Source organism: Pseudomonas sp. L7 (assembly GCF_046605565.1).
Classification (GTDB): Bacteria; Pseudomonadota; Gammaproteobacteria; order Pseudomonadales; family Pseudomonadaceae; genus Aquipseudomonas; species Aquipseudomonas wayambapalatensis.
In genome coordinates this window covers 726,447-783,453 of the sequence record NZ_CP176784.1, presented here as the reverse complement: position 1 = coordinate 783,453, position 57,007 = coordinate 726,447, and the positions used below count along the sequence as shown (strand labels likewise).

General features: G+C 62.9%; 50 protein-coding genes and 2 tRNA genes (2 of these 52 only partly in view). 17 read left to right on the top strand and 35 right to left on the bottom strand.

Features of this window, described 5'->3' with window-relative positions:
* The 11 genes from infB to rlmE all read right to left on the bottom strand — a co-directional run.
* Positions 1-2,323, bottom strand: the 5' portion of a protein-coding gene (gene infB / locus ACK3BK_RS03745; RefSeq protein WP_186669413.1) for a translation initiation factor IF-2. Its footprint begins 215 nt before the window's first position; only the first 2,323 of its 2,538 coding nucleotides appear in the window; its start codon is at positions 2,321-2,323; its stop codon lies beyond the left edge, outside the window.
* A 27-nt stretch (positions 2,324-2,350) separates the two neighbouring features.
* Entirely contained in the window at positions 2,351-3,832 is a 1,482-nt protein-coding gene (gene nusA / locus ACK3BK_RS03740) for a transcription termination factor NusA (RefSeq protein ID WP_186669412.1), read from the bottom strand.
* 59 nt (positions 3,833-3,891) lie between these two features.
* Positions 3,892-4,350, bottom strand: coding sequence for a ribosome maturation factor RimP (gene rimP / locus ACK3BK_RS03735; RefSeq protein ID WP_186669410.1), 459 nt, complete (start codon positions 4,348-4,350; stop codon positions 3,892-3,894).
* A gap of 130 nt (positions 4,351-4,480) precedes the next feature.
* Positions 4,481-4,557 (bottom strand) — tRNA-Met (locus ACK3BK_RS03730).
* Positions 4,558-4,655: 98 nt separating this feature from the next.
* Positions 4,656-4,741: transfer RNA gene (locus ACK3BK_RS03725), tRNA-Leu, on the bottom strand.
* Between the two features lie 21 nt (positions 4,742-4,762).
* Complete coding sequence (gene secG / locus ACK3BK_RS03720) at positions 4,763-5,155, bottom strand: preprotein translocase subunit SecG (protein WP_054892613.1); 393 nt, start codon at positions 5,153-5,155, stop codon at positions 4,763-4,765.
* Positions 5,156-5,159: 4 nt separating this feature from the next.
* A complete protein-coding gene (gene tpiA, locus ACK3BK_RS03715; protein ID WP_186711622.1) occupies positions 5,160-5,915 on the bottom strand; it encodes a triose-phosphate isomerase in 756 nt (251 codons plus the stop codon).
* Between the two features lie 66 nt (positions 5,916-5,981).
* Positions 5,982-7,322, bottom strand: coding sequence for a phosphoglucosamine mutase (glmM, locus tag ACK3BK_RS03710; RefSeq protein WP_186711621.1), 1,341 nt, complete (start codon positions 7,320-7,322; stop codon positions 5,982-5,984).
* A 17-nt stretch (positions 7,323-7,339) separates the two neighbouring features.
* A complete protein-coding gene (folP, locus tag ACK3BK_RS03705; protein ID WP_288375655.1) occupies positions 7,340-8,191 on the bottom strand; it encodes a dihydropteroate synthase in 852 nt (283 codons plus the stop codon).
* 8 nt (positions 8,192-8,199) lie between these two features.
* Positions 8,200-10,107, bottom strand: a complete 1,908-nt coding sequence (ftsH, locus tag ACK3BK_RS03700) for an ATP-dependent zinc metalloprotease FtsH (RefSeq protein ID WP_186669402.1) — start codon at positions 10,105-10,107, stop codon at positions 8,200-8,202.
* A gap of 202 nt (positions 10,108-10,309) precedes the next feature.
* Positions 10,310-10,936: a 23S rRNA (uridine(2552)-2'-O)-methyltransferase RlmE gene (rlmE, locus tag ACK3BK_RS03695; protein ID WP_054892618.1), complete on the bottom strand. Its 627-nt coding sequence runs from the start codon at positions 10,934-10,936 to the stop codon at positions 10,310-10,312.
* 102 nt (positions 10,937-11,038) lie between these two features.
* Here rlmE and yhbY point away from each other — a divergent pair, with 102 nt between their 5' ends.
* A complete protein-coding gene (gene yhbY, locus ACK3BK_RS03690; protein WP_186669400.1) occupies positions 11,039-11,347 on the top strand; it encodes a ribosome assembly RNA-binding protein YhbY in 309 nt (102 codons plus the stop codon).
* A 12-nt stretch (positions 11,348-11,359) separates the two neighbouring features.
* On the opposite strand, the gene ACK3BK_RS03685 is transcribed toward yhbY, so the two are convergent.
* The 8 genes from ACK3BK_RS03685 to grpE all read right to left on the bottom strand — a co-directional run bounded on the left by ACK3BK_RS03685 (position 11,360) and on the right by grpE (position 21,801).
* A complete protein-coding gene (locus tag ACK3BK_RS03685) occupies positions 11,360-11,809 on the bottom strand; it encodes an MFS transporter (protein WP_081255198.1) in 450 nt (149 codons plus the stop codon).
* Positions 11,787-12,269: a transcription elongation factor GreA gene (greA, locus tag ACK3BK_RS03680; protein ID WP_081255197.1), complete on the bottom strand. Its 483-nt coding sequence runs from the start codon at positions 12,267-12,269 to the stop codon at positions 11,787-11,789. Before greA ends, ACK3BK_RS03685 begins: the two co-directional genes overlap by 23 nt.
* Entirely contained in the window at positions 12,266-15,487 is a 3,222-nt protein-coding gene (gene carB / locus ACK3BK_RS03675) for a carbamoyl-phosphate synthase large subunit (RefSeq protein WP_125930812.1), read from the bottom strand. The genes greA and carB overlap by 4 nt, the downstream gene beginning before the upstream one ends.
* A 106-nt stretch (positions 15,488-15,593) precedes the next feature.
* A complete protein-coding gene (carA, locus tag ACK3BK_RS03670) occupies positions 15,594-16,730 on the bottom strand; it encodes a glutamine-hydrolyzing carbamoyl-phosphate synthase small subunit (RefSeq protein WP_186669398.1) in 1,137 nt (378 codons plus the stop codon).
* Positions 16,731-17,073: 343 nt separating this feature from the next.
* The gene (gene dapB / locus ACK3BK_RS03665; protein WP_186711517.1) at positions 17,074-17,880 is read right to left on the bottom strand and encodes a 4-hydroxy-tetrahydrodipicolinate reductase; all 807 of its coding nucleotides are present in this window, start codon (positions 17,878-17,880) and stop codon (positions 17,074-17,076) included.
* A gap of 13 nt (positions 17,881-17,893) precedes the next feature.
* Entirely contained in the window at positions 17,894-19,018 is a 1,125-nt protein-coding gene (gene dnaJ / locus ACK3BK_RS03660) for a molecular chaperone DnaJ (protein ID WP_186669394.1), read from the bottom strand.
* A 201-nt stretch (positions 19,019-19,219) separates the two neighbouring features.
* The gene (gene dnaK, locus ACK3BK_RS03655) at positions 19,220-21,145 is read right to left on the bottom strand and encodes a molecular chaperone DnaK (protein ID WP_186669392.1); all 1,926 of its coding nucleotides are present in this window, start codon (positions 21,143-21,145) and stop codon (positions 19,220-19,222) included.
* Positions 21,146-21,246: 101 nt separating this feature from the next.
* Positions 21,247-21,801 (bottom strand): nucleotide exchange factor GrpE, encoded by a 555-nt coding sequence (grpE, locus tag ACK3BK_RS03650; RefSeq protein ID WP_112897268.1) that lies wholly within the window; start codon positions 21,799-21,801, stop codon positions 21,247-21,249.
* A 181-nt stretch (positions 21,802-21,982) separates the two neighbouring features.
* Between grpE and recN the strand changes: the two genes are divergently transcribed.
* Positions 21,983-23,656, top strand: coding sequence for a DNA repair protein RecN (gene recN, locus ACK3BK_RS03645; RefSeq protein ID WP_186720377.1), 1,674 nt, complete (start codon positions 21,983-21,985; stop codon positions 23,654-23,656).
* An 81-nt stretch (positions 23,657-23,737) separates the two neighbouring features.
* Here recN and fur read toward each other — a convergent pair whose 3' ends face one another.
* Entirely contained in the window at positions 23,738-24,142 is a 405-nt protein-coding gene (gene fur, locus ACK3BK_RS03640; protein WP_046788147.1) for a ferric iron uptake transcriptional regulator, read from the bottom strand.
* Positions 24,143-24,239: 97 nt separating this feature from the next.
* Between fur and ACK3BK_RS03635 the strand changes: the two genes are divergently transcribed.
* On the top strand, positions 24,240-24,761 hold the full coding sequence (locus tag ACK3BK_RS03635) for an outer membrane protein assembly factor BamE (RefSeq protein WP_054892627.1): 522 nt from the start codon (positions 24,240-24,242) through the stop codon (positions 24,759-24,761).
* Positions 24,762-24,830: 69 nt separating this feature from the next.
* On the opposite strand, the gene ACK3BK_RS03630 is transcribed toward ACK3BK_RS03635, so the two are convergent.
* Together ACK3BK_RS03630 and ACK3BK_RS03625 are read right to left on the bottom strand one after the other, a co-directional pair.
* Positions 24,831-25,133 carry an RnfH family protein gene (locus tag ACK3BK_RS03630; protein ID WP_186669388.1) on the bottom strand — a complete coding sequence of 101 codons (303 nt, stop codon included), beginning with the start codon at positions 25,131-25,133 and terminating at the stop codon, positions 24,831-24,833.
* Positions 25,126-25,560, bottom strand: a complete 435-nt coding sequence (locus ACK3BK_RS03625; RefSeq protein ID WP_411383749.1) for a type II toxin-antitoxin system RatA family toxin — start codon at positions 25,558-25,560, stop codon at positions 25,126-25,128. The genes ACK3BK_RS03630 and ACK3BK_RS03625 overlap by 8 nt, the downstream gene beginning before the upstream one ends.
* A 160-nt stretch (positions 25,561-25,720) precedes the next feature.
* Here ACK3BK_RS03625 and smpB point away from each other — a divergent pair, with 160 nt between their 5' ends.
* Positions 25,721-26,203, top strand: a complete 483-nt coding sequence (gene smpB / locus ACK3BK_RS03620) for an SsrA-binding protein SmpB (protein ID WP_027917703.1) — start codon at positions 25,721-25,723, stop codon at positions 26,201-26,203.
* A 71-nt stretch (positions 26,204-26,274) separates the two neighbouring features.
* On the opposite strand, the gene ACK3BK_RS03615 is transcribed toward smpB, so the two are convergent.
* The gene (locus ACK3BK_RS03615) at positions 26,275-27,042 is read right to left on the bottom strand and encodes an FCD domain-containing protein (RefSeq protein ID WP_065864952.1); all 768 of its coding nucleotides are present in this window, start codon (positions 27,040-27,042) and stop codon (positions 26,275-26,277) included.
* A 254-nt stretch (positions 27,043-27,296) separates the two neighbouring features.
* Between ACK3BK_RS03615 and ACK3BK_RS03610 the strand changes: the two genes are divergently transcribed.
* From ACK3BK_RS03610 to ACK3BK_RS03575, 8 genes are all read left to right on the top strand, one after another.
* Positions 27,297-28,967, top strand: coding sequence for a lactate permease LctP family transporter (locus tag ACK3BK_RS03610; RefSeq protein WP_186711857.1), 1,671 nt, complete (start codon positions 27,297-27,299; stop codon positions 28,965-28,967).
* Positions 28,968-29,030: 63 nt separating this feature from the next.
* Positions 29,031-30,176, top strand: coding sequence for an FMN-dependent L-lactate dehydrogenase LldD (lldD, locus tag ACK3BK_RS03605; protein ID WP_112897265.1), 1,146 nt, complete (start codon positions 29,031-29,033; stop codon positions 30,174-30,176).
* A gap of 74 nt (positions 30,177-30,250) precedes the next feature.
* Positions 30,251-33,061 carry an FAD-binding and (Fe-S)-binding domain-containing protein gene (locus ACK3BK_RS03600; RefSeq protein ID WP_411383748.1) on the top strand — a complete coding sequence of 937 codons (2,811 nt, stop codon included), beginning with the start codon at positions 30,251-30,253 and terminating at the stop codon, positions 33,059-33,061.
* A gap of 216 nt (positions 33,062-33,277) precedes the next feature.
* Positions 33,278-34,501 (top strand): MFS transporter, encoded by a 1,224-nt coding sequence (locus tag ACK3BK_RS03595; protein ID WP_323452668.1) that lies wholly within the window; start codon positions 33,278-33,280, stop codon positions 34,499-34,501.
* A 216-nt stretch (positions 34,502-34,717) separates the two neighbouring features.
* Positions 34,718-36,013 carry an NCS2 family permease gene (locus ACK3BK_RS03590; protein ID WP_411383747.1) on the top strand — a complete coding sequence of 432 codons (1,296 nt, stop codon included), beginning with the start codon at positions 34,718-34,720 and terminating at the stop codon, positions 36,011-36,013.
* Complete coding sequence (trmA, locus tag ACK3BK_RS03585) at positions 36,010-37,095, top strand: tRNA (uridine(54)-C5)-methyltransferase TrmA (RefSeq protein WP_186669377.1); 1,086 nt, start codon at positions 36,010-36,012, stop codon at positions 37,093-37,095. The genes ACK3BK_RS03590 and trmA overlap by 4 nt, the downstream gene beginning before the upstream one ends.
* A 58-nt stretch (positions 37,096-37,153) precedes the next feature.
* Positions 37,154-38,059, top strand: coding sequence for a LysR family transcriptional regulator (locus ACK3BK_RS03580; RefSeq protein ID WP_411383746.1), 906 nt, complete (start codon positions 37,154-37,156; stop codon positions 38,057-38,059).
* Positions 38,060-38,164: 105 nt separating this feature from the next.
* Positions 38,165-38,602 (top strand): cupin domain-containing protein, encoded by a 438-nt coding sequence (locus ACK3BK_RS03575; protein ID WP_186669374.1) that lies wholly within the window; start codon positions 38,165-38,167, stop codon positions 38,600-38,602.
* Positions 38,603-38,679: 77 nt separating this feature from the next.
* Here the strand turns inward: ACK3BK_RS03575 and pcaG are convergent, their stop codons facing one another.
* A complete protein-coding gene (pcaG, locus tag ACK3BK_RS03570; protein ID WP_186669372.1) occupies positions 38,680-39,285 on the bottom strand; it encodes a protocatechuate 3,4-dioxygenase subunit alpha in 606 nt (201 codons plus the stop codon).
* Positions 39,286-39,296: 11 nt separating this feature from the next.
* On the bottom strand, positions 39,297-40,016 hold the full coding sequence (gene pcaH, locus ACK3BK_RS03565; RefSeq protein WP_186669370.1) for a protocatechuate 3,4-dioxygenase subunit beta: 720 nt from the start codon (positions 40,014-40,016) through the stop codon (positions 39,297-39,299).
* Positions 40,017-40,259: 243 nt separating this feature from the next.
* Between pcaH and ACK3BK_RS03560 the strand changes: the two genes are divergently transcribed.
* From ACK3BK_RS03560 to ACK3BK_RS03550, 3 genes are all read left to right on the top strand, one after another.
* Positions 40,260-41,141: a neutral zinc metallopeptidase gene (locus ACK3BK_RS03560; RefSeq protein WP_411383745.1), complete on the top strand. Its 882-nt coding sequence runs from the start codon at positions 40,260-40,262 to the stop codon at positions 41,139-41,141.
* A 188-nt stretch (positions 41,142-41,329) separates the two neighbouring features.
* Positions 41,330-43,249 carry a methyl-accepting chemotaxis protein gene (locus ACK3BK_RS03555; protein ID WP_411383744.1) on the top strand — a complete coding sequence of 640 codons (1,920 nt, stop codon included), beginning with the start codon at positions 41,330-41,332 and terminating at the stop codon, positions 43,247-43,249.
* 136 nt (positions 43,250-43,385) lie between these two features.
* Entirely contained in the window at positions 43,386-45,041 is a 1,656-nt protein-coding gene (locus ACK3BK_RS03550) for a methyl-accepting chemotaxis protein (RefSeq protein ID WP_411383743.1), read from the top strand.
* A gap of 70 nt (positions 45,042-45,111) precedes the next feature.
* Here ACK3BK_RS03550 and ggt read toward each other — a convergent pair whose 3' ends face one another.
* The 3 genes from ggt to ACK3BK_RS03535 form a co-directional block, all read right to left on the bottom strand.
* The gene (gene ggt, locus ACK3BK_RS03545) at positions 45,112-46,779 is read right to left on the bottom strand and encodes a gamma-glutamyltransferase (protein ID WP_411383742.1); all 1,668 of its coding nucleotides are present in this window, start codon (positions 46,777-46,779) and stop codon (positions 45,112-45,114) included.
* A gap of 117 nt (positions 46,780-46,896) precedes the next feature.
* Complete coding sequence (locus ACK3BK_RS03540) at positions 46,897-47,793, bottom strand: LysR family transcriptional regulator (RefSeq protein WP_186669355.1); 897 nt, start codon at positions 47,791-47,793, stop codon at positions 46,897-46,899.
* Between the two features lie 73 nt (positions 47,794-47,866).
* Positions 47,867-48,457, bottom strand: coding sequence for an NAD(P)H-dependent oxidoreductase (locus ACK3BK_RS03535; protein ID WP_186669353.1), 591 nt, complete (start codon positions 48,455-48,457; stop codon positions 47,867-47,869).
* Between the two features lie 196 nt (positions 48,458-48,653).
* Here ACK3BK_RS03535 and ACK3BK_RS03530 point away from each other — a divergent pair, with 196 nt between their 5' ends.
* Positions 48,654-48,968, top strand: coding sequence for a putative quinol monooxygenase (locus ACK3BK_RS03530; RefSeq protein ID WP_186711355.1), 315 nt, complete (start codon positions 48,654-48,656; stop codon positions 48,966-48,968).
* On the opposite strand, the gene ACK3BK_RS03525 is transcribed toward ACK3BK_RS03530, so the two are convergent.
* Entirely contained in the window at positions 48,958-49,722 is a 765-nt protein-coding gene (locus tag ACK3BK_RS03525; protein ID WP_186720366.1) for a sulfite exporter TauE/SafE family protein, read from the bottom strand. The two genes, ACK3BK_RS03530 and ACK3BK_RS03525, sit on opposite strands and share 11 nt — an antisense overlap.
* A gap of 77 nt (positions 49,723-49,799) precedes the next feature.
* Between ACK3BK_RS03525 and ACK3BK_RS03520 the strand changes: the two genes are divergently transcribed.
* Positions 49,800-50,687: a LysR family transcriptional regulator gene (locus ACK3BK_RS03520; protein WP_411383741.1), complete on the top strand. Its 888-nt coding sequence runs from the start codon at positions 49,800-49,802 to the stop codon at positions 50,685-50,687.
* Between the two features lie 506 nt (positions 50,688-51,193).
* On the opposite strand, the gene ACK3BK_RS03515 is transcribed toward ACK3BK_RS03520, so the two are convergent.
* The 6 genes from ACK3BK_RS03515 to nicC form a co-directional block, all read right to left on the bottom strand.
* Positions 51,194-52,486, bottom strand: a complete 1,293-nt coding sequence (locus ACK3BK_RS03515; protein ID WP_063542690.1) for an OprD family porin — start codon at positions 52,484-52,486, stop codon at positions 51,194-51,196.
* Between the two features lie 136 nt (positions 52,487-52,622).
* Positions 52,623-53,936 (bottom strand): MFS transporter, encoded by a 1,314-nt coding sequence (locus ACK3BK_RS03510; RefSeq protein WP_186669345.1) that lies wholly within the window; start codon positions 53,934-53,936, stop codon positions 52,623-52,625.
* Between the two features lie 206 nt (positions 53,937-54,142).
* Positions 54,143-54,784 carry an N-carbamoylsarcosine amidohydrolase gene (locus ACK3BK_RS03505; RefSeq protein WP_186669343.1) on the bottom strand — a complete coding sequence of 214 codons (642 nt, stop codon included), beginning with the start codon at positions 54,782-54,784 and terminating at the stop codon, positions 54,143-54,145.
* A gap of 15 nt (positions 54,785-54,799) precedes the next feature.
* On the bottom strand, positions 54,800-55,552 hold the full coding sequence (locus ACK3BK_RS03500) for an Asp/Glu racemase (protein ID WP_054892653.1): 753 nt from the start codon (positions 55,550-55,552) through the stop codon (positions 54,800-54,802).
* 13 nt (positions 55,553-55,565) lie between these two features.
* Positions 55,566-56,372 carry an N-formylmaleamate deformylase gene (nicD, locus tag ACK3BK_RS03495; RefSeq protein WP_186669341.1) on the bottom strand — a complete coding sequence of 269 codons (807 nt, stop codon included), beginning with the start codon at positions 56,370-56,372 and terminating at the stop codon, positions 55,566-55,568.
* Positions 56,369-57,007 carry the 3' portion of a 6-hydroxynicotinate 3-monooxygenase gene (nicC, locus tag ACK3BK_RS03490; RefSeq protein ID WP_186669339.1) on the bottom strand. 510 nt of this gene lie beyond the right edge of the window, so 639 of the gene's 1,149 nt are visible here — the last part of the coding sequence; the start codon falls outside the window, past its right edge; its stop codon occupies positions 56,369-56,371. Before nicC ends, nicD begins: the two co-directional genes overlap by 4 nt.

Below are 57,007 nucleotides of genomic sequence, written 5' to 3'. Positions count from 1 at the left end.
CGATGACCATACAGCCAGCGATGGCGCCGAACTTCGGCGAACGGAACACATCACGCACTTCGGCGACACCCAGGATGTTCTCGCGAACATCGCTGCCGAGCATGCCGGTCAGTGCTTTCTTGACGTCTTCGATGATGTCGTAGATCACGTTGTAGTAACGCATATCCAGACCTTCCTGCTCGACGATCTTGCGCGCACCGGCATCGGCACGCACGTTGAAGCCGAACAGTACTGCATTCGAAGCCAGCGCCAGGTTGGCATCGCTCTCGGTGATACCACCGACGCCGCCACCGATGACGCGTACCTGAACTTCGTCGTTGCCCAGGCCGCCGAGCGAGCCCTGGAGTGCTTCCAGAGAGCCGCGCACGTCGGTCTTGAGGACGATGTTGAGGGTCTTCTTCTCTTCCTGACCCATGGTCTCGAAGATGTTTTCCAGCTTGCCTGCGTGAGCACGGGCCAGCTTGACCTCGCGGTACTTGCCTTGACGGAACAGGGCGACTTCACGTGCCTTCTTCTCGTCAGCGACCACGGACAGCTCGTCACCGGCTTCCGGAGTGCCATCCAGGCCGAGGATCTCGACCGGGATCGACGGGCCGGCTTCCTTCACAGGCTTGCCGTTCTCGTCGAGCATGGCACGTACGCGGCCATAGTTGGAGCCGACCAGAACCATGTCGCCCTGACGCAGCGTGCCGTCCTGAACCAGGATGGTGGCTACCGGACCACGGCCCTTGTCCAGACGCGACTCGACGACAACGCCACGACCAGGTGCGGTCGGGGTAGCGGTCAGTTCGAGAATCTCGGCCTGCAGCAGGACAGCTTCGAGCAGTTCGTCGACACCGGTACCCATCTTCGCCGAAACCTTGACGAACGGAGTGTCACCACCCCAGTCCTCGGAGGTCACGCCTTCGACGGCCAGTTCGTTGCGGATGCGATCGAGGTCGGCACCCGGCTTGTCGATCTTGTTCACTGCGACCACCAGCGGAACACCAGCAGCTTTCGCGTGCTGAACCGCCTCACGGGTCTGTGGCATCACGCCGTCGTCCGCCGCCACCACCAGGATGACGATGTCGGTCGCCTTGGCACCACGGGCACGCATTTGCGTAAACGCAGCGTGGCCTGGGGTGTCGAGGAAGGTGACCATGCCGCGGTCGGTTTCCACGTGGTAGGCACCGATGTGCTGGGTGATACCACCGGCTTCGCCAGCGGCAACCTTGGCACGACGGATGTAGTCGAGCAGCGAAGTCTTGCCGTGGTCGACGTGGCCCATGACGGTCACGACCGGCGCACGGGACTCGACTTCACCTTCGAACTTCAGCGATTCGGCCAGGGAATCTTCCAGGGCGGTATCGCTGACCAGGGTGACCTTGTGGCCCAGCTCTTCGGCGACCAGTTGAGCGGTCTCCTGGTCGAGCACCTGGTTGATGGTGACCGGAGTACCCAGCTTGAACATGAACTTGACGACTTCGGCAGCCTTGACCGACATCTGCTGAGCCAGCTCGGAGACGGTGATGGTCTCGCCGATGCTGACGTCACGGATGACTGGGCCGGTCGGGCTCTGGAAACCGTGCTGGTTACGCTTCTTCAGTTTGCTCTTGCCGCCACGGCCACGACGTGCGCCATCGCTCTCTTCGTCAGTGGTGCGCGGTGCAGCGCGCGGAGTCGGAGCCTTTTCCTTCTCCTTGACCTTGACCTTGATCGAAACGCGAGGGGCTTCACCGCGACGCTCACCACCGGCGCCACGACGGTCGTCGTCACGGGTGCGGTTTTCGTTGCGACGGTTTTCGTCCTTCTTGCGCTCGGCGGCACGTACAGCGGCGTCGTCGGACACCGGGGCGTCGGCCACGACAGGCTCGGCAGCAACCGGAGCCGGCTCGGCACGTGGAGCAGTCGCTGCAACCGGAGCTTCGGCGGCCTGACGGCGAGCCTGCTCTTCGTTGCGCTGGCGAGTCTCGGCCTCGACCTTCTCACGCGCAGCGTTTTCCGCAGCACGGCGCTCTTCAGCCTCACGCTTCTGCTCGGCCTGGATCTCTTCCGGGCTACGCTGTACGAATACTTTCTTCTTGCGTACTTCTACGCTGATGCTCTTACTACCGGCGACACGCAGGGTGCTGGTGGTCTTGCGCTGCAAGGTAATCTTGCGTGGCTCTTCCGCCTTGCTCTTGTGGCTGCTTTTCAGATGAGTCAGCAGAACCTGCTTCTCATTGTCGGTCACTACCTGACCGGCGTCGGTGTGCGGCAGACCTGCCTCACGCATCTGCTGCAGCAGGCGCTCTACCGGTGCCTCGACCTCTTGGGCCAGTTCTTTCACCGTGACTTGCGTCATGCACTTCTCTCCTCAGGCCGCGCCTAATTACTCGAACCAGTGGGCTCGGGCGGCCATGATCAACTTGCCGGCACGCTCTTCGTCGATGCCGTCGATGTCGAGCAGGTCGTCGATCGACTGCTCGGCCAGGTCTTCGCGGTTAACCACGCCGCGCACCGCCAGTTCCGCCGCCAGATCCTTGTCCATGCCCTCGAGGGAGAGCAGGTCTTCGGCCGGATGGGCGTCTGCCAGTTTTTCTTCGGTAGCGATGGCTTTGGTCAACAAACGGTCCTTGGCACGAGCACGCAGCTCGTTGACGATTTCCTCGTCGAAGCCATCGATGTTGAGCATTTCTTCCAACGGTACGTAAGCAATTTCTTCGAGGCTGGTGAAGCCTTCGTCGACCAGCACCTGTGCCAGCTCTTCGTCGACTTCCAGTTCCTCGATGAAGTTACGCAGGATGTCACCTGTTTCGGCTTGCTGCTTGGCCTGGATGTCCTTCTCGGTCATCACGTTCAGGGTCCAGCCAGTCAGCTGACTGGCCAGGCGAACGTTCTGACCGCCACGGCCAATGGCCTGGGCCAGGTTGTCCTCGGCAACGGCGATGTCCATGGCATGGGCATCTTCATCGACGATGATCGCCGCGACTTCAGCCGGCGACATGGCGTTGATGACGAACTGCGCCGGGTTCTCGTCCCACAGGACGATATCCACACGCTCACCACCCAGTTCACCGGAGACAGCCTGAACGCGCGAACCACGCATGCCGATGCAGGCGCCTTGCGGGTCGATACGCTTGTCCTTGGAGCGCACGGCGATCTTGGCGCGCGAACCCGGATCACGGGACGCTGCCATCACCTCGATCAGGCCTTCGGCGATTTCCGGTACTTCGATGCGGAACAGCTCGATCAACATCTGCGGTGCGGTACGCGACAGGATCAGTTGCGGACCGCGGTTCTCGGTGCGAATTTCCTTGAGCAGGGCACGCAGGCGCACGCCAACACGGAAAGTCTCACGCGGGATGATGTCTTCGCGGGCCAACAGCGCCTCGGCGTTGTTGCCCAGGTCGACGATGACGTTGTCACGGGTGACTTTCTTGACGGTGCCGGAGATGATTTCGCCAACACGCTCGCGATAGGCATCGACCACCTGTGCGCGCTCGGCCTCACGGACCTTCTGCACGATGACCTGCTTGGCGGTCTGGGCGGCGATACGACCGAACTCGATCGACTCGATCTTCTCTTCGATCACATCACCGATCTTGGCTTCGGGGTGAGTGTCCTTGATCTTGTCCAGCCAGGTTTCGATCGCCGGATCGTCAAGGTCGTTTTCATCGACCACGGTCCAACGGCGGAACGTCTCGTAGCTACCGGTGTGGCGGTTGATTTCCACACGCAGGTCGACTTCGTCCTCAAAACGTTTTTTGGTTGCAGTGGCCAGGGCCACTTCCAGCGCTTCGAAAATGACGCCGGGCGGTACACCCTTTTCGTTGGATACCGATTCAACAACCAGCAGTACTTCTTTGCTCATCGTACGCCTCGCCTTGCGCAAGCCATTAGACCCGGAATGTCCGCCGGGCCCGGCACGTCTCAGTCAAAACTGGGAATAATATTGGCCTTGTCGATCGAGTCGATCGGCAGCAGGAATTCGTTGGAGTCCACCTGGACCACCACATCCTGATCCTCCACACCGCGGAGAAGGCCCTGGAAGTTACGACGCCCCTCGAAGGGCGTACGCAGCTTGATCTTCACTTGTTCGCCGGCATGCGAAGCAAACTGTTCCAGAGTGAACAGCGGGCGATCCATGCCTGGAGAGGACACCTCGAGGGTGTATTCACTGCTGATCGGATCTTCCACATCAAGAATCGCACTGGCCTGACGGCTGACCGCTTCGCAGTCGTCCACCAGGATCCCGTCTTCCTTGTCGATGTAGATGCGCAGTACCGAATGCTTACCCTGGGAAACGTATTCGATCCCCCAGCACTGATAGCCCAGACCCTCGACAACCGGGGCCAACAAGGCCTGCAACTGTTCTAGCTTGCTCGACACCTGAACCCCCTCGTGCATGCTGTGCAAATAAAAAATGGGCGAAGCGCCCATCCCTGAAAGCGCCGTTGAACAACGACGCGAAGAACTGTTCAGCTAGCAAAAAGCCCCTGAAAAGGGGCTCCGCTGAAGCTGGTTGCGGGGGCTGGATTTGAACCAACGACCTTCGGGTTATGAGCCCGACGAGCTACCAAGCTGCTCCACCCCGCGACAAAGCTGGGGCGAAAGTATAAGACCGAACCCTCTGCAGGGTCAATCCGACCTCCACCTGCAAGAAAGCCCGCTAAAGCGGGCTCTCATGCTTCAATTGGTACCGAGAAGGGGACTCGAACCCCTACACCCTATGGGCACAACCACCTCAAGGTTGCGTGTCTACCAATTCCACCACCTCGGCAATATTACATCTTGAAACCCGTTACTTCTGCTCTTCGGTAGGAGGAGGGACATCACCTTTTGGGGCGGCTTCACTCTTCTGTTCCTGGAGCACCGGTACATCATCATTTACTGCCGGCTTTTGCTCTTTGACTTCCAGCACCGCTGGATCTGGCAAACCGGCTTGAGTCAGCTGGTGTGCCTGCTGCTTGGCGAAGTATCCTAACCCAAGTGCAGTCAAAAAGAAAGTGGCAGCAAGTATAGCAGTAAATTTACTCAGGAAGGTAGCAGAACCTTGGCTTCCGAACACAGTATTTGAAGCACCTGCGCCGAAAGATGCACCTGCTTCCGCACCTTTACCCTGTTGCATCAGAACCAGCGCTACCAGCGCCAGCGCAGCCAACAGATGAAAAACAACTACGACTGTTTCCAGCATATGTTCAGTTTCCTGCGGCGCGACAAATTGCACCGAATTCGTCTGCGTTCAGGGATGCTCCACCAATGAGCCCCCCATCAATATCCGGCATGCCGAACAGTTCGGCCGCATTGGCCGCCTTCACGCTACCGCCGTAGAGAAGTTGCACATTCGCTGCAACTTCGGCGTCCTGCGCCGCCAGCTGAGCACGGATGGCAGCATGCACATCCTGAGCTTGCTGAGGCGAGGCCGTCAAACCAGTACCAATGGCCCATACAGGCTCATAGGCAATTACTGCATTGGCAAAAGCACTGATACCGAATGCATCGATAACACTGCTTAGTTGACGCCCTACAACTTCGAGCGTCTTGCCAGCCTCGCGCTCCTCGAGGGTTTCCCCTACGCAAAGCACCGGCTTCAAACCACTTGCCTGTGCAGCTGCAAACTTGCGATTCAGCACTTCGTCCGACTCACCAATGATCTGGCGGCGTTCCGAGTGACCAATCAAGACCAACTTGCAACCGACGTCGGCCAACTGACTGGGTGCAACTTCACCCGTCAGCGCACCCTGCTCGGGCTGTACTGCAGAATTCTGTGCTCCAACGATGATTCCTTTGTCCTTCAGCGCATCAACAACTTGATTGATGAACAGCGACGGTGGAAACACCGCAACTTCGACACTACTCGGAAGAGCCAGATTACTCAGGCTCAGGCTCAGCTCAGCGACGCTGGCGCGGGTACCGTGCATCTTCCAGTTACCAGCTACCATGGGGCGACGCATGCTCTACCTCGTCGGTCAAAGTGGGCGCAGATCTTACCCAACCAGAATCACGCTGGCAAGCATCTTTCAGGCACAAACTTCTGCAACGACCTTGGCCAAGGCTTCGGCGTGGCTGCGCACCTGATTTTCGTCGTCACCCTCGACCATCACCCGCAGCAGCGGTTCGGTCCCGGACTTGCGCAGCAACACACGACCACGACCTGCCATTGCCTCGGTCACCTTGGCACTGGCTTCCTGCACGGCTGGGTTTTCCAGCGGATCGGCGCTGCCGGCGGCATACCGGACATTGATCAGTACCTGCGGGCATTTGCGAATTGCCTGACGGGCCTGGGCAAGATTTTCGCCACGACGTTTGAGCGCCATCAGCACCTGCAGCGCCGCAATGATCGCGTCGCCTGTGGTGGTGTGGTTGCAGCACACCACATGGCCGGAGTTCTCGCCACCAAGCTGCCATTCGCGCTCAAGCAGCTCGGCCATGACATAGCGATCACCGACCTTGGCGCGTGCGAACGGAATATCGAGGTCCTTCAACGCCAGCTCCAGACCCAGGTTACTCATGAGCGTGCCGACCACCCCACCCTGCAGCTTGCCACGCTCCTGCAGGTCACGGGCAATGATGAACAGCAGTTCGTCACCGTCGACGATGGCCCCGGTGTGATCGACCATCAGCACGCGATCGCCATCGCCATCGAAGGCGATACCCAGATCGGCATGCCCCACCAGCACGGCCGCCTGCAGCGACTCGATATGCGTAGAACCACAGCCCTCGTTGATGTTCAAACCGTCAGGCTGGGCGTGCAGCACGGTGACATCGGCGCCCAGCTCGCGGAACACGCTGGGAGCGACCTTGTAGGTGGCGCCATGTGCGCAATCGACGACCAGCTTGAGGCCTGCAAAATCAGTGCTGCTGGGCACGCTGCTCTTGCAGAACTCGATGTAACGGCCCGCGGCGTCATTGATTCGAGAAACCTTGCCCAACTTGCTCGACTCAACCACACTCATCTGTTGATCGAGCAGTTCCTCGATCATCAACTCGACCTCGTCTGGCAGCTTGGTACCGTTACCCGAGAAGAACTTGATGCCATTGTCATCATGCGGATTATGCGAAGCACTGATGACGATACCCGCTTCGGCATGGAAGGTGCGGGTCAGGTAGGCGATGGCCGGGGTCGGCATGGGCCCGAGAAGCATCACGTCGGCACCGGCGGCCGAGAGGCCGGCCTCCAACGCAGACTCGAACATGTAGCCGGAGATACGGGTATCCTTGCCCACCAGAACGCGGCAGTTGCCCTGCTTGCGGAAGGCCATGCCTGCCGCCCAGCCGAGTTTCAGCATGAAGTCGGGAGTGATCGGATATTCGCCAACGCGGCCACGGATACCATCGGTACCAAAGTATTTTCTGCTCATAGAAACTCCAAACGTTCTTATTCGGCGCTCTGTACCGCAGCGATCATGCGCACCACGTCGACAGTCTCGGCCACATCATGCACGCGCAGAATGCTCGTTCCCATGGTCATGGCCAATGCCGCGAGCGCGAGACTGCCGTACAGCCGCTCTCCGACCGGACGATCCAGCGCCTGGCCGATCATGCTCTTGCGCGAGACGCCCACCAGCAGCGGCCGCCCAAGGCGGTTGAGTACTTCCATATGCTTGAACAGGCTCAGGTTGTGCGCCAGGTTCTTGGCGAACCCGAAGCCCGGATCAAGAATGATTCGTTCTGCACCGATGCCAACTGCCGCGCAGGCAGCCATGCGCCGCTCCAGATAGCTAGCCACCTCCTCGGTGACATCGTCATATCGTGGATTGTCCTGCATGTTACCCGGCTCACCACGCATGTGCATCAGGCATACCGGCAGGCCAGTGTCCGCTGCAGCGTCCAGCGCGCCATCGCGTTCCAGGGCGCGCACATCGTTGATCAGCCCGGCACCGAGCCGAGCCGTCTCGCGCATCACCGCAGGCGTAGAGGTATCGACAGAGATGATGACATCGAGGCGACTGCTGATCGCCTCGACGATCGGCGCGACCCGCTCCAGCTCCTCGACGGGCGACACTGCGCGAGCACCGGGGCGGGTGGACTCGCCACCAACGTCGATAAGCGTGGCACCCGCCGCGACCATGGCCTCGGCATGGCGCAGGGCCTCGTCACGGCGATTGAAGCGACCGCCGTCGGAGAATGAGTCAGGGGTGACATTGAGAATACCCATGACATGGGTACGGGACAAATCAAGAACCCGGTTGCCGCAAGGCAACCGGGTCGGGTACTGCTGAGAGGTCATATGAACCCTTAGTGTTGAGCCGCCGGACCACCGATCGGCGACTCGGGGCGATCGCCCTGGGAGGCCTGGTTGCCGGAGGTGCCGGCATCGTTGTCCCAGTCGCGCGGCTCGCGCGGTGTGCGGCCCGCCATGATGTCGTCGATCTGGTCGGCATCGATGGTTTCGTACTTCATCAGGGCCTCGGCCATCGCGTCAAGCTTGTCGCGGTTGTCGGTGAGAATCTGCTTGGCAGTGGCATAGCACTGATCGATGATGCTGCGCACTTCGGAATCGATCAGCTTGGCAGTCTCACCGGAGACGCTGGCGTGCTGACTGCCAGCACTGCGACCGAGGAACACCTCGCCCTCTTCTTCGGCGTACATCAACGGACCGAGCTTCTCGGACAGGCCCCACTTGGTGACCATGTTCCGTGCGATCTGGCTGGCACGCATGATGTCATTGGACGCACCCGTGGTGACGCCGTCGAAGCCCAGGGTCATCTCCTCGGCGATACGGCCGCCGTACAGCGAGCAGATCTGGCTGATCAGCGCGCGCTTGGAGAGGCTGTAACGGTCTTCCTCGGGCAGGAACATGGTCACACCCAACGCACGACCGCGCGGAATGATCGAAACCTTGTACACCGGGTCGTGCTCAGGCACGACACGACCAACGATAGCGTGACCCGCTTCGTGGTAGGCCGTGTTCTGCTTCTCTTTCTCGGACATGACCATGGTCTTGCGCTCGGCGCCCATCATGATCTTGTCCTTGGCCAGTTCGAACTCCTTCATCTCGACCAGGCGCTTGCTGGCACGAGCAGCGAACAGCGACGCCTCGTTGACCAGGTTGGCAAGGTCGGCACCGGAGAAGCCTGGGGTACCACGGGCAATGACGGCGGCATTGACGTTCTCGCCGACCGGCACCTTGCGCATGTGCACCTTGAGGATCTGCTCACGCCCACGGATATCCGGCAGGCCGACCACCACCTGGCGGTCGAAGCGACCGGGACGCAGCAGCGCCGGGTCGAGCACGTCAGGTCGGTTGGTGGCAGCGATGACGATGATGCCATCGTTCATCTCGAAGCCATCCATCTCGACCAGCAACTGGTTCAGGGTCTGCTCGCGTTCGTCGTGACCACCACCCATGCCGGCGCCACGGTGGCGACCGACGGCGTCGATCTCATCGATGAAGATGATGCACGGCGCGTGCTTCTTCGCCTGCTCGAACATGTCACGGACACGGCTGGCACCGACACCGACGAACATTTCGACGAAATCGGAACCGGAAATGGTGAAGAACGGCACTTTCGCTTCACCGGCGATGGCCTTGGCCAGCAAGGTCTTACCGGTACCGGGCGGGCCAACCATCAGCACGCCACGCGGGATACGACCACCCAGGCGCTGGAACTTGCCCGGGTCACGCAGGAATTCGACCAGTTCGCCGACTTCTTCTTTGGCTTCATCGCAACCGGCGACATCGGCCAGTGTGGTTTTCACCTGGTCTTCGGAGAGCAGGCGCGCCTTGCTCTTGCCGAAGCTCATCGGCCCGCCCTTGCCACCTGCACCGCCTTGCATCTGGCGCATGAAGAACATGAACACGGCGATGATCACGAGGATGGGGAAGCTGGCAACGAGCAACTGGGTCCAGATGCTCTGCTGTTCGGGTTGCTTGCCTTCGATCACGACGTGATTGTCGACCAGATCACCGATCAGGCCGTTATCGGCGATGGCCGGACGAACGGTCTTGAAGTTGTCGCCATCGGTACGCTTGCCGGTGATGACGGCGCCGTCGACGGTCACGCGCTCGACCTTACCGTCCTTGACCTGCTGGATGAAGTCGGAATAGTTGAGGGTCTGCGGCTCGTTAGGGCTGGAGAAGTTGTTCATCACCGTCACGAGGACAGCCGCGATGATCAACCACAGGATCAGATTCTTTGCCATGTCGTTCAATTAGCTACCCTCTGAGGTCGGCGCACGACGCAGCCGTGCCTCGCATGATATTCACCGCCCTAACTTACTACATTACCTGCGCATCCGCAGGCACCGTCTGTAACCCTTTGTGAAACCTAGACTACACGAAGTTCGGACGATCCAGAGGCCGCGGCCGATTGGAAATAACTATCGGCACCCCGCCCTTCCACAGTCACTCGCCCTTGTACCCCCTGGCCAGCAAGTACTGTTCACGGGAGCGATCCCGAGAGGACGACGGCTTGCGCATCTGCACCTTGTCGAACTTGCTGCGCACATCCTTGAGGTACACATCGAAGCCTTCTCCCTGGAAAATCTTGATCAGGAAGTCGCCGCCGGGCTTGAGCACACGGGTTGCCAGGTCCAGGGCGAGCTCGCAGAGGAACATGGCGCGCGGCATGTCCACAGCGGGCGTACCACTCATATTGGGGGCCATATCGGAAATCACAAGGTCCACATGTGAATCGCCGACCGCCTGGAGAATCTGCTCGAGCACCGAGTCCTGGGTGAAATCGCCCTGGATGAAGGTCACGTCAGGGATCGAGTCCATTTCCAGGATATCGGAGGCAATCAGACGCCCTTGCCCACCAATCAGACGACTGGTCACCTGCGACCAGCCTCCCGGTGCTGCGCCAAGGTCGATCACGCTCATGCCGGGGCGGATGAGGCGGTCCTTTTCCTGGATCTCCAGCAGTTTGTAGCTCGCACGCGAGCGGTAGCCATCCTTCTGCGCCTGCTTGACGAAAGGATCGTTGAAATGCTCTCTCAGCCAGTTATGGCTGCTTTTGGAACGCTGCGCCACGGGGCACCTCGATGATTAGCGTCGTGATTGACTGGGCGGAGCCAGTGGCCCTCGGGTAAAATGGCCACCAATTTTACAGAATCAGACGAAAAGGGTCAGATTATGCCGCTCAATAACGAGCAGAAGAAACAGTACAAGTCTATTGGTCACGACCTGAAACCGGTCCTGATCGTTGCCGGTAACGGCTTGAACGAAGGCGTGATCGCCGAACTCGAGCGTGCGCTGGCCGATCACGAGTTGATCAAGGTCGAAATTCGCTCGGACGATCGTGAAGAGCGCGCCGCCGCTATCGCTGAACTGTGCAAGGCGGGCCGTGCCGAGCTGGTACAGACCATTGGCAAGAAGGCACTGATCTATCGCAAGAACCCACAGCCGAACAAGCAGCTGTCCAACATCCACCGCTACAAGTAAGGGTGGCGCCGGTCAGTGGCGCGCCTTGCGCACCCTGACCGGGACCGGCTGGGCCACCAGCACGATGCCGGAAAAGCCCAGCACCAGGAAACAGAACATCTGCCAGCGCTCCCCTACGGAAATCCCGTAGCGCAGCGTGTAGTAGCCGACACAGGCACCAAAGCCGAGCAACAGCATCTGGCCGCGGAACTGCCGCCACCAGGCCGCCAGACCATCCACCCTCGCCAGCACTGCCAACTGGGTCAACAGCCCGAGCAGCGCCACGCCGATCAACCAGCGATCGATCTGCCCGGCGATGTCCTGCACCAATAATGGCGCAAGGCCGCTGACCTTCAGCGCCGGCACCAGCCCCACATGAAACACCCACAGGCCACCGACCCAGAATACCTGGGCCAGTTGCCAGAGGATGCCCTCGAGGGACGGCGCGCGCTGGCGCCGATCAGATGTGCTTGACTTCGACAATCTCGTACTCGACGGTGCCGCTCGGCGTCTTGACCACGACCGTATCACCCTCTTCCTTGCCAATGATGGCACGGGCGATAGGCGCGCTCGCCGAGAGCTTGCCTTTCTTGATGTCCGCTTCGTCCTCGCCAACGATCTGGTAGGTGACCTGATCGCCGGTCTCGGTGTTTTCCAGGTCTACGGTAGTCCCGAAGATCACCTTGCCGGTGTGGGCGATGGTGGTGACGTCGATCACCACCGAGTTCTGCAAACGGCCTTCGATGTCGCGGATACGCGCCTCGACCATGCCCTGCTCCTCACGGGCGGCGTGGTACTCGGCATTTTCCTTGAGATCGCCGAGCTCACGAGCCTCGCCGATCGCCTGGCTCAGACGTGGACGCTCGGTCTTGCTCAGGAACAAATGCTCTTCTTCCAGGGCGCGAGCGCCCTGGACGGTCATCGGGTACTTGGTAATGCTCATGCTTTCAATCCTGCATGCAGATCCTGCAGGCGACGAACGGTCTTTTCGGGACCGAATTTCAGCGCCTCGCAGATGGCTTCACCTGCCGCAATGGTGGTCGTGCAGTAGATCTTGTGCTGCAGCGCATTGCGACGAATCGAGTAGGAGTCGGCGATAGACTGGCGGCCTTCGGTGGTGTTGATGATCAGCGACACTTCGTCGTTCTTGATCATGTCGACCACGTGCGGACGACCCTCGGTCACCTTGTTCACACGGCGCACTTTCAGACCCGCCGCTTCGATAACCTTGGCGGTGCCTGCAGTAGCAACCACTTCGAAGCCCAGGGCAATCAGGTCACGGGCAACGCCAGCCACTTGTGGCTTGTCGTCGTCACGCACGCTGATGAACGCGGTACCGCCGGTCGGCAGCACTTCGCTGGCGCCCATCTGGGCCTTGGCGAAGGCTTCACCGAAGCTGTCGCCGACACCCATGACTTCACCGGTGGATTTCATCTCAGGGCCGAGGATCGGGTCAACCCCCGGGAACTTGGCGAACGGGAAGACGGCTTCCTTGACGCTGTAGAAGTTCGGGATGATTTCCTGAGTGAAGCCCAGCTCTTTGAGGGTTTTGCCGGCCATGACGCGAGCCGCGATCATCGCCAGCGAGGTGCCGATGCACTTGGACACGAACGGTACGGTACGCGAGGCGCGCGGGTTGACTTCGATCACGTAGATCTTGTCGCCCTGCAGGGCCAGCTGCACGTTCATCAGGCCGACGACGCCCAGCTCCAGGGCCATTTTCTTGACCTGTTCGCGGACTTCGTCCTGCACTTGCTGGCTCAGCGAGTAAGGTGGCAGAGAACACGCCGAGTCACCGGAGTGAACACCAGCCTGCTCGATGTGCTGCATGATCGCACCGATCACCACGTCGGTGCCGTCGCAGACCGCATCCACGTCCATCTCGATGGCGCAGTTGAGGAAGTGGTCGAGCAGGACCGGGCTGTCATTGGACACCTGGACCGCTTCGCGCAGGTAGCGCTTGAGTTCGTCCAGCTCATAGACGATCTCCATGGCACGACCGCCCAGTACGTACGACGGGCGCACGACCAGCGGGTAGCCGATACCGCCAGCAGCGTTGATGGCCTCTTCTTCGCTACGCACAGTGGCGTTTGGCGGCTGCAGCAGGTTCAGGCGCTGCACCATCTGCTGGAAGCGCTCACGGTCTTCGGCGCGGTCGATGGCGTCCGGGCTGGTACCGATGATCGGCACCCCGGCTTCTTCCAGGGCACGGGCCAGCTTCAGCGGGGTCTGGCCGCCGTAGTGGACGATCACGCCCTTCGGCTTCTCGACGCGGCAGACTTCCAGCACATCTTCCAGGGTCAGCGGCTCGAAGTACAGGCGGTCGGAGGTGTCGTAGTCGGTGGAGACGGTTTCCGGGTTGCAGTTGACCATGATGGTCTCGTAACCGTCTTCACGCAGCGCCAGGGCTGCGTGTACGCAGCAGTAGTCGAACTCGATGCCTTGGCCGATACGGTTCGGGCCACCACCCAGGATCATGATCTTGTCGCGAGTCGACGGGTTGGCCTCGCACTCTTCTTCATACGTCGAGTACAGGTAGGCGGTGTCGGTGGCGAACTCGGCCGCACAGGTGTCGACGCGCTTGTAGACCGGGAACACTTCCAGCTTGTGGCGGTGACGACGCAGGTTCTTGTCGGTGATGCCGAGCAGCTTGGCCAGGCGCTGATCCGAGAAGCCCTTGCGCTTGAGGCGCAGCATGTAGTCCTTGTCGATGGCCGACAGGGCCAGGGTCTTGACCTTCTCTTCTTCCTTGATCAGATCTTCCATCTGCACCAGGAACCACAGGTCGATACCGGTCAGCTCGAAGATTGCTTCGATGGTCATGCCCGAGCGGATGGCGTCAGCCACGTACCAGATGCGCTCGGCGCCCGGCACGGTCAGCTCGCGCTTGAGGATGCTGGAAGCATCGGCGCTGGCCAGGTCGACTTTCGGGTCCAGGCCACAGGCGCCGACTTCCAGGCCACGCAGGGCTTTCTGCAGGGACTCCTGGAAGGTACGGCCAATGGCCATGACTTCACCGACCGACTTCATCTGAGTGGTCAGGCGGGCATCGGCTTTCGGGAATTTCTCGAAGGCGAAGCGTGGCAGCTTGGTCACGACGTAGTCGATGGACGGCTCGAAGGACGCCGGGGTGCGACCACCGGTGATGTCGTTCTGTAGCTCGTCGAGGGTGTAGCCGATAGCCAGTTTGGCGGCGATCTTGGCGATCGGGAAGCCAGTGGCTTTCGAGGCCAGGGCCGACGAACGAGAAACCCGCGGGTTCATCTCGATCACGACCATGCGGCCGGTGTTCGGGCAGATACCGAACTGCACGTTGGAACCGCCGGTTTCGACGCCGATCTCACGCAGCACCGCCAGCGAGGCGTTGCGCATGATCTGGTATTCCTTGTCGGTCAGGGTCTGTGCAGGAGCAACGGTGATGGAGTCACCGGTGTGCACGCCCATCGGGTCGAAGTTCTCGATGGAGCAGACGATGATGCAGTTGTCCTTCTTGTCACGGACCACCTCCATCTCGTATTCCTTCCAGCCGATCAGCGACTCGTCGATCAGCAGTTCCTTGGTCGGCGACAGGTCCAGGCCTCGGGTGCAGATTTCTTCGAATTCTTCACGGTTGTAGGCGATGCCGCCACCGGTGCCGCCCATGGTGAACGAAGGACGGATGATGCATGGGAAGCCCAGCTTCTCGAGAACCGCGTAGGCCTCTTCCATGCTGTGGGCGATACCGGAGCGCGGGCACTCAAGGCCGATGTCCTTCATCGCCTTGTCGAAACGCGAACGGTCCTCGGCCTTGTCGATGGTGTCGGCGTTGGCACCGATCATCTCTACGCCGAACTTCTCCAGAACGCCGTGGCGCTCCAGGTCCAGGGCGCAGTTCAGTGCAGTCTGGCCGCCCATGGTCGGCAGCACCGCGTCAGGACGCTCTTTTTCGATGATCTTGGCCACCGATTGCCACTTGATCGGCTCGATGTAGGTGGCGTCGGCCATGGCCGGGTCGGTCATGATGGTGGCCGGGTTGGAGTTCACCAGGATGACGCGGAAACCTTCCTCGCGCAGGGCCTTGCAGGCCTGGGCGCCGGAATAGTCGAATTCGCAGGCCTGGCCGATCACGATCGGGCCAGCGCCGAGAATCAGGATGCTTTTGATGTCTGTACGTTTTGGCATGGTTGTCACTCAAATCCGCGGGTCAGTCGGCAAGCCGTCTTGAACAATCTGGGTCAGGCGCTTCCGGACGCGGCGCATGCCGGTCCGGGGCCTTGATGCAGGATGCTCAGCGGCGCTTGGCCATGGCATCGATGAAACGATCGAACAGTGGCGCGACGTCGGTCGGGCCTGGGCTCGCTTCAGGGTGGCCCTGGAAGCTGAACGCGCTCTTGTCGGTACGCTCGATACCCTGCAGGGTGCCGTCGAACAGCGACTTGTGGATGGCACGCACGTTGCCCGGCAGGGTGGCTTCGTCGACGGCGAAACCGTGGTTCTGGCTGGTGATCATGACCACACCGGTATCCAGGTCCTGGACCGGGTGGTTGGCACCGTGGTGGCCGTGGCCCATCTTGACGGTCTTGGCACCGGAGGCCAGGGCCAGCAACTGGTGGCCGAGGCAGATGCCGAAGACTGGAATCTCTGTCTCGAGGACATCCTTGATCGCCTGGATCGCGTAGTCGCACGGCTCAGGATCGCCTGGGCCGTTGGACAGGAACACGCCGTCCGGATTCAGCGCCAGCACTTCGCTCGCCGGGGTCTGGGCAGGCACCACGGTCACACGACAGCCACGAGCGACCAGCATGCGCAGGATGTTCAGCTTGACGCCATAGTCGTAGGCGACGACGTGGTACGGCAGGTCGGCGGCCTCGATGGTCGGGTGGCTGTCGGTTTTCAGCTCCCACACGCTGGAACGCCACTCGTAGCGCTCCTTGGTGGAGACGACCTTGGCCAGGTCCATGCCCTTGAGGCCCGGGAAGGCACGGGCAGCGGCGATGGCCTGCTCTTCGGTGATGTTGTCACCGGCCAGGATGCAGCCGTTCTGGGCGCCTTTCTCACGCAGGATACGGGTCAGGCGACGGGTGTCGATGCCAGCGATGGCAACGACGTTGTTGGCCTTGAGGTAGTCCGGCAGCGATTGGGTGTTGCGCCAGTTGCTGGCCAGCAGCGGCAGGTCACGGATGACCAGGCCTGCGGACCATACACGGTTCGATTCGGCGTCTTCCGGCGTAGTGCCGGTATTGCCGATGTGCGGGTAGGTCAGGGTGACGATCTGCTGCGAATAGGAAGGGTCTGTAAGGATTTCCTGGTAGCCGGTCATAGCGGTGTTGAACACCACCTCACCAACGGTTTGTCCGTCGGCCCCAATGGCCTCACCGCGAAAAATGCTGCCATCAGCAAGGGCGAGTATGGCTGGCTTTGTCAAGAAGACCTCCCGTAAATGACGCATGAAGGGGCGATCGCAGGTTGCAAAAAAGCGGAGTGCCGTATGGATACGTCACCCCGCTTTTATGTGCTGAATTCAATTCTCTGCGCGCTTTTAGTGGATACACTAAAGCTGTAGTCTACAGAAAAGTGAGGTTTCGGTCTACCGTATATGTGCCTCTAAAACACATGATTGCGACAGACTGGCGTCGGCGGTGGCTTCTTCGCGGGCAAGCCCGCTCCCACTGGATTTTTGCAAGCCTTCAGGTTCGTGTATTTCCTGCGGGAGCGGCGGTTCGCCGCTGCGACTTGTCCCGCGAACAAGCCACTGCCGCACTGACGCCTCAATGCAGCTCGAGCACATCCTGCATGTCGTACAGCCCAGGCTCGCGGCCATCCAGCCACAGCGCCGCACGTACGGCACCCTTGGCGAAAGTCATGCGGCTCGAGGCCTTGTGGGTGATCTCGACGCGCTCGCCCTCTGCCGCGAACAGCACAGTGTGATCACCGACCACGTCACCGGCACGCACAGTGGCAAAGCCAATGGTCTGGCGATCACGCGCGCCGGTCTGGCCTTCGCGACCATAGACGGCCACTTCCTGCAGGTCGCGACCCAACGCCTGCGCAACCACCTCACCCATGCGCAGCGCGGTACCCGACGGAGCGTCGACCTTGTGGCGGTGGTGAGCCTCGATGATCTCGATGTCCACCTCGTCACCCAACACCCGCGCGGCAGTATCGAGCAATTTGAGGCACAGGTTGACGCCAATGCTGAAGTTGGCAGCGAAGACGATCGGAATCTCCTTGCCCGCCTCGACCAGCAGCAGCTTCTCTTCTGGCGAGAAGCCAGTGGTGCCGATCACCATGGCCTTGCCCGCCTTACGGCAGAACGCCAGGTTCTTCAGGGTCACCGACGGGTGAGTGAAGTCGATCAGCACATCGAACTCGTCAGCGACCTTGGTCAGGTCATCGGAGATCGGCACGCCGATACGACCCAGCGCCGCGAGCTCGCCGGCGTCGGCCCCCACCAGGGTGCTGTCCGGACGATCGATCGCCGCCGTCAGGCCAGCCTGGGGAGCCTGCTGCTGCACGGCTTCGACGAGGGTCTTGCCCATCCGCCCTGCCGCGCCCATTACCGCAATACGTCGCATAGCCTGTTCCTTGTCAGAGATCGCCGAAGAAGCGCTTCACACCCTCGAACCAGCCGCTGGCCTTGGGCGAATGGGAGCTGTCGCCTTCGAGCGAGTCACGCAGCTCTTCGAGCAGTTCGCGCTGGCGACGGCTCAGGTTGACCGGCGTTTCCACCGCAACACGGCACAGCAAATCGCCCGCCGCACCACCGCGCACCGGCGCCACGCCCTTGCCGCGCAGGCGGAACTGCTTGCCGGTCTGGGTGCCTTCGGGGATCTTCAACTTGACCCGGCCGTCCAGCGTCGGCACTTCCAGCTCGCCACCCAGCGCCGCATCGGTGTAGCTGATCGGCACTTCGCAGAACAGGTGCTTGCCGTCACGCTGGAAGATCGCGTGCTCGCGCACACTGATCACCACGTACAGGTCACCAGTCGGACCACCATGGGCCCCCGCCTCGCCCTCGCCAGACAGGCGGATGCGATCACCGGTATCGACGCCTGCCGGCACCTTGACCGACAGGGTCTTGTATTCCTCGACCCGTCCTTCGCCATGGCAGGCGTTGCAAGGGTCGGTGATGATCTTGCCCTGGCCATGACAGCGCGGGCAGGTCTGCTGCACGGAGAAGAAGCCTTGCTGCATGCGCACCTGACCGATGCCACCGCAGGTCGGGCACGTCGACGGTGTAGAGCCCTTCTTGGCGCCCGTACCGTCACAGGGCTGACAGTTGACCAGCGTCGGCACACGAATGTTGACCGTGGTGCCACGCACTGCTTCTTCCAGGTTCAGCTCGAGCGTGTAGCGCAGGTCACTGCCCCGCTGGGCACCACCACGGCCGCCGCCGCGACCACCACCAAAGAAGTCGCTGAAGACGTCGCCGAAGATATCGGAGAAGTTCGCGCCGCCGAAACCGGCGCCACCGCCACCCATACTCGGGTCGACGCCGGCATGGCCGTACTGATCGTAGGCCGCGCGCTTGCTGGCATCGGAGAGCACTTCGTAGGCCTCATTGGCCTCCTTGAATCTCTCTTCCGACTCTTTGTCGCCCGGGTTGCGGTCCGGGTGGAATTTCATCGCCAGGCGGCGATAGGCCTTCTTGAGGTCACCTTCGCTGGCGCCGCGCTCGACACCCAGGACCTCATAAAAATCACGCTTTGCCATAGGTCATTTGCACTCTTGAGGGCTTTCGGCATCTGTGCACCGTGCCGTCAGCACCTGCCGCAACACGCCTGATGCGCCCTGACAGATGCTGGAAATATTTCCCGTGTTCCAGACACGCCAACGCGGGAGCAAGCCCCCGCGCGGCGACATCCTACCAGTTCACCGACCAATGGCGATGAACCGGCCGACAACATGCAGGCATTACTGCTTGTTGTTGTCTTTCACTTCCTCGAACTCGGCGTCAACCACGTCATCGTGCTTGGCTTCCGGCTCGGCCTGCTGAGCGCCGTCCTGAGGCTGCTGTGCCTGTTGCTCGGCGTACATCTTCTGGGCAACTGGCGCGGAGACCTTGGACAGTTCCTCGACCTTGGCGTCGATGGCAGCCTTGTCGTCGCCCTTGACGGCAGCTTCCAGGGCAACCACGGCAGCTTCGATCGCAGCCTTTTCCTCGGCAGTCGCCTTGTCACCGGCGTCGACGACCATCTTGCGGGTCGAGTGAACCAGCGCATCACCCTGGTTGCGGGCAGCGGCCAGCTCTTCGAACTTGCGGTCTTCCTCGGCGTTGGCCTCGGCATCACGCACCATGCGCTCGACTTCTTCGTCGGACAGGCCGGAGTTGGCCTTGATCACGATCGACTGCGCCTTGCCGGTGGCCTTGTCTTTCGCGCCGACATGCAGGATGCCGTTGGCGTCGATGTCGAAGGTCACTTCGATCTGTGGAACGCCGCGCGGGGCTGGCGGAATGTCAGCCAGGTCGAACTTGCCCAGCGACTTGTTCTGCGCAGCTTGCTTGCGCTCGCCCTGCAGGACGTGGATGGTCACTGCACCCTGGTTGTCGTCGGCAGTCGAGAACACCTGCGACTTCTTGGTCGGGATGGTGGTGTTCTTCTCGATCAGCGCGGTCATCACGCCACCCATGGTTTCGATACCCAGGGTCAGCGGGCTGACGTCGAGCAGCAGGACGTCCTTCACGTCACCGGCCAGTACTGCACCCTGGATGGCGGCCCCCATGGCAACGGCTTCGTCCGGGTTAACGTCCTTGCGCGCTTCCTTGCCAAAGAAGTCGGCAACGGCTTTCTGCACCAGCGGCATACGAGTCTGGCCACCGACGAGGATCACGTCGTCGATCTTGCTCGCGTCGATACCGGCATCTTTCAGGGCGATGCGGCAAGGCTCGATGGTACGGCTGACCAGGTCTTCGACCAGCGACTCCAGCTTGGCGCGGGAAATCTTCACGTTCAGGTGCTTCGGACCGGTTGCGTCAGCAGTGATGTACGGCAGGTTGACGTCGGTCGACTGGGCGGAAGACAGCTCGATCTTGGCCTTTTCAGCAGCTTCTTTCAGACGCTGCAGTGCCAGCGGATCGTTCTTCAGGTCCATGCCGGACTCTTTCTTGAACTCGTCGACGAGGTAGTCGATCAGGCGCATGTCGAAGTCTTCACCACCCAGGAAGGTGTCACCGTTGGTGGCCAGTACTTCGAACTGATGCTCACCGTCGACTTCGGCGATTTCGATGACCGACACGTCGAAAGTACCACCACCCAGGTCATAGACGATGACGGTGTGGTCGCCCTTGGCCTTGTCCATGCCATAGGCCAGTGCAGCGGCGGTCGGTTCGTTGATGATGCGCTTGACGTCCAGACCGGCGATGCGACCGGCATCCTTGGTAGCCTGGCGCTGGCTGTCGTTGAAGTAGGCCGGAACGGTGATGACCGCTTCGGTGACAGGCTCGCCGAGGTAGTCTTCGGCGGTCTTCTTCATTTTCTTCAGGACTTCGGCGCTGATCTGCGGCGGAGCCATTTCCTTGCCAGCGGCCTCGACCCAGGCGTCACCGTTGCCGGCCTTGACGATCTTGTACGGGACCAGCTTGATGTCTTTCTGCACGACGTCTTCTTCGAAGCGGCGGCCAATCAGGCGCTTCACTGCGAACAGGGTGTTGTGCGGGTTGGTGACGGCCTGGCGCTTGGCCGACTGACCGACCAGGATTTCGCCGTCGTTGGCGTAGGCCACGATCGAAGGGGTGGTACGCGCACCTTCGGCGTTCTCGATGACCTTGACGTTACCGTTTTCCAGAATGGAGACGCACGAGTTGGTCGTCCCCAGGTCGATACCGATGATTTTGCCCATGTTAACTCTCCCGAAACTTGAATTTGGTAGCAGCGACTACTTTGGCCAACTGCGGTAATACTTGAAGGCTTGACACCTAGATGGGGATGCCCCGGCGGATTTCAAGCCTTTTCATCGATGGAAGGCTGTGGCGCTGCCGGCGCCTTGCTGACCACCACCATGGCGGGGCGCAGCAGGCGACCGTTGAGCAGATAACCCTTCTGGAACACGTTGAGCACGCTGTTCGGCTCTACCTCGGCGTTTTCCTGCATGGCCATGGCCTGGTGATGCTCAGGATTGAACGGCTGGCCATGGGGATCGACGGCTTCGAGGTTGTAGCGCTTGAGGGTGTCCTGGAACATCTTCAGGGTCAGCTCGACACCTTCGCGGATCTGCTTGACGTTCTCGTCATCGGCACTGGAGTGGGCCAGGGCCAGTTCCAGGCTGTCGATCACCGGCAGCAGGTCGCCGGCGAATTTCTCCAGGGCGAACTTGTGAGCCTTCTCGACGTCCTGCTCGGCACGACGGCGAATGTTCTGCAGGTCTGCAGCCACGCGCAGCGACTGATCCTTGGCGGCGGCCAGCTGCTCCTCGAGCACCTGGACGCGGGCACCGAGGTCTTCGGAGCCGGCTTCTTCGGCGTTAAGGTTTTGTTCATCCAGCTGTTCGTCAGCCATCGGGTCTCTCCTCCGCAATTTCTGGTGTACAGGTCACGCCTGCCTTGTCTGCCGGTTATATGGGGTCGAAAAAAACAGGTTCAAGGGGCGAGCGGCATTTCCACATTCATCAGGCGAGCATTGGCAGGCAGGAAAAAAGTACTGTATAAATAACCAGACATGACCTTCGGGAGTGGCCCTCATGCTGGTGCACCTGTCCATTCACAACTACGCCATCGTCGAGCACCTCGACCTCGAACTCGCCCGCGGAATGTCGGTGATCACCGGCGAAACGGGCGCTGGCAAGTCGATCATGCTCGACGCGCTTGGCCTGGCGCTGGGCGACCGCGCCGACAGTGGCGTGGTACGACCCGGCGCCGACAAGGCCGACCTGCTTGCCACCTTCGACCTGGTCGATATCCCCGAAGCCCGCACCTGGCTGGCAGAACGCGACCTCGACACCGACGGCCCGTGCATCCTGCGGCGGGTGATCACCGCCGAAGGCCGCAGCCGCGGCTACATCAACGGCACTCCCTGCCCGCTTGCCGACCTCAAGGCACTCGGCGAGCTACTGATCGACATCCACAGCCAGCACGAGCACCAGTCGCTCCTCAAGACCGACACGCATCGTCGTCTGGTCGACGAGTACGCCGGCGCCGTCGACCTCGCCCGCCAGGTGCAACTGGCAGCCCAGCGCTGGCGCCAGACCCGCCTGGAGCTGGAGCGCCTTTCCAACTCCGGCGACGAGCAACGCGCCCGTCATCAGCTACTGAGCTACCAGCTCGAAGAGCTCGACAACCTGGGCCTTGGCGAAAACGAGCTGGAACAGCTTGAGCACGAGCACAAGAACCTGACCAATGCCGAAGCCCTGTTCGGCATCTGCCGCCAGGTCATCGATCAATGCAGCGAAAGCGACTCCGGCAACGTGCTCAGCGCCCTGACGGTCAGCCTCAATCGCCTGACCGCCGTGAACAACGCCCCCAAGGCATTGGGCGAAGCCGTCAACCTGATCGCCAGTGCGCAGATCCAGATCGAGGAAGCGGTTGGCGAGCTCAACCGCTTCCTCGATCACTTCGACGCCGACCCTCTGCGCCTGCAAGCGCTGGAAGAGCGGCTCGACACCCTCTATACCCTCGCTCGCAAGCACCGCGTGCACCCGAGCGAGTTGCCACACCTGCAACAGCGCCTGATGGAAGAGCTCGAAGGGCTCAACGCCAGCGATGAATCCATCGAGCGCCTGGGCGGCGAGCTGGCCGCCTATGCACAGCACTATAAAGAGAAGGCCGTCGAGCTCAGCAATCTGCGCCGGCAGGCCGCAGCGCAACTGGCGGTGGCGGTCGAGCAGGAGATCCAGCGCCTGGGCATGCCCGGCGGGCGCTTCTGTATCGAGCTGTCGCCCAACGAGAGCGGTGAGCTTTCGCCCCACGGGCTGGAGCAGGTCGAGCTGCTGGTCAGCGCCAACCCCGGCCAACCGCTCAAGGGGCTGGCCAAAGTGGCTTCGGGAGGTGAGCTGTCACGCATCAGCCTGGCCATTCAGGTGATCACCGCACAAACCTCGCGCATTCCCACACTGGTCTTTGACGAAGTGGACGTGGGCATCGGCGGCCCGACCGCCGAGATCGTCGGCCAACTGTTGCGCCGCCTGGGCGAGCGCGGCCAGGTCCTGACCGTCACCCACCTGCCGCAGGTTGCAGCCCAAGGGCACCATCACCTGTTCGTGCACAAGGTACGCAACAGCGATACCACCCATACCGCCGTGGCCAGCCTCGGCAAGCGCGAGCGGGTCGAAGAAGTGGCACGCATGCTGGGTGGGATAGACCTGACCAAAGAGTCCCTGGCGCATGCGCGCAAGATGGTAGTCAGCGGCAAGGCCTGAGGCAGCTCACTCCTCGACCCGCGCCAGAAAGCACAAAGGCGACCCGAAGGTCGCCTTTGCTGTTAATAACGATCGAAATCGTTACTTTTTCTTACGCACATACAGGACCAGATTGTGGTCCACGAGCTCGTAGCCATGTTCGGCGACGATCTCTTTCTGGCGGCGCTCGATCTCCGCATCCATGAATTCGATCACTTCGCTGGTGTCCACGTTGACCATATGGTCGTGGTGTCCGCCATCGGCCAGCTCGAACACCGCGTGGCCGCCATCGAAGTTGTGGCGAACCACCAGACCCGCAGCTTCGAACTGGGTCAGTACGCGGTAGACGGTCGCCAGACCGACATCCTCACCCGCTTCCATCAGCGCCTTGTAAACATCCTCGGCGCTCATGTGACGCTGCTCGGTCGAATCGAGCATCTGAAGGATCTTGACTCGAGGCAGGGTCACCTTGAGACCGGCTTTGCGCAATTCGCTATTTTCAACCATGGTCAGCTTTCTCGCCGATGCTGCTTCGCAGCTTCTCTTAATACGGGTATGATCGGGGTTTACGTTGTCCAGCCAAGATAGTGGAAGTCGCCCACCGATGCAAAACACCAAGCTCTTGCTAACCAGCCTCACCCTCGTGGGACTGCTCGCACTCGCCGGTTGCTCGTTTCCCGGGGTTTACAAAATCGACATCCAGCAGGGCAATGTCGTCACGCAGGACATGATAGACCAATTGCGCCCCGGAATGACCCGACGGCAAGTAAGGTTTATCATGGGCAACCCACTCCTGCAGGACACCTTCAACACCAATCGCTGGGATTATCTCTACAGCATCCAGCCTGGCGGCGGTAAGCGCCAGCAGGAGCGCATGAGTATCTTCTTCAACGAGAGCGACCAACTGGTCAGCCTTTCCGGCGACTTCATGCCGGGCGTAAGCCGCGACCAGGAAATCCTGGGCGGCAGCAGCACCACGACCGTCAGCCCGGCCAACCAGCCGTCTCAACAGCCGGAAAAACCAGCCAAGGCTGGCTCGACGGAAGAGTCGATCCAGCGCGAAATCGACACCATCGAGACGACCCCGGTGCCTACGCCGGCGCCACTGGAGACCTCGCCGCAATAACGGCATGGCCCATGAAAAAGCCCGGACATGGTCCGGGCTTTTTATTGCGCAGCATATACAGCAACAACCTTACCCGCGTGCAGCCTTGGCCTTTTCGGCTCGCTGCCTGCGCATCGCCTTCGGGTCCACCAGCAGCGGCCGGTAGATTTCCAGGCGTTCACCCTCCTCGACCTGACGCTGATGCGGTTCGGCAACGACCTTGCCAAACACGCCCACCGGGCAGCTTTCAATATCCAGCCCTGGCACTTGCGCAGCGATACCAGACAAATGCAAAGCCTCACGCAGCGTCACACCCTGCGGCACCCGGCACGCCAGCAGCCACTGGCGTGCCGCAGTCGCGTAAGCCACCTCGATACCCAGCGTCTCAGCCATGCAGCTGCTTGGCTCGCTGGCAGAAGGCATCGACGAGGGTGTTGGCTGCCTGGTTGAACAATGGCCCGAGGGTGGCGCGCACCAGCGGCCCGGCATAATCGAACGACAGGTCGAGGCTGATCTTGCAGGCTTTTTCGCCCAGCGCCTTGAACACCCATACGCCATGCAACTGGGTGAAGGGTCCTTCTTCCAGGTTCATCTCGATGGATTGCCCCGGCACCAGCACATTGCGCGTGACGAACTGCTGGCTCATGCCGCCCTTGGCCACCTCCAGCTTCGCCCGCATGTGGGTGTGACTCGCCTCGAGCACCGTCGAGTCCGAGCACCAGGGAAGAAACTCAGGGTAGCTGGCCACGTCGTTGACCAGGTCGTAGAGCGCCTGGGCAGGGTATGGCAGCAGGGCGGAGCGTTGAATATGGGTAGTCATCCAGGCATCACTTCCAAGCTGGGCGGCAGCGCATCGCAGCGCTTCGGAACGGTTCCGTGCAACGGAACGAGGCCTGCATTGTCCGGGATTCATCCTGCAGGCTCAAGCGCACCGAACCCCATAGCCAGAGGACGTGGCGACTGCCTATAATGCCGCCCCTATGGCTAAGCAAAAGAAACATCCGACCGGGACCATCGCGCAGAACAAGAAAGCGCGACACGATTACTTCATCGAACACAAGTTCGAGGCCGGGCTGGTCCTGTCCGGTTGGGAAGTAAAAAGCCTGCGGGCCGGCAAGGCGCACCTGACCGACAGCTACGTGCTGCTCAAGGATGGCGAAGCCTGGCTGTTCGGCAGCCACATCACCCCGCTGAACACCGCCAGCACCCACGTCATCGCCGACCCCATGCGTACCCGCAAGCTGCTGCTGAACAAGCGCGAGCTCGAGCGCGTGGAAGCTGCCGTGGCGCAGAAAGGCTACACCTGCGTGGCCTTGGCGCTGTACTGGAGCAAGCACCTGATCAAGTGCGAAATCGCGCTCGGCAAGGGCAAGAAGGAGTTCGACAAGCGCGACACGATGCGCGAGCGCGACTCCAACCGCGAGCTGCAGCGTGCGGTGCGCAACAAGGGCAAGGAAGAGTAGATCTTCTTCAGCGGGCAAGTCGCAGAGGCGGTTCGGCGCTTCGGCTTGCCCGCGAATGCTGCAACACCTGTCTAGCGCCCGCTGCGTCGCTCCGCACGCGCCACGCGCTGAGCTTCCTGCTGCGCCTCTTCCAGCACTTCCTGCACATACAGGATGTGCCGGCTCGACACCTCCCGCGCATCTTCCGCACGCCCCTCGACGATCGCCTCGTACAGTTCGCGATGCTGACTGATCAGCATGTCGCGCGTCTCCGTGCGCTGCTGGTACATGCCCCCGATGTTGGTCACCACATTGCGCTTGAGCAGGTCGAACAGGCCACGAATGGTATGCAGCAGCACGGCATTGTGGCTGGCTTCGGCAATCGCCAGATGAAAACGCGCATCCGCAGCGCCTTCTTCTGCACGACTGACCTCATCGACGCGGGCATAGCAGTCCTGCAGCGCATCGAAGGCGGCCTTCAACCGCGCCCGATCCGGCTCGGTAGCACGCTGGGCTGCGTAGAAGGCGCATGAGGCCTCAAGGGTGTGACGAAACTCCAGCAGGTCGCGCTGAGCCTCAGGGTTGTGCTCGAGCAACTGCAACAAGGGATCACTGAACGTCGATCCCAGCGACTCGGCCACATAGTTGCCGCCCCCCTGGCGGCTGACCAGCAGCCCCTTGGCCACCAGTTTCTGGATCGCCTCGCGCAACGACGGGCGGGAAACGCCAAACTGCTCGGCCAGGGCGCGTTCGGCGGGCAGGCGCTGCCCTGAGGTCAACGTCCCCTCGAGAATCATCCCTTCCAGTCGATCGACGATATCGTCGGACAGGCGCCGTTGGCGGACCTGATCAAAAACCATCACATGCTCTCCACAAACCCCGGCACCGATTTCGGGGCGCCTATTCTGCGCCTATCCGCGGCAGCCCGACAGATATTCCTCGATTGATCCGACGCGATCTCGCCATCCGCTCATCGGCACTCGACCAAAGTTTTGCTTGGGACAAATTGACACACCCCGTATCCGGCTTTTAACCTAGCGACCAGTCATTGTAAATTGGTCTTACCAATTATCCAATGCCAGTGCTGACCAACAACAATTAGGGGTCACCCCATATGCAAACCTGGCAACAACTCTACACACCGCTTGGTAGTCTCGGCCTGTCCGCACTGGCGGCGGTCATCCCCATCGTGTTCTTCTTCCTCGCCCTCGCCGTGTTCCGCCTCAAGGGCCACGTGGCAGGCAGCATTACCCTCGGCCTGTCGATCCTGGTGGCGATCTTCGCCTTCCAGATGCCTGTCGACATGGCCCTTGCCGCGGCAGGCTATGGCTTCCTCTACGGCCTCTGGCCGATTGCCTGGATCATCGTTGCCGCGGTGTTCCTGTACAAACTCACGGTCAAGAGCGGCCAGTTCGAAGTCATCCGCAGCTCGGTGCTGTCGATCACCGACGACCAGCGCCTGCAGGTGCTGCTGATCGGCTTCTGCTTCGGTGCCTTCCTTGAGGGTGCAGCGGGCTTTGGCGCCCCTGTGGCCATCACCGCCGCACTGCTGGTGGGCCTGGGCTTCAACCCGCTGTATGCCGCCGGTCTGTGCCTGATCGCCAACACCGCGCCGGTCGCCTTCGGCGCCTTGGGTATCCCGATCATCGTCGCCGGGCAGGTGACCGGCATCGACGCCTTCCACATTGGCGCCATGACCGGCCGCCAGTTGCCACTGCTGTCGCTGTTCGTGCCGTTCTGGCTGGTGTTCATGATGGATGGCCTGCGTGGCGTGAAAGAGACCTGGCCCGCCGCGCTGGTCGCCGGCCTGAGCTTCGCCGTGACCCAGTACTTCACCTCCAACTTCATCGGTCCTGAACTGCCGGACATCACCTCGGCCCTGGCCAGCCTGATCGCCCTGACCCTGTTCCTCAAAGTCTGGCAGCCCAAGCGCGCGTTCGCCGAGGCCAAGGGCAGTGTCGGTGCAGCCGTGGTCAGCAGTGGCGGCAGCCAGCCTTCGCCGTACAGCTTCGGCGAGATCTTCAAGGCCTGGTCGCCATTCCTGATTCTCACCGTGCTGGTGACCATCTGGACCCTCAAGCCCTTCAAGGCCGCATTCGCGCCGGGCGGTGCGATGTACAACTTCGTGTTCAACTTCGCCATCCCGCACCTCGATCAACTGGTGATCAAGACCGCGCCGATCGTGACCGCGCCGACCGCAATGCCGGCGGTGTTCAAGCTCGACCCGATCTCCGCCACCGGCACCGCGATCTTCCTGTCGGCACTGATCTCGATGTGGGTCTTGAAGATCAACTTCAAAACTGGTCTTACCACTTTCAAAGAGACCTTCTGGGAACTGCGCTGGCCGATCCTGTCGATTGGCATGGTGCTGGCCTTCGCCTTCGTCACCAACTACTCGGGCATGTCCTCGACCATGGCGCTGGTCCTGGCCGGCACCGGCGCGGCGTTCCCGTTCTTCTCGCCGTTCCTGGGTTGGCTGGGCGTGTTCCTGACCGGCTCCGATACGTCGTCCAACGCCCTGTTCAGCTCGCTGCAGGCCACCACCGCGCACCAGATCGGCGTCAGCGACACCTTGCTGGTCGCCGCCAACACCAGCGGCGGCGTGACCGGCAAGATGATCTCGCCGCAGTCGATCGCCGTGGCCTGCGCCGCCACCGGCCTGGTCGGCAAGGAGTCGGACCTGTTCCGCTTCACCGTCAAGCACAGCCTGTTCTTCGCTACCATCGTCGGCCTGATCACCCTGGTCCAGGCCTATTGGCTGACCGGTATGCTGGTTCATCACTAAAGTGACAGGGGCCGGGCGCCCTCATGCGCCCGGCAGCTCCCTCAACCCACGCTGCGAGAATCCATGATCATTTCCGCCTCCACCGACTATCGCGCCGCGGCCCAGCGCAAGCTGCCCCCCTTCCTGTTCCACTACGCCGACGGCGGCGCCTACGCCGAGCACACCCTGCGCCACAACGTCTCGGACCTGGCCAGCATCGCCCTGCGCCAGCGGGTCCTGAGAAACATGTCGGAGCTGAGCCTTCAGACCCGGCTGTTCGACGAAACCCTGAGCATGCCCGTGGCCCTGGCCCCGGTCGGCCTCACCGGCATGTACGCGCGCCGTGGCGAAGTGCAAGCGGCGCGCGCGGCGGCGGCGCACGGCATTCCCTTCACCCTGTCCACGGTGTCGGTCTGCCCGATCGAGGAAGTGGCGCCGGCCATCGACCGGCCCATGTGGTTCCAGCTGTATGTCCTCAAGGACCGCGGCTTCATGCGCAACGCCCTGGAGCGCGCCAAGGCCGCCGGGGTGAAGACGCTGGTGTTCACCGTCGACATGCCCGTGCCCGGCGCCCGCTACCGCGACGCCCATTCCGGCATGAGTGGCGCCAACGGCCCGATGCGTCGCGTGCTGCAAGCCATGACCCACCCTGAATGGGCCTGGGACGTCGGCGTGATGGGACGCCCGCACGACCTGGGCAACATTTCCACCTATCGCGGCAACCCGACCGGCCTTGCCGACTACATCGGCTGGCTGGGCAACAATTTCGACCCGTCGATTTCCTGGAAGGACCTGGAGTGGATCCGCGAATTCTGGGACGGCCCGATGATCATCAAGGGCATCCTCGACGCCGATGACGCCCGCGACGCCGTGAGGTTCGGTGCCGACGGCATCGTCGTCTCCAACCACGGCGGCCGCCAGCTCGACGGCGTGCTGTCCAGCGCCCGCGCCCTGCCGGCCATTGCCGACGCGGTCAAGGGTGACTTGAAGATCCTCGCCGACTCGGGCATCCGCAGCGGCCTGGACGTGGTGCGCATGATCGCCCTGGGCGCCGACACGGTACTGATCGGCCGCGCCTTCCTCTGGGCCCTGGCCGTGCATGGCCAGGCCGGGGTGAAGAACCTGCTGGAGCTGTTCGAGAAAGAAATGCGCGTGGCCATGGTACTGACCGGCGCCAAGTCGATCGGCGAGATCAGCCGCGATTCGCTGGTACGCGAGCTGGGCGCCTGAGCCCTTACGAAACAAACGCCTGATAGTCCGGGGCACGTCGCGCGCCAGACGCGCCGGCCCCGCGAGGAGATTGCATGAGCCTGCCCGCTGCGTTCCTGCGTGATGCCGAGCGCCTGATCCCTGCCGAACGCCGTTTCGACGACCCGACTTCGACCCTGGCCTTCGGCACCGACGCCAGTTTCTACCGGCTGATCCCCAAGCTGGTGGTGCGCGTCGAATCCGAGGACGAGGTGGTCGAGCTGATCCGCCTGGCCCAGCGCGAGCGCGTGCCGGTAACCTTCCGTGCCGCTGGCACCAGCCTTTCCGGCCAGGCCATCAGCGATTCGGTGCTGATCGTGCTGGGCGACAACTGGAACGGCCGCGAGATTCGCAACCAGGGCGAACAGATCCGCCTGCAGCCCGGGGTCATCGGTGCCCAGGCCAATGCCTGGCTGGCCCCCTATGGGCGCAAGATCGGGCCAGATCCGGCGTCGATCAATGCCTGCAAGATCGGCGGCATCGTCGCCAACAATGCCAGCGGCATGTGCTGCGGCACCGCGCAGAACACCTACCACACCCTTGCCGGCCTGCGCCTGGTGCTGGCCGACGGCACTCGCCTGGACAGCGAGGATCCGGCCAGCGTCGCCGCCTTCGAACAAAGCCACGCCGCGCTGCTCGACGAACTTGCCCGCCTTGGCCGTGAGACCCGCGCCAACACCGAACTGGCCGACCGTATCCGCCACAAGTACCGGTTGAAGAACACCACCGGCCTCTCGCTCAACGCACTGGTGGACTACGACCAGCCGCTGGACATCCTTCAGCATCTGCTGGTCGGCTCCGAAGGCACCCTGGGCTTCATCAGCGCAGTCACCTACGACACCGTGCCCGACCACCCGCACAAGGCCAGCGCCCTGCTGGTGTTCCCCAGTGTCGAAAGCTGCTGCCGAGCGGTGACCGTGCTCAAGCGCCAGCCCGTGTCGGCGGTCGAGCTGCTCGACCGCCGCAGCCTGCGCTCGGTGCAGGAGATGCCAGGCATGCCGGCCTGGGTGAAGGGCCTGTCAGACAACGCCTGCGCCCTGCTGATCGAGTCCCGCGCCGCCAGCCAGAGCCTACTGCACGAACAACTGGCGCAGGTGATGGGGTCCATCGCCGAGTTCCCGCTCGAGCAGAAGGTCGAGTTCAGCGAAGATCCGGCGGTGTACAACCTGCTGTGGAAGATTCGCAAGGACACCTTCCCCGCTGTCGGCGCCGTACGCCAGACCGGCACCACAGTGATCATCGAAGACGTAACCTTCCCGGTCGAACAACTGGCCGAAGGCGTCAACCGCCTGATCCAGCTATTCGACAAGCATCACTACGACGAGGCGATCATTTTCGGCCACGCGCTGGAAGGCAACCTGCACTTCGTTTTCACCCAGGGCTTCAACAGCGCCGAAGAAGTTGCGCGTTACCAGGCCTTCATGGAGGACGTTGCGCAACTGGTGGCGGTGGAATTCGGCGGTTCGCTCAAGGCCGAGCACGGCACCGGACGCAACATGGCGCCCTTCGTCGAGCTGGAATGGGGCAAGGACGCCTACCAATTGATGTGGGCACTCAAGCGCTTGCTCGACCCCAACGGCATCCTCAACCCGGATGTGGTGCTCAGCAGCGATCCAGACATCCACCTGAAAAACCTCAAGCCACTGCCGGCGGCCGACGAGATCGTCGACAAATGCATCGAATGCGGCTTCTGCGAGCCGGTGTGCCCGTCCAAAGGGCTGACCCTCAGCCCGCGCCAGCGCATCGTCATGTGGCGCGATATCCAGGCCAGGCGCCGTGCCGGTCTCGACACCCGCGAGCTGCTGCAGACCTATCAATACCAGGGCCTCGACACCTGTGCCGCGACCGGCCTGTGCGCCCAGCGCTGCCCGGTAGGGATCAACACCGGCGAGCTGGTGAAAAAGCTTCGCGGCGAGGCCGCCGGCCATCTGAAGACCGCCGACTGGCTGGCCGAGCACTTCCACTCGGCCCTCAGCGGCGCACGCCTGACCCTCGCCGCAGCCAACGGCGCCCGCAAGCTGCTCGGTGCCCCGCGCCTGGGGCGCCTCAGCAGCGGCCTGCGCAAGGTCAGCAACGGTCGCCTGCCGCAGTGGACACCGGCCATGCCGCAACCGCTCAAACCGATCGACTTCGGCCCGGCAAGCCACGATGCACGACCTCGGGTGGTTTACCTCGCGGCCTGCGTGTCGCGCGTCATGGGCCCGGCCTATGGCGATCGCGAGCAGCGCTCGTTGCTGGACAAGACCCGGGCCCTGCTGGAAAAGGCCGGCTACCAGGTGATCTTCCCCGACAACGCCGACAACCTCTGCTGCGGCCAGCCATTCGCTTCCAAGGGCTATGCCGAACAGGCCGAGCACAAACGCCAGGAACTGATCGCCGCCCTGCTGCATGCCAGCCGCGGCGGCCTCGACCCGATCTACTGCGACACCAGCCCCTGCACCTTGCGCCTGGTACAGGACCTGGGGGAAACCCGACTGGATCTTTACGACCCGGTACGCTTCATCCGCACGCATCTGCTCGACAAGCTGGAGTTCACCCCGCAGGAGGAACCTGTGGCCGTGCATGTCACCTGCAGCACCCAGCACCTGGGCGAAAGCCAGGCGCTGATCGACCTCGCGCGGCGTTGCAGCAAGCAGGTGGTGATTCCCGAGGGTATCCATTGCTGCGGGTTCGCTGGCGACAAGGGCTTCACCACGCCGGAGCTCAATGCCCACTCCCTGCGCAGCCTGAAAGATGCCGTGCAGTACTGCAGCGAAGGGATTTCCACCAGCCGGACCTGCGAGATCGGGCTGTCGAACCATAGTGGTATCGACTATCACGGGTTGGTCTATCTGGTGGACCGGGTGACGCGCGCACGAGCTATCTGAGGTCAGCCCAATCCCTGTGGGAGCGACGGTTCGCCGCTGCGACTTGTCCCGCGAACACGGGCGTAGCCCGTGCCAGGCAGCGCGGTGTCGTTTTCGCGGGTAAACCCGCTCCTACAATGGGAGCGGCTACCCAGGCTATTGCCCAACAGCCCGCAACCATTTGTTACAAGTAAATGCTAATCTGCAGCCCCCTCCCTCCGCTGCCGTTGGCCCCTGATGTCTGAGTCCGCACCGTTGCTGTTGCGTCACCACCGTCCTTTCATCGCCTTCTGGCTTGCGCGGGTCTTCACCGCCAGCGGCTTCCAGATGCTCACCGTGGCCATCGGCTGGCACCTCTACCAGCTCACCGGCAACGTCCTGGACCTGGGCCTGGTCGGCCTGGTCGAGTTTGCCCCCCGGGTGCTGTTCATGCTGCACACCGGGCATGTGGCAGACCGCTACGACCGGCGCAAGGTCGCCGCCCTGTGCCAGTGCCTGCAAGGGCTCATCGCCCTGGCCCTGGCGCTGGGCAGTGCCACCGACAGCGTCACCCGCGAACTGATCTTCGTGCTGGCGTTCCTGCTCGGTGCCACTCGCTCCTTCGAGATGCCCGCAACCCAGGCACTGCTGCCCAACGTGGTGCCGCCAGGGCTGTTCCCGCGCGCCGTCGCTGCGTCGGCGTCGGCGACCCAGGCAGCGACCATCGTCGCCCCGGCGGTCGGCGGCCTGCTCTACGCTTTCGGCAGCATCTGGGTGTATGGCCCGACGGTATTGCTGTACGCCATTGCCTGCCTGCTGATGCTCAGCCTCGACTCGCGCCAGCAGACACCCCAGCGCGGCCGTGCCAGCCTGGAATCGCTGCTGGCCGGCATCCGCTTCATTCGCAGTCGCCCGGACATCCTCGGCGCCATCTCGCTTGACCTGTTCGCCGTGCTGCTGGGCGGCGCCACGGCGCTGCTGCCGGTGTTCGCGAAGGATATCCTGCTCACCGGCGCCTGGGGCCTGGGCCTGCTGCGCTCGGCCCCAGCGGTGGGCGCCTTGTTGATGTCGCTGTGGCTGGCGCGCTTCCCGGTGGAGCGCAAGGTCGGCCGGACCATGTTCACCGCCGTGGGTGTGTTCGGCGTGGCGACCATCGCCTTCGGCCTGTCGACCTCGTTCTGGTTCTCGCTGGCGGTGCTGGTGGTACTGGGCGCGGCAGACATGATCAGCATGGTCATCCGTAGTGCTTTCGTGCAGCTGGAGACACCGGATGAAATGCGCGGCCGGGTCAGCGCGGTGAACGGGCTGTTCATCGGCGCCTCGAATCAGCTCGGCGAGTTCGAATCCGGGGTCACTGCGCACTGGTTTGGCACAGTTCCGGCGGTGGTGCTGGGTGGCGTGGGCACGCTGGTGGTCACTGGCGTGTGGATGAAGCTGTTCCCGACCCTGGCCAACCGCGACCGCATGCACAATCCGCAATAGTCTTCATGGGGCTGCCTGGCAGCCCTTTCGCGGCACCAGGCCGCGCCGACAGCGGGCGCCACGCCACAAAGACCAACAGCCATAGGCCCCCGCCCCCCATACTGGTATGATGCGCGGCTTTTTTCCGCCCCCACAAAACCACGGCAACCGGTACGGTCTGTGCTTTGCTGATGGGGTCGAATACATTCACGGCGCCGCGGCGCCATGGGAGCAGGCATGCTGGAAAGGCTGTTTCAACTAAAAGCACACAACACCAACGTGCGCACCGAGATCCTCGCGGGCGTCACCACCTTCCTGGCGATGGCCTACATCCTGTTCGTCAACCCGAGCATTCTCGGCGAAACCGGCATGGACAAGGGCGCGATCTTCGTCGCCACCTGCCTGGCCGCGGCCATCGGCTCGGTCACCATGGGCCTGATCGCCAATTACCCGATCGCCCTCGCTCCGGGCATGGGCCTGAACGCCTTCTTCACCTACACCGTGGTCCTGCACATGGGCCACACCTGGCAGGTGGCACTGGGCGCGGTATTCCTCTCGGCAGTGCTGTTCTTCCTGCTGTCGATCTTCCGCATCCGCGAGTGGATCGTGAACAGCATCCCGCTGCCGCTGCGCTCGGCGATCGCTGCGGGCATCGGCCTGTTCCTGGCGCTGATCGCCCTGCACAACGCTGGCATCGTCGTCGATAACCCGGCCACCCTGGTGGGCCTGGGCGACCTCAAGCAGCCTGCACCGATCCTTGCCACCCTCGGTTTCTTCCTCATCGTCGGCCTCGAGTCGCTGAAAGTGCGCGGCGCTGTGCTGATCGGCATCCTCGCCGTGACAGTGGTGTCGATCCTGGTGGGGGCCAGCCAGTTCGTCGGCATCGTTTCCATGCCGCCGTCGCTGGCCCCGACCTTCCTGCAACTGGACATCAAGGGCGCACTGGACGTCGGGCTGATCAGCGTGATCTTCGCCTTCCTGTTCGTCGACCTGTTCGACAACTCCGGCACCCTGATCGGCGTGGCCAAGCGCGCCGGCCTGATGGGCAAGGACGGCCACATGCCGAAAATGGGCCGTGCGCTGATCGCTGACAGCACCGCAGCCATGGCCGGCTCGCTGCTGGGCACCTCGACCACCACCAGCTATATCGAATCGGCCGCAGGCGTGAGTGCCGGCGGACGCACCGGCCTGACCGCCATCGTGGTGGCCGTGCTGTTCCTGCTGGCCCTGTTCTTCGCGCCCCTGGCCGGTAGCGTGCCGGCCTACGCCACCGCGCCGGCACTGCTGTTCGTTGCCGTGCTGATGGCCTCGGGCCTGGCCGAGATCAACTGGGACGACGTCACCGAGGCCGCGCCGGTGGTGGTTACCGCCCTGGCCATGCCGTTGACCTATTCGATCGCCAACGGCATCGCCTTCGGCTTCATCGCCTGGACCGCCATCAAGCTGATCTCCGGTCGTCACCGCGACCTGAACCCGGCCCTGGTGATCCTGTCCATTCTGTTCGTCATCAAGCTGGGCTGGTTCAACGCATGAGTGCCGTCTTCGACCCTTCGCAATACACGACCCAACTGCAGGCCAAGGTCGAGCGCCTGCGCGAGCTGCTGGCGCCCTTCGATGCACCGCAACCTGCAGTGTTCGAGTCGCCGCGCGAGCACTATCGCCTGCGCGCAGAGTTCCGCCTGTGGCGCGAAGAGGGTCAACGCCACTACGCGATGTTCGCCCCGGGCGAAAAGCACAAGGCAATTCTGATCGACGACTTCCCTATCGCCAGCCAGCGCATCAATGACCTGATGCCCCGCCTGAAGGCCGCCTGGCAGGGCAACGAAGACCTGAGCAATCGTCTGTTCCAGGTCGAGTTCCTGACCACACTGGCTGGCGATGCCATGGTCACCCTGTGCTATCACCGCCCGCTCGACCAGGCCTGGGAAGCCGCCGCGCAGCAACTGGCCGCGCAACTGGGCGTCAGCGTGATCGGTCGCTCCAAGGGCAAGCGCGTGGTGATCGGTCGTGACTATGCCGTGGAGAAACTCGATATCGCCGGCCGCACCTTCAGCTACCGCCAGCCTGAAGGCGCCTTCACTCAGCCCAACGGCGCGGTGAACCAGAAGATGCTCGGCTGGGCCTGCGAGGCAATGGGCGAGCGCAGCGACGACCTGCTGGAGCTGTACTGCGGCAACGGCAACTTCACCCTACCCCTGGCCACCCGCGCGCGCCAGGTGCTGGCCACCGAGATCAGCAAGACCTCGGTCAACGCCGCCCTGCACAACCTCGACGAAAACGGCATCGACAACGTACGTCTGGTGCGCCTGTCGGCCGAGGAACTGACCGAGGCGCTGAATGAGGTTCGCCCATTCCGTCGCCTGGAAGGCATCGACCTGAAAAGCTACGACTTCGGCACCGTTTTCGTCGACCCACCGCGCGCCGGCATGGACCCGGACACCTGCGAGCTGACCCGACGTTTCGAGCGCATCCTGTACATCTCCTGCAACCCCGAGACGCTGGCGCAGAACATCGCCCAACTGCACGATAGCCACCGTATCGAACGCTGCGCGCTGTTCGACCAGTTCCCCTACACCCATCACATGGAAAGCGGGGTCCTGCTGGTCAGGCGCTGATCCGCGCACTGCGGGGTCGAGCAGACCCCGCCGCACGCACCCAAGGAGCGATGTGCCGATGGACCAATTGAGCGCCATGCAGACCTTCCGCCGAGTCGTCGACCTCGGCAGTTTCAGCGCCGCCGCCCATCAGGCGGGCGTGTCTCACACCGTGCTGTCGCGCCAGGTGAAGAACCTCGAGCGCGAACTCGGCACGCAACTGCTCAACCGCACCACCCGCAGCCTGCAACCCACCGAAGCGGGCATGCTGTTCTATCGCCACTGTGTGTTGATTCTCGAACAGATGCAGGCCATGAACCTGGAGCTGTCCGAGCACCAGCAACAGCCCACTGGCACATTGCGCCTGAGCGTTGCCACCGCCTTCGGAGAGCTCGAATTGGGCCACTGGCTGCCGGATTTCGCGGCACGGTACGAGCACCTGCAGATCGAGCTCAGTTGTACCGATCGCTTCGTCGACCTGATCGAGGAGGAAGTGGATGTCTGCCTGCGGATCACCGACCATCTGCCCGACTCCAGCCTGGTCGCACGCCTGCTGGCGCCCAGCCCGGTCATGCTGGTGGCCGCACCGGGCTACCCCGAACGCCAAGGCACACCCACCACGCCCGACGCACTGAAGGACCATCCGCTACTTGGCTACAGCCGCCTCACCCATCCCCAGCGCCTGCAGCTCAGCGGTCCGCAAGGTGCCCAGCAGGACGTGCTGATGCCCAGGCGGCTGAGCGCCAACTCGCCCATGGCCCTGCGTGCAGCCGCCATCGGTGGCTTGGGTATCGCCAGCTTCGACCGTTTCATCGTGCATGACGCCTTGCGCGACGGGCGCCTGGTGCCGGTGCTGGCCGATTGGCGATTGCCGGGGCGCAGCCTGTATGCCGTCTACCCGCAGAGCCGATATCTGGCACCGAAGGTACGCGCACTGCTCGACTACGTGCAGCACTACTACGGAACGCCGCGCTGGGAAGATTGATTGGTGCAACAAAAGCACAAGTCATGGCTAACTTGTGCCGTATCTGTGCTTAGAACATCTGGTTAACCTTCGCTCACTCACATTGATCGGCGAAGGAGCCTCTCCATGAAAGCACTGCACACCCTGATTGCCGGCCTCGCCCTGGGCACCCTCGCCCTTACCGCGCAGGCCGTCGAAACCAAACTGGTCTCTGTCCCGAACAGCGCCGAACTCAAATGGCAGGACGTGCCGAACACCAAGGGCGCGGTCAGCTACGCCAACGTCGAAGGCGACATCTTTGGCGAGGGCCCGTACTCGGCCTACGTGAAGTTCAAGAAGGGCGTCGACAACGGCCTGCACCAGCACACCGAGACCCTGCCGACCGTAGTACTCGACGGGACCTTCTATGCCGTGATCGATGGCAAGCGCACCGAATTCCCGGCAGGTTCGTACTACAAGCTGCCCGCCGACCTGGTTCACGAGAGCGGCTGCACCGCTGCAGCAGATTGCCTGCTGTTCCAGTACCAGGCTGACAAGTTCGACCTGAAGCCGGTCAAGAAGTAACACCCCGTTGTAACCGCACCGCTCCTGTTTTGGGCGTAGCGCCTGGCGCTACGCCCATTTTTGTTGAGTAGCGCCCCTCAGAAATCGAAGAACACCGTCTCCCCTTCCCCCTGGAGGCGAATGTCGAACCGATAGGCTGTCTTGCCATCCACCTCACAGCGCTTGGCGACCAGTGTCTCGCGCCGCTGCGGCTGCTCGATCAGGTTGAGCACCGGGCACTTGCCGTTGGCCTCGGCCTCGTCATCGAAATACAAGCGGGTATGCAGGTGGATGTTGATCCCACGGGCAAACAGGCTGATGTTGATGTGCGGTGCCATCGGCACCCCGGCGGCATTGTTCACCACACCTGGTTTGACCGTGTGCAGGGTCCACTCACCCGCATCGAAGGTGGTGGCGGTCCGGCCGAAGCTGTTGAAGGCGTTCTCCAGGTTGAACACGTCCTGGTACTGGCCGTTGGCATCGGCCTGCCACACCTCGAGGAAGGAATCGCGCACTAGATGGCCATTGCCATCGTACACCTGGCCGATCAGCAGGATGTGCTCGCCCGGGGCCTGCGGACGAGCCAGGCGGTTCCAGATTTCCTGATCGCGGGTCGGGTTACCGGCCGCTTCCAGGGCCAGGCCGATGTGCACATAGGGGCCGGCAGTCTGCGAGGGGGTTTCCGGCAGCAGTTCGATAGGCATGACGGATCTCCTCAGCGATTCTCGAAGTGGGTCTGGCGCTGGCCACGCAGCACGATGTCGAAGCGGTAGGCCAGGCAGTCCATCGGGTTGGCGTGGCTCATGTCGAGCCGAGCAATCAGGCGCTGCACCGCGTCCGGGTTGGCGATCGACTTGACGATCGGACACATCGGAATCAGCGGGTCACCTTCGAAATACAGTTGGGTGATCAGCTTGGTGGCAATCGAAGGGCCGCTGATGGAGAAGTGGATGTGCGCCGGACGCCAATCGTTGGGGCCGTTGCGCCAGGGGTAGGGGCCGGGCTTGATGGTGCGGAAGCTGTAGTAGCCGTCACGGTCGGTCAGGCAGCGACCGACGCCACCGAAGTTCGGATCGAGCGGGGCCAGGTAGCGGTCGTTCTTGTGGCGGTAGCGACCACCAGCGTTGGCCTGCCACATCTCCACCAGAGTATTGGGCACCGGCTTGCCGTACTGGTCGACGACCCGCCCGGCGATGATGATGCGCTCACCAATCGGCAGGCCACCATTGTTGAAGTTCAGCAACAGGTCATGGTCGTGCTCGCCGAAGCGCAGGTGGGAAAAATCCGGGCCGGTGCTTTCGCTGACCGACTGCGCAATGCTCACCAGCGCCTGGCGCGGCGAGCGGGCGATGGATGTCTTGTAATCAGGCGTGAAGGCCTTGGGGTGCCAGTTGCGATCACGGATCACGAAGCGGCTGGTGTCCTGGGCGGGCATGCCGTTTTCCTCTCTTGGAATTGTTCGAACCACCTGTGCGTGGCAGGCGGACGTGCAGTTTCCGGCAGGTCGCGCAGGGCGAAAACTGAAAACATGCGCGCCAGACATAACCATTTGGTTATGCAACTTTTCACCAGACCTCCCGATCTGAAGCGCTGGACTATTCTGGATGGACTGCGGTGCTGGCTGCGCAGAGCCCAACGGCCCTTCAGCCAGGCACGACCCTCACAGCGGAGAACTTCTATGGACTGGCGAAAAGGCCGACGCAGCGACAATGTAGTGGATGCACGCGGCGAAGGCGGTGGCGGTGGGATGCGCTTCGGCGGTGGCAAGGGCCTGGGGCTGGGTGCTGTGCTGCTGATCGTCGGCATCGGCTGGCTCACCGGCCAGGATCCGCTGCAGATCCTCGGCCAGCTTGCCGGCCAGATGGAGCAGCAGGCAGCGCCCAGCGGCGCTGGCGGCAAGGCACCGCCGGCCAATGACCAACAGGCCGAGTTCGTCGCCTCGATCCTCGGCGACACCGAGGATACCTGGAAAGCCCTGTTCGCCCAGGCCGGCAAGCAGTACCGCGATCCCAAGCTGGTGCTGTTCAGCGGCCAGGTCAGCTCCGCCTGCGGCTTCGCCTCCTCGGCGGTCGGCCCCTTCTATTGCCCGGCTGACCAGCGGGTGTACCTGGACATGTCGTTCTTCCGTGAAATGGAAACCCGCTTCGCCGCCGCCGGCGACTTCGCCCAGGCCTACGTGATCGCCCACGAGATTGGTCACCACGTGCAGACCCTGCTCGGCGTCTCGGCCAAGGTCGATGCCGCGCGCCGCAGCGGCCAGCGCCTGGAAGGCGACAATGGCCTGCTGGTACGCCAGGAACTGCAGGCCGACTGCCTGGCTGGTGTCTGGGCCTACCAGGCGCAGAAACGCCTCAACTGGCTGGAGCCCGGCGATGTCGAAGAGGCGCTCAACGCCGCCAACGCCATCGGCGACGACCGCCTGCAGCAACAGGGTCAGGGACGCGTGGTGCCCGACTCCTTCACCCATGGCACCTCGGCGCAGCGGGTACGCTGGTTCAAGGCTGGCTTTGCCAGCGGCGACCTGAACCGCTGCGACACCTTCAGCGCACGCAATCTGTAACGCCCCGCTGCAACGGGCGTTGCAGAGCCCCTCCAGAACGCAATACGACCAATGGGTCATTTTTCTGCTGAAAAACGTTTCAGCGACAGCCAATTCGGCCGATAACCCATGGACCCTTCAGCTGGCCCCTATAAGAACAACGCCCGGCGACGTGAGATTTTGCAAGACACATTTTCTGGAGAGCGTGCATGAACAGATGGTTTGCCGACAAGAGCGTGAACCTCAAACTCGGGATGGGCTTCGGTCTGGTCCTGGTATTGACCGGCCTGCTGGCCCTGACCAGTTGGACCAGCCTGGGCAGCCTCATCAATCGCAGCAACTGGATGAGCGACATTACCCGCCTCAACACTGACCTGACCAACCTGCGCGTGGCGCGTCTGCAATACATGCTGACCGACGGCGACGACACCGCGGCAGCCAACGTGCTGACCAAGCTGGATATCTTCAACAAACAGCAGCAGCACCTGGTAACCACCTTCAAGAGTCCGGAAAACGTCAAGCTGCTGCGCGAGCTGGGCGGTATCATCGACCAGTACCGCGTATCGCTGGACAAGATGCGTGCCGCCTACAAGACCACCCTTGGCGCCCGCGACAGCATGAACCAGAACGGCACCAAGGCCGTGGAAGCCGTCGCCGCCATCGGCAACGATGTGCTGACCCGCGAGGAAAGCGATGCCAGCCGCCTGCAACAGTACCTGACCGTCAGCAAGGCTCGCCAACAGCTGACCCAGGTACGCCTGGACGTGCGCAACTACATTTCAGATCCGAGCAACGCCAACGAACAGGCCGCCCTGCGCCAGCTCGACCTGGCCCTGACCGAGATCGACGGCCTCAAGCGCCAGTTGCCGAACGACGGCACGCGTATCCAGGCATTCGACGTCGCCGTGCGCGCCTATGGTGATTCGGTACGTCAGTTCCGCGATGCCATCTCGCAGATCGCCCTGGCACGCCAGGAGATGACCACCCAGGGTGGCGATATCGTCAAGATCAGTGACGCCCTCTACAAGATCCAGCTCGAACGCCGTGACATCGAAAGTGCCGAGGCCCGCACCCTGCAGATCGGCGCGACGCTGCTGGCCCTGCTCATCGGCGTACTCGCCGCCGTGATCATCACCCGCCAGATCACTCGCCCGCTGCGCGAGACCCTCGCCGTGGTGGAGAAGATCGCCGGTGGCGACCTGACCCACAACCTGCAAGTCACTCGCCGCGACGAGCTGGGCGTGCTGCAGCAAGGTATTGCGCGCATGGGTACGACCCTGCGTGACCTCATCAGCGGCATCCGTGACGGTGTTACCCAGATCGCCAGTGCGGCCGAGGAGCTGTCGGCGGTGACCGAGCAGACCAGCGCCGGTGCCAACAGCCAGAAGGTCGAGACCGACCAGGTCGCTACCGCCATGCACGAAATGGCTGCCACCGTGCAGGAAGTCGCGCGCAACGCCGAACAGGCGTCGCTTGCAGCGACCAACGCCGACGGCGAAGCCCGTGCCGGTGACAAAGTGGTGGGCGAGGCGATCAACCAGATCGAGCGCCTGGCCGCCGAGGTCAACCGCTCCACCGAAGCGATGAACCTGCTGCAACAGGAAAGCCAGAAGATCGGCAGTGTCATGGACGTGATCAAGTCAGTGGCCGAGCAGACCAACCTGTTGGCGCTCAACGCCGCCATCGAAGCGGCTCGCGCCGGTGAGGCGGGACGTGGGTTCGCCGTGGTCGCCGACGAAGTGCGTGGCCTGGCGCAGCGCACGCAGAAGTCCACCGAAGAGATCGAAGAGCTGGTCGCCAGCCTGCAGAACGGCACACAGCAGGTGGCCAACGCCATGCTCGGCAGCCGCACCCTGACCGACAGCAGCGTGGAACTGGCACGCAAGGCCGGCGCGTCGCTGGAGAACATCACCAGCACCGTATCGGGCATCCAGTCGATGAACCAGCAGATCGCCGCCGCCGCAGAGCAGCAGAGTGCTGTGGCCGAAGAGATCAGCCGCAGCATCCTCAGCGTACGCGATGTGTCCGAACAGACCGCCGCTGCGAGCGACGAGACGGCGGCCTCCAGCGTCGAGCTGGCGCGGCTGGGTGGGCAGTTGCAAACCCTGGTCAGCCATTTCCGCGTCTGACCACACGCCTTCCGGGGCCGCGTCGCGGCCCCCATCCTTCCCCCAAAAAATCTGCTGAACGGCGTTTCAGCTCCTGCAGACATTGCCGATATCTCTTCTGCGGCAACGGAGGGCCCATCACAAAAACAAAAGCCGAATGACGCGAAGTCCCGCGAGCAGGCGCTTTCCCCGGGGAACCTCCATGAGCAACTGGTTTGCCAACATCAGCGTCAAACTCAAACTGATGCTGGGCTTCAGCCTGGTCCTTCTACTCACCACCGCACTGGCCTTGACCGGCTGGAACAGCCTGGAAAACCTCGTCGCACGCAGCAACTCGATGGGGCAGATCACCCAGTTCAACACGCACCTGAACAACCTGCGCGTGGCACGCCTGCAATACATGCTCGCCGACGGCGACGAAAGCGCCGCCACCACCGTGCAAGCCCGCCTGGACACCTTCGACCAGCACAAGCAGGAACTGCTCGCCAGCTTCGACCATCCCCAGAGCCTGCAACTGCTGCGCGAACAGGCCACCTACATCGACCAGTACCGCGCCTCGCTGGACAAGATGCGCCAGGGCTATCGCACCATCGCCAGCAAACCCGACGCCGAGCAGCAGGTACGCGACGCCCGGGCGGCGATCGCCACGGCACGCCAGGAAATGATCGAGGAGCAGGCGCAGATCACCAAGCGCAGCGACGAGCTGTACAAGATCGAACTTGGCAGGCGTGATGTCGATACCGCCCAGGCGCGCAACCTGCAACTCGGCGTGGCGCTGCTGGCGCTGGTGTTCGGCCTGCTCGGCGCCGTGATCATCACCCGCCAGATCACCCGCCCCTTGCAGGAAACCCTCGAAGTGGTGAAGAAGATCGCCGAAGGCGACCTCACCCAGCGCCTGCACATCACCCGGCGTGACGAACTCGGCACCTTGCAGCAGGGCATCGCGGGCATGGGCGAAACCCTGCGCGCACTGATCACCGGTATCCGCGACGGCGTCACCCAGATCGCCAGCGCCGCCGAGGAACTGTCGGCAGTGACCGAGCAGACCAGTGCCGGAGTCAACAATCAGAAGGTCGAAACCGACCAGGTCGCCACTGCCATGCACGAGATGACCGCGACCGTGCAGGAAGTCGCACGCAATGCCGAGCAGGCATCCCAAGCCGCCACCCAGGCCGATGGCGAGGCCCGTGCCGGTGACAGGGTGGTGAACGAGGCCATCGGCCAGATCGAACGCCTGGCCGCTGAAGTACAGCACTCCACCGAGGCGATGAACCTGCTGCAACAGGAAAGCCAGAAGATCGGCAGCGTCATGGACGTGATCAAGTCGGTGGCACAGCAGACCAACCTGCTGGCACTGAATGCCGCCATCGAAGCGGCGCGTGCCGGTGAAGCCGGGCGCGGCTTTGCGGTGGTCGCCGATGAGGTCCGGGCCCTGGCCCAGCGCACGCAGAAGTCCACCGAAGAGATCGAAGAGCTGGTCGCCAGCCTGCAGAACGGCACCCAGCGCGTGGCCACCGCCATGCAAGGCAGCAGCGGGCTGACCGACAGCAGCGTGGAACTGGCACGCAAGGCTGGCACCTCATTGGCCAGCATCACCCGCACTGTGTCGGGAATTCAGGCGATGAACCAGCAGATTGCCGCTGCGGCAGAGCAGCAGAGCGCCGTGGCCGACGAGATCGGCCGCAGCATCATGAATGTGCGCGATGTGTCGGAGCAGACGGCGGCGGCCAGTGAGGAGACAGCAGCGTCAAGCGTGGAGCTGGCGCGGCTGGGTGGGCAGTTGCAGACGATGGTCAGCCACTTCCGCGTTTGAAGCACCTCCCACAGGTTCCCCACTGCCGTTGAGCGCGGTGGGGTGCCTGTGGAAGCGGGCTTGCACGGTATTACTTGACGATCAAACCAACCCCGCGCCCGCGTGGATCGGACGCGGTCTCGAGCTTCTCGCCGGTGACCCGGATCGCCTGGATATCGCCCATTTCCCAGCCTTGGTCCTCAAGCACGTAGCCCATTTTTTTCAGATCCTCTGCCACCTGCCCTTCGAGCGGTGCATAGCTGTCGAAATAGATGGTGTCCTTGGGCAGCAGCTGGTGGTGCACACGCTGGGCGGCCACGGCTTTTTCCAGCGGCATGCCATAGTCGTACAGGTTGTTCATCACCTGGAAGATCGAGGTGAAGATCCGCGAACCACCCGGCGTACCGACCACCAGGGTCAGCTTGCCGTCGCGGGTGACCAGGCTTGGGCTCATGGACGAGAGCATACGCTTGCCCGGCTCGATGGCATTGGCATCACCACCCACCACGCCAAAGGCGTTGGCCGCTCCAGGCTTGGCGCTGAAATCGTCCATCTCGTCGTTGAGCAGGAAGCCCGCGCCCTTGACCACCACGCCGCTGCCATAGTCGAGGTTCAGGGTGTAGGTGTTGCTCACCGCGTTACCCTGCTTGTCGACGATGGAGAAGTGCGTGGTCTGGTGCGGTTCCAGGCCCGGCTTGACCTTGTCGGTGTCGGAGATCGCATTGGGGTTGACCTGCGCCGCGCGCTTGGCCAGGTAGTCCTTGGCCACCAGCTCCTTGACCGGCACCTTGGTGAAGGCCGGGTCGCCCAGGTAGTCGGCGCGGTCGGCGAACACACGCTTCTCGATCTCGGCCAGCAGGTGGATGTACTTGGCCGAGTTGTGCTCGACACCCTTGAAATCGGCCGCACGGTCTTCCTTGATGCCCAACAGCTGAGCCAGGGCGACGCCACCAGAGCTTGGCGGTGGCGCGGTGTAGACCACATTGCCGCGCCAGTCGATGGCGATCGGGTCGCGCCACACGGCCTTGTAGTCCTTCAGGTCTTCCTTGGTGATCAGGCCCTTGTCGGCCTGCATCTGCGCCACCAGCAAGTCGGCGGTCTTGCCCTGGTAGAACTCGCTGACGCCCTTGTCGGCGATGCGTTCCAGGGTCTTGGCCAGCTCGGGCTGCTTGAACAGCTCGCCGACCTTCATGTCGCCGAAGTAGTCGTTGAAGTTGGTGGCGGTCTTGAACAGGCCCTGGGCATCGTCGCGATACTGGTACTGCTTCTGCGCGATCTTGAAGCCATTCTGCGCGTAACCGATGGCCGGGGTGAGCAGCTCGCTCCACTTGAGCTTGCCGAACTTCTGGTGCGCCTCCCACAGGCCCATCACCGTGCCAGGCACGCCAGCAGCGCGTACGCCGACCAGGCTGAGGTTCTCGATGACCTCGCCCTTGTCGTCCAGGTACATGTTGCGCGTGGCGGCCTTGGGCGCGACTTCACGGTAGTCGAGGAAGTACGGCTTGCCGTCGACGAACAGGGTCATGAAGCCACCGCCGCCGATGTTGCCGGCTTCGGGGTAGGTGACCGCCAGGGTGAACGCAGTGGCGACCGCGGCATCCACCGCGTTGCCGCCTTTCTTGAGAATGTCGGCGGCTACCTGTGCGCCATATTGATCGGGCGCCGCCACCGCGCCACCTTCGAGTGTCACGGCATAGGCGGAAGAACAGCTCAGGATCGCGGCCCCGAGGGCCAGGGACTGGAACATGACGATACGCATGACACTTCCTTGGTGTTGTTTTTGTCGAGCACTCATTTAAGGCTCAAGCGTTGCGACTAAGCAAACGACACATGGGAAGGGGGGCGTCTTTGGGCAACTCTGTCGCGTTCAGGCAACTCAGCAGGCGTACATCGATAGCTTGCGCTGGATGAAATCGAGGAAGCACTGGATGCGCAGCGCCAGTTGGGTGTTGCGGTAGTAGACCGCGTGGATCGGCTGGCGATAGCCGTTGTTGGCCTCGGCCAGCACCACCTGCAGCCGACCGGCACGAATGTCTTCGTGGGTCATGAAATGTGACAGGCTGACGATGCCTTCACCGGCCAGTGCCAACTGGCGCAAGGTCTCGCCGCTGGAGGCGAGGATCGCCGGACGGATCGCCCAGCGGTCCCCCTGGGCATGGCGCAACGGCCACTGATTGAGCGTCTCGGGTGCGCTGAACCCCAGCAGGCAGTGCGTGCTGAGGTCTTCGACCTTCTGCGGTGTACCGCGCCGGGCCAGGTAATCCGGGCTGGCGAGCACCTGCACGGGGCTGCACCCCAGCGAGCGCGCGTGCAGGCTGGAATCGGCCAGCTCACCGATGCGAATGGCCACGTCGGTGCTCTGTTCCAGCAGGTCGATGATCAGGTCGTCGGTATTGAGCTCGAGTTCGATGCCGGGGTACTGGCGGCGAAACTCGCCGATCCACGGCAGGATGGCATGCAGCATGAACGGCGCGGCGGCGTTGATCCGCAGACGCCCGGACGGGGTCTGGCGGTTCATCGACAGGCGCTCTTCCATATCGTCCATCTGTTCGAGGATGACCCGCGAACGCTCGAGGAAGAAACGCCCTTCTTCGGTCAGGTCCATGCGCCGGGTGGTGCGATTGACCAGCGTGGTCCCAAGCTTGCCCTCCAGGCGCGACAGGGTACGACTGACCGCCGACGGGGTCTGGCCCATCTGCTCGGCGGCGGCGGAGATCGAACCGCAGTCGATGACGGCGACGAATACCTGGAGTTCTTCGGATCGGGTTTTCACGCGGTGGCCTTGGGCTTGGGGTAGTGCTGATTGATAGCTGCTGGGCGGTCACGGCGCAAGTGTGGCCGCCTCGTCACTCAGCCTTGCCGAACACCTTGCTCAGGTGCGCTTCGTACGCCGCCAGCGCTGCCGGTACATCCGGGCGCTTCATCACATCCACCGCCAGGAAGGTCGGCAGGCCGGTCATGCCAAGGAACTGATTCGCCTTGTGGAACGGGAAATACACCGCATCCACACCCTTGCCTTCAAAGAAGTCGGTCGGATCGTCGAAAGCCTGCTGCGGCGCGTTCCAGGTCAACGAGAGCATGTACTGCTTGCCCTGGATCAGCCCGCCACTGCCGTACTTCTGCGAGGCATCGGAACGGGTGCGACCATCGCTGGCGTACAGACTGCCGTGGCCTTCGGTGAAGACCTCATCGACGTACTTCTTCACGGTCCAGGGCGCGCCCATCCACCAACCCGGCATCTGGTAGATGACCACGTCCGCCCAGAGGAATTTCTGCACCTCTTCCTTGACGTCATAGCCACCGTCGATGAAGGTCTGCTGCACGTCGAAACCGGCACGATCCAGATAGGCCAGCGCGGCCTCGTGCAGGGTGCGGTTCAGGCGGCCGTCGGAATGAGCGAACTGTTTGCCGCCGTTGAGTAGAAGAATCTTTTTCATGGGGAGCCTCGTAGGTCTGGGTCGGTCCGAGGCAAGGACGCCTGCCGACCGAGTCAAAAGTGATGGCGGCAGACTAGGCAGTCGCAGGCGCAGGAAAAAGCCGGCTGGCGGCAAAATACATTTGCCTTAAAGTCACGAATAGACATCAGATTATTGCAATACAATCTGCTCACTTTCCCCCGCACAGGCCATCGCCATGAGTGAGCAGTTCGCTTTCATCCTCAAAGCCAAGACCCGTCCTGAGAAGGCCGAAGCCTTCGAAACCCTGTTCCGCGCCTATGTCGAACCGAGCCGCCAGGAGCCCGGCTGCATCGAGTACCACATGCTGCGCGACAAGGAAGACCCGAGCCTGTTCGTGTTCTACGAGGTCTGGGCCGACAAGGCCGCCCTCGACGTGCACTCGGCCCTGCCGCACATGGCCGCGTTCTTCGAGAAGCGCATGGACTACCTGGAGCGCGACTTCGATATCCAGATGATCGAGATGCTCAGCGCTTCCTCCGCTAGCCGTTGATCAGCAGGTGCCCGCCGAGCAGCGCCAGGCCCACGAAGAAGCAGCGCCTGAACTGTGCCGCGCTGATGCGCTGGCGCAGCCAGGTGCCGGCGAACATGCCCAGCAAGGCGGGGGCCAGCATCAGCAATGACGCACCCAGGGCCGGGCCGTCGAGCGCGTCCTGCCCGGCCAGGCCCAGCGCCAGCGCAAGGGTCGAGACCGTGAACGACAGGCCCATCGCCTGGACCAGCGCGTCACGATCCAGGCCCAGCCCCTGCAGGTAGGGCACCCCCGGTATCACGAACACCCCGGTTGCCGCCGTCACCACACCAGTCAGCAGGCCGCACAGCGGCCCCAGCCACCACTCCCACTGTGGCTGGACGCGCAAGCCCGGCCCCACCAGCCCGTACAGGGCATATATCAACAGCGCACCACCGAGCGCATGCGCCGCCCAGGGGCCGCTGTCGATGCCAAGCCACAGGCTGCCCAGCAGCGTACCGGCGACGATCATCACCAGCATGCTGCCCAGGCGCTTGAGCAGCCCGCGCAAGTGCCCGCCCGAGGCCAGTTGCCACAGGTTGGTAAGGGTCGAGGGCACGATCAGCAGTGCCGCTGCCTGCGCCGGAGGCATAGCCAGCCCCAGCATGCCCATGGCGATGGTCGGCATCCCCAGGCCGATCACGCCCTTGACCGCACCGGCCATGGCAAAGGTGATGATCACCAGCAGTGACAATGCCGGCCCCATGTTCTGATACAACGCGATAAAGGTATTCATGGCGCTATCCTGGGCTGCCGCGAGCACAGTGAAAATCTGCCATATACTCAGCCAGACTCTTGCCAGGACAGAGGCACATGCATTTCGACCTGATCGACCTCAGCCTTTTCCGTCATACCCTCGAATGCGGCAACATCACCGCCGGTGCCCGTCGCAGCCATCTTTCGCTGCCTGCGGCCAGTGCGCGCATCCGTGCCATGGAAGCCTCGCTGGGCATCCCCTTGCTCGAGCGCAACCGCCGAGGGGTACAGCCAACGCCAGCGGGCCAGGCGTTGTTACAGCATGCGCGGCTGATTGCCCAGCAGGTCGAGCGGCTGCAATACGACCTCGGCCAGTACGCCCAGGGCCAACAGGGGCAGGTGCGCCTGCTGTGCAATACCGCGGCGCTGACCGAGTACCTGCCGGAGTTGCTGGCTGCATACCTGGTGGAGTACCCGGGCGTCAGCGTCGATGTGCAGGAGCAGCCGAGCCTGCGCATCGTGCAGGCGATCACCCGGGGGACTGCGGACCTGGGCATCATTTCCACCGCGGCACCAAGCGAGCACTTGCAGGTGCGGCCATTTCGGCAGGATCCGCTGGTGTTGATCATGCCCCTGGCCCATCCGCTGGCGGCAGAGCCGTCGCCGCGATTCGTCGACAGCCTGGTGCACGGTCATGTGGGATTGGCAGCGAACAGCGCCCTCGCCCTGCACCTGGAAGAACAGGCGCTACGCCTTGGGCGGCGGATGCAGGTGCGGGTGCGGGCCGAAGGTTTTGACGGTGTGATCCGCATGGTGGCCGGGGGTGCCGGGGTCGGCGTGGTGCCGTTGGCCTCGGTGAGACGCTGGGAGGGGGTGCTGCCCTTGCGCTGGGTGGCCCTGGAGGAAGACTGGGCCAATCGTCGGCTGCAGCTGTGTTCACGGGATTTTGCCGGGTTGCCGGGGTATGCGGCGGCGCTGGTCGAGCGGCTTGGGCTTGGGGATTGAGTTAGCTTATGGGAGCGGCGGTTCGTCGCCCCGACTTGTCCCGCGAGGCAGACGACGCGCTGCCTGGCACGGGCTACGCCCGTGTTCGCGGGACCAGCCCGCTCCCACAGGGATTGGGCTGGTCTTTAGATTTTGAGCAAGACAGTTGCCCCTACAAGAGCTCCGCAACTTCTGAATACTGCGGTGTTAATTGTGGGAGACGACGCGCTGCCTGGCACGGGCTACGCCCGTGTTCGCGGGACCAGCCCGCTCCCACAGAGATTGGGGCTGGTCTTTAGATTTTGAGCAAGACAGTTGCCCCTACAAGAGCTCTGCAACTTCTGAATACTGCGGTGTTAATTGTGGGAGCGGGCTTGTCCCGCGATCACCGGCGAAGCCGGTGCCATGCAGCGCGTTGTCTTATTCGCGGGACAAGTCGGAGCGCCGAGCCCTCGCTCCCACAGGGGGAGCGGTTCTCCGTTGCGACTGGCCCGCGAAGAGGCCGGTACTGACTCAGCACACCTCGATCAGAACAACTTCACCGTATAACTCAGGATCAACCGGTTCTCATCGATGTCGGTCCGGTAGTTGGACCGCGCCATGACATTGCGCACCCGCACTCCCAGCCCGGCCAGCGGCCCGCTCTGCACCACATATGCCAGGTCCAGATCGCGCTCCCGGTCACGCCCTTCGAAGCCAAGCCCGGTGTCCACATCCCCGCCCTTCACATAGCGCAGGGTCGAGGTCAGGCCGGGAATGCCCAGGGCCACGAAGTTGTAGTCATGGCGCACCTGCCACGAACGTTCCCCTGGCGCCGAGAACTCGTAGGTCGGCAGCGTGTTGCCCATCGGGTTGGTGTTGGCCCCGACCTGGATGAAGCCATCCTTGCCGCCGATCTGCTGGTAGCCCACATAGAAGGTATGCCCGCCGGTCTTGGCCGAGAACAGGCTGAACAAGGCATGGTTGTCGTAGTCACCGGCAATCTTGCGGCCGTCCTCGCGGGCATCGAAGTACCCGGCATTGACACCCAGCGTCCAGTCGCCCACCGGCTCGGCGTGCTTGAAGCTGTAGAACCGCTGCTGGTAGATATCCTCCAGTTGCGCCTGCCACACCCCGACGCTGGTGCGGTTGTCGTTGAAGGCATAGTCGGCGCCGACGTAGTTGAAGCGGTCGCTGGTGAAGCGCGCCAGCCGCGACGGGTTGATCGGGTCGTTGACCAGCGCGTACATCTTCTGGCTGTTGGACGAGTCGCGCAGGCTGGTGGAGCGGAACTGGCCGGCGTTCAAGGTCAACCCGGCGATCTCGCGGGACTCGAGCATCGCCCCCTGGTACGTCGGCGGCAGCAGGCGCAGGTCGCTGAACAACAGCACTGGCAGGTTGGGCATCAGCTCACCGACCTTGAGCTCGGTCTGCGACACCTTGAACTTGATCGCCGCACCCAGGCGGCTGTATTCGTCCGCCGACTTGCCGCTGGCAAGGCTCGGCAGCAGCCCCGACTTCGAATGCTCCGGGCTGCTGTCGAGCTTGAAACCGAGCAGCCCGGTCACATCGAGGCCGACGCCCACCGTCCCCTGGGTATAGCCGGAGCTGGCATTGAGGATGAAACCCTGCGCCCACTCCTGGGTACGCGACTGGGTGCTGGCGCCCTTGATATCCGCATAGTCGCGGCTGAAGAAGTAATTGCGCGCCTGCAAGGTGGCGCGGGCGCCTTCGATGAAACCGCTGTCTTCGGCAGAAGCATCGAGGCACAGCGCCGCGGCGACACAGCCACCGGCCAGTCGGGTAGCCGATGAAAAACGTTGAGAAATCTGTACGTGCATGGGGAGCGACTCCTGGATTCGGGCAACAGCGATCCACCGCGGCAGCCTGAAGGCCGCCGACGTGCGGATGGCGTGATGAAGGGATCAGGCGGGCGCCAGGGCCCGCCAAGCTACCGTTGCGAAAAGCGGTCGACCGCTAGCGGTTGACCAGCTTCGCGGGCAGCGCGATCACCAGGAAGCAGCTCAGGATCAGGCAGCCGGCGAACACCCACAATGCCGCATGGGAGGTGCCGGTGAGATCGGTCACGATGCCCATCAGCGAGTTGCTCACCAGGCCCGCGATATTGGCCAGCGAACAGGCCAGGGCGAAACCGGTGGCCGCGGCAGTGCCCTTGAGGAAGGTCGCCGGCAGGCTGAAGAACACCGGCACCGCGCCGATGATCGCCGCCGATGCGATGGCAAACAACGCCACGGTCATCACCAGGTTCTGGCTGAACAGGGTGCTGCTGGCCATGGCGATGGCGCCGATGATGAACGGCACGATGATGTGCCAGCGACGCTCGCGATGACGGTCGGAACTGGCGCCGATCATCAGCATCCCGAGCAGCGCGGCCAGGCTCGGAATCGCAGTGAGCAAGCCGATGTGGAAGGTGTCGCTGACCCCTGCATCGCGGATGAAGGTCGGCATCCAGAACCCCATGGCATAGGCACTGAGCAGGATCGAGAAATCGATGCCACCGAGCATCCACACCTTCAGGTTGAAGAAGCCATCGCGGAAGCTGTGCTTGCTGCCCTTGCCTTCGGCATCGTCCGCAGCCAGGTCACTGGCCAGTTGCGCCTTGTCATCGTCCGACAGCCATTTGGCCTGCTGGAAATTGTTCGGCAGGGCCCAGAAGGTCAGGATGCCGAGCAACACGCTGGGGATCGCCTCGAGCAGGAACAGCCACTGCCAGCCATGCAGGCCGTGGACCTGGTCGAAGTGGCCCATGATCCAGCCAGAGATCGGCCCGCCGATCACGCTCGACAGCGGCAAGCCGATCATGAACAGCGCGATGATGCGCCCACGCCGGTAGGTCGGATACCACATGGTCAGGTAGTACAGCACGCCCGGGAGGAAGCCCGCCTCGGCGGCCCCGAGCAGAAAGCGCAGGATGTAGAACTGGGTGGTGGTGGACACGAACATGGTGCAGGCCGACAGCAGGCCCCAGGTGATCATGATCCGTGCGATCCAGAGCTTGGCACCGACGCGCTCCAGGATCAGGTTGCTCGGCACCTCGAAGATGATGTAGCCGACGAAGAACAGTCCGGCACCCAGGCCATAGGCTGCGGTGCTGAACTGCAGGTCTTCGAGCATCTGCAGCTTGGCGAAGCCGACGTTGATGCGGTCCAGATAGGCCGCGAGATAGCAGAAGCACAGGAAAGGAATGAGCCTCCATGTGATCTTGCGGTAGAGCGCTTGTGTGCCATGGTCGGTTGCACTGTGGACCGCGGTTGCATTCGCAATTGGCATTTCTTGTCTCCTGGCGGCGACTTTGTGGTTGTTTTTAGGCCAGCAGTTTTCGACGCTCCAAGAGCGCCGCACACTACAGGCGGCTGTCCAGGGCAGCGTCACAAGACCCCGAGTGCTCCTGCGGGGCGACCGTCCGCACAGCGGACGGCGATGGAACGGGCGTTCCTGCACCGTTCCTCGATTGTTATGGGTACAAAGCGTCCGGCTCAGTCGGCCAGGCGCGTCAGTTGCTCCATGGCCTCCTGACGGCTGACGACATCGCCGTACTTGCTGTCGATGTCGAACAGGTTCGCTTCGTGCGGATCGTTGTGGCGATCGCCGACGCACTCGCGCACCACGATGGTCCGGAACCCGTGCTGCAGCGCATCCACCGCACTGGCGCGGATACAGCCGCTGGTGGAGCAGCCGGCCAGCACCACGGTGTCGATCCCTTGTGCATGCAACAGCGGTGCAAGGCTGGTGCCGAAGAAGGCGCTCGCATACTGCTTGCTCAGCACCACTTCATCCGCCTGCGGCATCACCGCCTCGCAGAAGGCGGCCAGTGGGTTGCCCTCGACCATGTCCTTCATCACTGGCGCCTTGCGCACCCACACGCCACCATCGGCAAAGTGCGGGGGCTGGTAGCGGATATTGGTGTGGACCACCAGAGTACCGCAGTCCCGCGCCAGCGCCAGCAGGCCGCTGGCCTGCTCGACGGCCGACACCACACCGGGGGCGTAGAGCGGCGCACCGGGGGTGGTGTAACCCTGCATGAAGTCGATCATCAGCAGGGCCGCCTTGCGCCCGAAGCCGATGCGCTGGCCCCACACGCCCTGATAGTTGTCATGGGCGCTCTGTGCGTCGCTCATGTTCGTCTCCCGTTTTCAGTAGGCGCCCGACAGCAGGGCACCGGCCCCCGGAACCACAGGCTCCAGGTCCAGCGCCTTGAGCATGGCGTAGGTGGTGGCGATGGCTGCGGTGACCACCGGCTTGCCGGTCTGTGCCTCGACCTTGGCCACGGCGGGCAGCGACTGCATCTGCACGCAGGCCGACAGCACCACCACATCGACGCCTTCCAGGTTCATGCCGGCGACGATGCCCGGCAGGTTGGCCGGATCATGGCGCGCCACGGCGAGGTTGTCGGGGATCTCCAGCGCACGCCAATCCTGAACCTCGAAGCCCTCTTCACGGATGTAGTTCACCACCAGCTCGGTCAGCGGCTTCATGTAGGGCGCAACGATGGCGATGCGCTTGGCCTTCATGACGTGCAGCGCCTCGACCAAGGCACCTGCACTGGTGATCACCGGCGCCAGCGCGTCGTTGTCGGCGGTGGCTTTCTGCAGGCGCTTCTCCGACTGGCGGTGATAGCCCAGCCCCATGGCCATGATCGCCACCAGGCACGCGTAGCCCAGCACATCGACCTTGGCGTCGGACAACTCCACCGCGCAGCGATCGGACTCGGCATCCATCGCCGCCAGTTCTTCCTTCTTCACCTGCTTCATGCGCATGCGGCTGGAGTGGAAGGTGAAGCGCTCGGGACGGATCGCCTGGCGCGCGGTGAGCATCGCCGGGATCTCGGTTTCCATGGTGGTGTTCGAACTCGGCACGATCTGGCCGATGCGGTACAGCTTGGTCATGTCTCGTGCTCCTTCAGACGAGGGAATGGTCGAGGAAATCGCCGAAGGCGGCAAAGAAGCCTTCGAGGTCGTCCCAGGGAATCATGTGGCCGGCGTTTTCGACCTGAACCACCTGGATGTCCGGCTTGAGTTCGCGGATCTCGGCGATGTCCTGTGCCTGGATCACACCGCCACGCCCGGCCACCATCAGCAGCGCCGGCTGGCGCACGGCAGGCAGGTCCTGATGGATATCCACATCATGGAAATCGTTGAAAGCCCGCACGATCGCCGGCTCGTGGCAGGTGTGCAGCCATTCGGCGCGCAGGGCCAGTTGCTCGTCGCTCCAGGTAGCGCAGAAGGCACGCATGTCCTCACCGGTCATGCCGATCGTGGCCTGGCGGATCGAATCGACGTACCACGGCAGCTTGCTGGGATACTCGCGCCGGCCCGGGCCGGACACCGGCGGATCGATCAGCACCAGGCGCTGCAGGCCCGGCGCGCCCTGGGCGGCAGCGCGGATGGCGAAGCGCGCGCCCATCGAATGACCGACCAGGTGATAGCTGCCAAGCCCCAGCGCTGCGGCGAAGGCCGGAATGTCTGCGGCGCAGGCGTCGGTGCCGTAGTCCAGGCCTGGGCCGCTGGAGGACAAGCCACGCCCGCGCACATCCAGCACATAGGTGTCGAAGTGCTGACCGAGGCGTTCGGCGACGAATCCCCAGGTGATCGCCGGGCTGGTGATCCCCGGCACCAGGATCAGCGCCGGCCCCTTGCCGCCGTAGCGCAGGTAATGCTGGCGGATGCCGTTGGCGCTGACGTTGCCGCCGGCGACGAAGCTGCTCATGCCGCCTCCCCGCTTTTCAGTTCCTGGCCGTACAGGTCGTAGCCATAGACCCACGCCGGGTCTTCCTGGGTGTAGAGGAAGGTGTTGGCGTTGGACACCGACTGCACCCGCGAGGCGCGCTCCTTGCGGTTGGCCTCGTAGAGGGCGAAGGCGGTGCGGTGGTCGGACAGCCCGGTCTCCTGCAGGCAGCGAGTCAGCATCGCCGCGTCCTCGATGGCCATGCAGGCGCCCTGCGCCATGTGCGGTTTCATCGGATGGCAGGCATCGCCCAGCAGCACCAGGCGGCCACGGCTCCACAGCGGCAGCGGGTTGCGGTTGCGCAGCGGCCACTTGGTGATGGACTCGGTAGCGTCGATCAGCTTGTGCACCGTCGAGTGATAGCCCTCGAAGGCGGCGCGCATCTCTTCCTGGCTGCTGTCCACGAACGGGCCCTGGAAGTCCCAGGCCTCGTGCGGTACGCCGGTGACGAAGTAGTACTCGTCGCGTTTGCCGGTGGTGTAGTAGACCATCATGTGACGATCGTCGGTCCACCACTTCACGCAGTCCTCGAACACGTCCGCGTGCTGTTTGAGCTTGTCGCCGCGAATCAACGCACGGTGGGCGACCCAACCGCTGTAGATCGGCGCTTCGACGCC

What these genes read in the sequence shown, in the direction of transcription:
- nusA (WP_186669412.1), bottom strand. Translation starts at nt 3,832, where the DNA reads ATGAGCAAAGAAGTACTGCTGGTTGTTGAATCGGTATCCAACGAAAAG.
- secG (WP_054892613.1), bottom strand. Translation starts at nt 5,155, where the DNA reads ATGCTGGAAACAGTCGTAGTTGTTTTTCATCTGTTGGCTGCGCTGGCG.
- tpiA (WP_186711622.1), bottom strand. Translation starts at nt 5,915, where the DNA reads ATGCGTCGCCCCATGGTAGCTGGTAACTGGAAGATGCACGGTACCCGC.
- glmM (WP_186711621.1), bottom strand. Translation starts at nt 7,322, where the DNA reads ATGAGCAGAAAATACTTTGGTACCGATGGTATCCGTGGCCGCGTTGGC.
- folP (WP_288375655.1), bottom strand. Translation starts at nt 8,191, where the DNA reads ATGACCTCTCAGCAGTACCCGACCCGGTTGCCTTGCGGCAACCGGGTT.
- ftsH (WP_186669402.1), bottom strand. Translation starts at nt 10,107, where the DNA reads ATGGCAAAGAATCTGATCCTGTGGTTGATCATCGCGGCTGTCCTCGTG.
- yhbY (WP_186669400.1), top strand. Translation starts at nt 11,039, where the DNA reads ATGCCGCTCAATAACGAGCAGAAGAAACAGTACAAGTCTATTGGTCAC.
- greA (WP_081255197.1), bottom strand. Translation starts at nt 12,269, where the DNA reads ATGAGCATTACCAAGTACCCGATGACCGTCCAGGGCGCTCGCGCCCTG.
- carB (WP_125930812.1), bottom strand. Translation starts at nt 15,487, where the DNA reads ATGCCAAAACGTACAGACATCAAAAGCATCCTGATTCTCGGCGCTGGC.
- dapB (WP_186711517.1), bottom strand. Translation starts at nt 17,880, where the DNA reads ATGCGACGTATTGCGGTAATGGGCGCGGCAGGGCGGATGGGCAAGACC.
- dnaJ (WP_186669394.1), bottom strand. Translation starts at nt 19,018, where the DNA reads ATGGCAAAGCGTGATTTTTATGAGGTCCTGGGTGTCGAGCGCGGCGCC.
- dnaK (WP_186669392.1), bottom strand. Translation starts at nt 21,145, where the DNA reads ATGGGCAAAATCATCGGTATCGACCTGGGGACGACCAACTCGTGCGTC.
- grpE (WP_112897268.1), bottom strand. Translation starts at nt 21,801, where the DNA reads ATGGCTGACGAACAGCTGGATGAACAAAACCTTAACGCCGAAGAAGCC.
- recN (WP_186720377.1), top strand. Translation starts at nt 21,983, where the DNA reads ATGCTGGTGCACCTGTCCATTCACAACTACGCCATCGTCGAGCACCTC.
- fur (WP_046788147.1), bottom strand. Translation starts at nt 24,142, where the DNA reads ATGGTTGAAAATAGCGAATTGCGCAAAGCCGGTCTCAAGGTGACCCTG.
- ACK3BK_RS03635 (WP_054892627.1), top strand. Translation starts at nt 24,240, where the DNA reads ATGCAAAACACCAAGCTCTTGCTAACCAGCCTCACCCTCGTGGGACTG.
- ACK3BK_RS03630 (WP_186669388.1), bottom strand. Translation starts at nt 25,133, where the DNA reads ATGGCTGAGACGCTGGGTATCGAGGTGGCTTACGCGACTGCGGCACGC.
- ACK3BK_RS03625 (WP_411383749.1), bottom strand. Translation starts at nt 25,560, where the DNA reads ATGACTACCCATATTCAACGCTCCGCCCTGCTGCCATACCCTGCCCAG.
- smpB (WP_027917703.1), top strand. Translation starts at nt 25,721, where the DNA reads ATGGCTAAGCAAAAGAAACATCCGACCGGGACCATCGCGCAGAACAAG.
- ACK3BK_RS03615 (WP_065864952.1), bottom strand. Translation starts at nt 27,042, where the DNA reads ATGGTTTTTGATCAGGTCCGCCAACGGCGCCTGTCCGACGATATCGTC.
- ACK3BK_RS03610 (WP_186711857.1), top strand. Translation starts at nt 27,297, where the DNA reads ATGCAAACCTGGCAACAACTCTACACACCGCTTGGTAGTCTCGGCCTG.
- lldD (WP_112897265.1), top strand. Translation starts at nt 29,031, where the DNA reads ATGATCATTTCCGCCTCCACCGACTATCGCGCCGCGGCCCAGCGCAAG.
- ACK3BK_RS03600 (WP_411383748.1), top strand. Translation starts at nt 30,251, where the DNA reads ATGAGCCTGCCCGCTGCGTTCCTGCGTGATGCCGAGCGCCTGATCCCT.
- ACK3BK_RS03595 (WP_323452668.1), top strand. Translation starts at nt 33,278, where the DNA reads ATGTCTGAGTCCGCACCGTTGCTGTTGCGTCACCACCGTCCTTTCATC.
- ACK3BK_RS03590 (WP_411383747.1), top strand. Translation starts at nt 34,718, where the DNA reads ATGCTGGAAAGGCTGTTTCAACTAAAAGCACACAACACCAACGTGCGC.
- trmA (WP_186669377.1), top strand. Translation starts at nt 36,010, where the DNA reads ATGAGTGCCGTCTTCGACCCTTCGCAATACACGACCCAACTGCAGGCC.
- ACK3BK_RS03580 (WP_411383746.1), top strand. Translation starts at nt 37,154, where the DNA reads ATGGACCAATTGAGCGCCATGCAGACCTTCCGCCGAGTCGTCGACCTC.
- ACK3BK_RS03575 (WP_186669374.1), top strand. Translation starts at nt 38,165, where the DNA reads ATGAAAGCACTGCACACCCTGATTGCCGGCCTCGCCCTGGGCACCCTC.
- pcaG (WP_186669372.1), bottom strand. Translation starts at nt 39,285, where the DNA reads ATGCCTATCGAACTGCTGCCGGAAACCCCCTCGCAGACTGCCGGCCCC.
- pcaH (WP_186669370.1), bottom strand. Translation starts at nt 40,016, where the DNA reads ATGCCCGCCCAGGACACCAGCCGCTTCGTGATCCGTGATCGCAACTGG.
- ACK3BK_RS03560 (WP_411383745.1), top strand. Translation starts at nt 40,260, where the DNA reads ATGGACTGGCGAAAAGGCCGACGCAGCGACAATGTAGTGGATGCACGC.
- ACK3BK_RS03555 (WP_411383744.1), top strand. Translation starts at nt 41,330, where the DNA reads ATGAACAGATGGTTTGCCGACAAGAGCGTGAACCTCAAACTCGGGATG.
- ACK3BK_RS03550 (WP_411383743.1), top strand. Translation starts at nt 43,386, where the DNA reads ATGACGCGAAGTCCCGCGAGCAGGCGCTTTCCCCGGGGAACCTCCATG.
- ggt (WP_411383742.1), bottom strand. Translation starts at nt 46,779, where the DNA reads ATGCGTATCGTCATGTTCCAGTCCCTGGCCCTCGGGGCCGCGATCCTG.
- ACK3BK_RS03535 (WP_186669353.1), bottom strand. Translation starts at nt 48,457, where the DNA reads ATGAAAAAGATTCTTCTACTCAACGGCGGCAAACAGTTCGCTCATTCC.
- ACK3BK_RS03530 (WP_186711355.1), top strand. Translation starts at nt 48,654, where the DNA reads ATGAGTGAGCAGTTCGCTTTCATCCTCAAAGCCAAGACCCGTCCTGAG.
- ACK3BK_RS03525 (WP_186720366.1), bottom strand. Translation starts at nt 49,722, where the DNA reads ATGAATACCTTTATCGCGTTGTATCAGAACATGGGGCCGGCATTGTCA.
- ACK3BK_RS03520 (WP_411383741.1), top strand. Translation starts at nt 49,800, where the DNA reads ATGCATTTCGACCTGATCGACCTCAGCCTTTTCCGTCATACCCTCGAA.
- ACK3BK_RS03515 (WP_063542690.1), bottom strand. Translation starts at nt 52,486, where the DNA reads ATGCACGTACAGATTTCTCAACGTTTTTCATCGGCTACCCGACTGGCC.
- ACK3BK_RS03510 (WP_186669345.1), bottom strand. Translation starts at nt 53,936, where the DNA reads ATGCCAATTGCGAATGCAACCGCGGTCCACAGTGCAACCGACCATGGC.
- ACK3BK_RS03505 (WP_186669343.1), bottom strand. Translation starts at nt 54,784, where the DNA reads ATGAGCGACGCACAGAGCGCCCATGACAACTATCAGGGCGTGTGGGGC.
- ACK3BK_RS03500 (WP_054892653.1), bottom strand. Translation starts at nt 55,552, where the DNA reads ATGACCAAGCTGTACCGCATCGGCCAGATCGTGCCGAGTTCGAACACC.
- nicD (WP_186669341.1), bottom strand. Translation starts at nt 56,372, where the DNA reads ATGAGCAGCTTCGTCGCCGGCGGCAACGTCAGCGCCAACGGCATCCGC.